The sequence below is a fragment of the Cohnella thailandensis genome (assembly GCF_014212135.1).
Classification (GTDB): domain Bacteria; phylum Bacillota; class Bacilli; order Paenibacillales; family Paenibacillaceae; genus Cohnella; species Cohnella thailandensis.
This window is the reverse complement of sequence record NZ_JACJVQ010000021.1, coordinates 1-57,671: the sequence shown is the minus strand read 5'-3', so window position 1 is coordinate 57,671 and position 57,671 is coordinate 1. Positions and strand designations below refer to the sequence as shown.

General features: G+C 58.4%; 48 protein-coding genes. 40 read left to right on the top strand and 8 right to left on the bottom strand.

All coding sequences use genetic code 11. The features are described 5' to 3' along the window. Nucleotides 1–373 precede the first annotated feature (373 nt). The 14 genes from H7B67_RS24415 (at nucleotide 374) to lspA (ending at nucleotide 12,243) form a co-directional block, all read left to right on the top strand. Nucleotides 374–1,540, top strand: coding sequence for a Gfo/Idh/MocA family protein (locus H7B67_RS24415; RefSeq protein WP_185122496.1), 1,167 nt, complete (start codon nucleotides 374–376; stop codon nucleotides 1,538–1,540). 17 nt (nucleotides 1,541–1,557) lie between these two features. Further along, nucleotides 1,558–2,679, top strand: a complete 1,122-nt coding sequence (locus H7B67_RS24410; RefSeq protein WP_185122495.1) for a Gfo/Idh/MocA family protein — start codon at nucleotides 1,558–1,560, stop codon at nucleotides 2,677–2,679. A 43-nt stretch (nucleotides 2,680–2,722) separates the two neighbouring features. Next, the gene (locus H7B67_RS24405; protein WP_342592616.1) at nucleotides 2,723–3,634 is read left to right on the top strand and encodes an AraC family transcriptional regulator; all 912 of its coding nucleotides are present in this window, start codon (nucleotides 2,723–2,725) and stop codon (nucleotides 3,632–3,634) included. Between the two features lie 224 nt (nucleotides 3,635–3,858). Beyond that, nucleotides 3,859–4,338 carry a C40 family peptidase gene (locus H7B67_RS24400; RefSeq protein ID WP_342592615.1) on the top strand — a complete coding sequence of 160 codons (480 nt, stop codon included), beginning with the start codon at nucleotides 3,859–3,861 and terminating at the stop codon, nucleotides 4,336–4,338. Nucleotides 4,339–4,492: 154 nt separating this feature from the next. After that, nucleotides 4,493–4,846, top strand: coding sequence for a CidA/LrgA family protein (locus tag H7B67_RS24395; protein WP_185122493.1), 354 nt, complete (start codon nucleotides 4,493–4,495; stop codon nucleotides 4,844–4,846). Continuing rightward, nucleotides 4,839–5,546 carry an LrgB family protein gene (locus tag H7B67_RS24390; RefSeq protein WP_185122492.1) on the top strand — a complete coding sequence of 236 codons (708 nt, stop codon included), beginning with the start codon at nucleotides 4,839–4,841 and terminating at the stop codon, nucleotides 5,544–5,546. Before H7B67_RS24395 ends, H7B67_RS24390 begins: the two co-directional genes overlap by 8 nt. A 54-nt stretch (nucleotides 5,547–5,600) precedes the next feature. Then, nucleotides 5,601–6,479: an ROK family protein gene (locus H7B67_RS24385; RefSeq protein ID WP_185122491.1), complete on the top strand. Its 879-nt coding sequence runs from the start codon at nucleotides 5,601–5,603 to the stop codon at nucleotides 6,477–6,479. 399 nt (nucleotides 6,480–6,878) lie between these two features. Continuing rightward, nucleotides 6,879–7,994 (top strand): ABC transporter ATP-binding protein, encoded by a 1,116-nt coding sequence (locus H7B67_RS24380; RefSeq protein WP_185122490.1) that lies wholly within the window; start codon nucleotides 6,879–6,881, stop codon nucleotides 7,992–7,994. After that, nucleotides 7,984–8,787 (top strand): ABC transporter permease, encoded by an 804-nt coding sequence (locus H7B67_RS24375; protein ID WP_185122489.1) that lies wholly within the window; start codon nucleotides 7,984–7,986, stop codon nucleotides 8,785–8,787. The genes H7B67_RS24380 and H7B67_RS24375 overlap by 11 nt, the downstream gene beginning before the upstream one ends. Further along, on the top strand, nucleotides 8,784–9,593 hold the full coding sequence (locus H7B67_RS24370) for an ABC transporter permease (protein ID WP_185122488.1): 810 nt from the start codon (nucleotides 8,784–8,786) through the stop codon (nucleotides 9,591–9,593). The genes H7B67_RS24375 and H7B67_RS24370 overlap by 4 nt, the downstream gene beginning before the upstream one ends. Next, nucleotides 9,590–10,663 carry an ABC transporter substrate-binding protein gene (locus H7B67_RS24365; RefSeq protein WP_185122487.1) on the top strand — a complete coding sequence of 358 codons (1,074 nt, stop codon included), beginning with the start codon at nucleotides 9,590–9,592 and terminating at the stop codon, nucleotides 10,661–10,663. Before H7B67_RS24370 ends, H7B67_RS24365 begins: the two co-directional genes overlap by 4 nt. Nucleotides 10,664–10,741: 78 nt before the next feature. Continuing rightward, entirely contained in the window at nucleotides 10,742–11,299 is a 558-nt protein-coding gene (locus tag H7B67_RS24360) for a GNAT family N-acetyltransferase (protein ID WP_185122486.1), read from the top strand. A gap of 34 nt (nucleotides 11,300–11,333) precedes the next feature. Continuing rightward, on the top strand, nucleotides 11,334–11,660 hold the full coding sequence (locus H7B67_RS24355; protein ID WP_185122485.1) for a hypothetical protein: 327 nt from the start codon (nucleotides 11,334–11,336) through the stop codon (nucleotides 11,658–11,660). Between the two features lie 124 nt (nucleotides 11,661–11,784). Then, complete coding sequence (gene lspA, locus H7B67_RS24350; protein ID WP_185122484.1) at nucleotides 11,785–12,243, top strand: signal peptidase II; 459 nt, start codon at nucleotides 11,785–11,787, stop codon at nucleotides 12,241–12,243. A gap of 54 nt (nucleotides 12,244–12,297) precedes the next feature. Here the strand turns inward: lspA and H7B67_RS24345 are convergent, their stop codons facing one another. Further along, on the bottom strand, nucleotides 12,298–13,500 hold the full coding sequence (locus H7B67_RS24345; protein ID WP_185122483.1) for an ROK family protein: 1,203 nt from the start codon (nucleotides 13,498–13,500) through the stop codon (nucleotides 12,298–12,300). 274 nt (nucleotides 13,501–13,774) lie between these two features. On the opposite strand from H7B67_RS24345, the gene H7B67_RS24340 reads away from it, so the two are divergent. Together H7B67_RS24340 and H7B67_RS24335 are read left to right on the top strand one after the other, a co-directional pair. Next, the gene (locus tag H7B67_RS24340; protein WP_245364000.1) at nucleotides 13,775–14,413 is read left to right on the top strand and encodes a chromate transporter; all 639 of its coding nucleotides are present in this window, start codon (nucleotides 13,775–13,777) and stop codon (nucleotides 14,411–14,413) included. 12 nt (nucleotides 14,414–14,425) lie between these two features. Further along, nucleotides 14,426–14,956 carry a chromate transporter gene (locus H7B67_RS24335; RefSeq protein ID WP_185122482.1) on the top strand — a complete coding sequence of 177 codons (531 nt, stop codon included), beginning with the start codon at nucleotides 14,426–14,428 and terminating at the stop codon, nucleotides 14,954–14,956. A gap of 329 nt (nucleotides 14,957–15,285) precedes the next feature. Here the strand turns inward: H7B67_RS24335 and arfA are convergent, their stop codons facing one another. Next, complete coding sequence (gene arfA / locus H7B67_RS24330; RefSeq protein ID WP_185122481.1) at nucleotides 15,286–16,794, bottom strand: arabinosylfuranosidase ArfA; 1,509 nt, start codon at nucleotides 16,792–16,794, stop codon at nucleotides 15,286–15,288. Between the two features lie 127 nt (nucleotides 16,795–16,921). Here arfA and H7B67_RS24325 point away from each other — a divergent pair, with 127 nt between their 5' ends. Next, on the top strand, nucleotides 16,922–17,830 hold the full coding sequence (locus tag H7B67_RS24325; RefSeq protein ID WP_425489478.1) for an ArsR/SmtB family transcription factor: 909 nt from the start codon (nucleotides 16,922–16,924) through the stop codon (nucleotides 17,828–17,830). 32 nt (nucleotides 17,831–17,862) lie between these two features. Here the strand turns inward: H7B67_RS24325 and H7B67_RS24320 are convergent, their stop codons facing one another. Next, nucleotides 17,863–20,436: a winged helix-turn-helix domain-containing protein gene (locus tag H7B67_RS24320; RefSeq protein ID WP_185122480.1), complete on the bottom strand. Its 2,574-nt coding sequence runs from the start codon at nucleotides 20,434–20,436 to the stop codon at nucleotides 17,863–17,865. Between the two features lie 168 nt (nucleotides 20,437–20,604). On the opposite strand from H7B67_RS24320, the gene H7B67_RS24315 reads away from it, so the two are divergent. Further along, nucleotides 20,605–23,991: an S-layer homology domain-containing protein gene (locus tag H7B67_RS24315; protein WP_185122479.1), complete on the top strand. Its 3,387-nt coding sequence runs from the start codon at nucleotides 20,605–20,607 to the stop codon at nucleotides 23,989–23,991. Between the two features lie 547 nt (nucleotides 23,992–24,538). Here the strand turns inward: H7B67_RS24315 and H7B67_RS24310 are convergent. Continuing rightward, nucleotides 24,539–25,762, bottom strand: coding sequence for a WD40/YVTN/BNR-like repeat-containing protein (locus tag H7B67_RS24310; protein ID WP_185122478.1), 1,224 nt, complete (start codon nucleotides 25,760–25,762; stop codon nucleotides 24,539–24,541). A 245-nt stretch (nucleotides 25,763–26,007) separates the two neighbouring features. On the opposite strand from H7B67_RS24310, the gene H7B67_RS24305 reads away from it, so the two are divergent. The 8 genes from H7B67_RS24305 to H7B67_RS24270 all read left to right on the top strand — a co-directional run bounded on the left by H7B67_RS24305 (nucleotide 26,008) and on the right by H7B67_RS24270 (nucleotide 32,341). Further along, nucleotides 26,008–27,201: an ROK family transcriptional regulator gene (locus H7B67_RS24305; RefSeq protein ID WP_185122477.1), complete on the top strand. Its 1,194-nt coding sequence runs from the start codon at nucleotides 26,008–26,010 to the stop codon at nucleotides 27,199–27,201. Between the two features lie 30 nt (nucleotides 27,202–27,231). Beyond that, nucleotides 27,232–28,185 carry an ROK family protein gene (locus tag H7B67_RS24300; protein ID WP_185122476.1) on the top strand — a complete coding sequence of 318 codons (954 nt, stop codon included), beginning with the start codon at nucleotides 27,232–27,234 and terminating at the stop codon, nucleotides 28,183–28,185. Between the two features lie 109 nt (nucleotides 28,186–28,294). Next, nucleotides 28,295–29,461: a hypothetical protein gene (locus H7B67_RS24295; RefSeq protein WP_185122475.1), complete on the top strand. Its 1,167-nt coding sequence runs from the start codon at nucleotides 28,295–28,297 to the stop codon at nucleotides 29,459–29,461. Next, nucleotides 29,448–29,678 (top strand): hypothetical protein, encoded by a 231-nt coding sequence (locus H7B67_RS24290; protein WP_185122474.1) that lies wholly within the window; start codon nucleotides 29,448–29,450, stop codon nucleotides 29,676–29,678. Before H7B67_RS24295 ends, H7B67_RS24290 begins: the two co-directional genes overlap by 14 nt. Nucleotides 29,679–29,774: 96 nt before the next feature. Beyond that, nucleotides 29,775–29,933: a hypothetical protein gene (locus H7B67_RS24285; RefSeq protein WP_185122473.1), complete on the top strand. Its 159-nt coding sequence runs from the start codon at nucleotides 29,775–29,777 to the stop codon at nucleotides 29,931–29,933. Between the two features lie 107 nt (nucleotides 29,934–30,040). Then, nucleotides 30,041–30,562 carry an RNA polymerase sigma factor gene (locus H7B67_RS24280; protein WP_185122472.1) on the top strand — a complete coding sequence of 174 codons (522 nt, stop codon included), beginning with the start codon at nucleotides 30,041–30,043 and terminating at the stop codon, nucleotides 30,560–30,562. Next, nucleotides 30,531–31,556 (top strand): DUF4179 domain-containing protein, encoded by a 1,026-nt coding sequence (locus tag H7B67_RS24275; RefSeq protein WP_185122471.1) that lies wholly within the window; start codon nucleotides 30,531–30,533, stop codon nucleotides 31,554–31,556. The genes H7B67_RS24280 and H7B67_RS24275 overlap by 32 nt, the downstream gene beginning before the upstream one ends. A 101-nt stretch (nucleotides 31,557–31,657) precedes the next feature. Further along, nucleotides 31,658–32,341, top strand: coding sequence for a queuosine precursor transporter (locus H7B67_RS24270; protein ID WP_185122470.1), 684 nt, complete (start codon nucleotides 31,658–31,660; stop codon nucleotides 32,339–32,341). Between the two features lie 66 nt (nucleotides 32,342–32,407). Here H7B67_RS24270 and H7B67_RS24265 read toward each other — a convergent pair whose 3' ends face one another. Beyond that, nucleotides 32,408–33,400: an acrylyl-CoA reductase family protein gene (locus H7B67_RS24265; RefSeq protein WP_185122469.1), complete on the bottom strand. Its 993-nt coding sequence runs from the start codon at nucleotides 33,398–33,400 to the stop codon at nucleotides 32,408–32,410. A gap of 200 nt (nucleotides 33,401–33,600) precedes the next feature. Here H7B67_RS24265 and H7B67_RS24260 point away from each other — a divergent pair, with 200 nt between their 5' ends. The 11 genes from H7B67_RS24260 (at nucleotide 33,601) to H7B67_RS24210 (ending at nucleotide 51,001) form a co-directional block, all read left to right on the top strand. Beyond that, nucleotides 33,601–34,812, top strand: a complete 1,212-nt coding sequence (locus tag H7B67_RS24260) for an MFS transporter (RefSeq protein WP_185122641.1) — start codon at nucleotides 33,601–33,603, stop codon at nucleotides 34,810–34,812. Nucleotides 34,813–34,980: 168 nt separating this feature from the next. Continuing rightward, the gene (locus H7B67_RS24255) at nucleotides 34,981–35,466 is read left to right on the top strand and encodes an RrF2 family transcriptional regulator (RefSeq protein ID WP_185122468.1); all 486 of its coding nucleotides are present in this window, start codon (nucleotides 34,981–34,983) and stop codon (nucleotides 35,464–35,466) included. Between the two features lie 247 nt (nucleotides 35,467–35,713). Continuing rightward, nucleotides 35,714–36,340, top strand: coding sequence for an FMN-dependent NADH-azoreductase (locus H7B67_RS24250; protein WP_185122467.1), 627 nt, complete (start codon nucleotides 35,714–35,716; stop codon nucleotides 36,338–36,340). 252 nt (nucleotides 36,341–36,592) lie between these two features. Further along, nucleotides 36,593–38,227, top strand: coding sequence for a response regulator (locus H7B67_RS24245; protein WP_185122466.1), 1,635 nt, complete (start codon nucleotides 36,593–36,595; stop codon nucleotides 38,225–38,227). After that, nucleotides 38,220–40,019 carry a cache domain-containing sensor histidine kinase gene (locus tag H7B67_RS24240; protein WP_185122465.1) on the top strand — a complete coding sequence of 600 codons (1,800 nt, stop codon included), beginning with the start codon at nucleotides 38,220–38,222 and terminating at the stop codon, nucleotides 40,017–40,019. The genes H7B67_RS24245 and H7B67_RS24240 overlap by 8 nt, the downstream gene beginning before the upstream one ends. 195 nt (nucleotides 40,020–40,214) lie before the next feature. Next, nucleotides 40,215–41,141, top strand: a complete 927-nt coding sequence (locus tag H7B67_RS24235; RefSeq protein ID WP_185122464.1) for an ABC transporter permease — start codon at nucleotides 40,215–40,217, stop codon at nucleotides 41,139–41,141. Nucleotides 41,142–41,175: 34 nt separating this feature from the next. Next, complete coding sequence (locus H7B67_RS24230) at nucleotides 41,176–42,063, top strand: carbohydrate ABC transporter permease (RefSeq protein ID WP_185122463.1); 888 nt, start codon at nucleotides 41,176–41,178, stop codon at nucleotides 42,061–42,063. 55 nt (nucleotides 42,064–42,118) lie between these two features. Beyond that, the gene (locus H7B67_RS24225; RefSeq protein ID WP_185122462.1) at nucleotides 42,119–43,696 is read left to right on the top strand and encodes an extracellular solute-binding protein; all 1,578 of its coding nucleotides are present in this window, start codon (nucleotides 42,119–42,121) and stop codon (nucleotides 43,694–43,696) included. A gap of 140 nt (nucleotides 43,697–43,836) precedes the next feature. Further along, nucleotides 43,837–48,711 carry a glycosyl hydrolase family 28-related protein gene (locus H7B67_RS24220; protein WP_185122461.1) on the top strand — a complete coding sequence of 1,625 codons (4,875 nt, stop codon included), beginning with the start codon at nucleotides 43,837–43,839 and terminating at the stop codon, nucleotides 48,709–48,711. Between the two features lie 196 nt (nucleotides 48,712–48,907). Continuing rightward, on the top strand, nucleotides 48,908–50,131 hold the full coding sequence (locus tag H7B67_RS24215) for an enolase C-terminal domain-like protein (protein ID WP_185122460.1): 1,224 nt from the start codon (nucleotides 48,908–48,910) through the stop codon (nucleotides 50,129–50,131). Between the two features lie 27 nt (nucleotides 50,132–50,158). Next, entirely contained in the window at nucleotides 50,159–51,001 is an 843-nt protein-coding gene (locus H7B67_RS24210) for an NAD-dependent epimerase/dehydratase family protein (RefSeq protein ID WP_185122459.1), read from the top strand. Here the strand turns inward: H7B67_RS24210 and H7B67_RS24205 are convergent. The 3 genes from H7B67_RS24205 to H7B67_RS24195 form a co-directional block, all read right to left on the bottom strand. Then, the gene (locus H7B67_RS24205; protein WP_245364050.1) at nucleotides 50,998–51,732 is read right to left on the bottom strand and encodes a glycosyltransferase; all 735 of its coding nucleotides are present in this window, start codon (nucleotides 51,730–51,732) and stop codon (nucleotides 50,998–51,000) included. The genes H7B67_RS24210 and H7B67_RS24205 overlap by 4 nt on opposite strands. Further along, nucleotides 51,729–52,472, bottom strand: a complete 744-nt coding sequence (locus H7B67_RS24200; protein WP_185122458.1) for a glycosyltransferase family 2 protein — start codon at nucleotides 52,470–52,472, stop codon at nucleotides 51,729–51,731. The genes H7B67_RS24205 and H7B67_RS24200 overlap by 4 nt, the downstream gene beginning before the upstream one ends. Before the next feature lie 167 nt (nucleotides 52,473–52,639). Further along, complete coding sequence (locus H7B67_RS24195; RefSeq protein ID WP_185122457.1) at nucleotides 52,640–53,806, bottom strand: ROK family transcriptional regulator; 1,167 nt, start codon at nucleotides 53,804–53,806, stop codon at nucleotides 52,640–52,642. Between the two features lie 257 nt (nucleotides 53,807–54,063). Here H7B67_RS24195 and xylA point away from each other — a divergent pair, with 257 nt between their 5' ends. The 3 genes from xylA to H7B67_RS24180 all read left to right on the top strand — a co-directional run bounded on the left by xylA (nucleotide 54,064) and on the right by H7B67_RS24180 (nucleotide 57,579). Further along, nucleotides 54,064–55,383: a xylose isomerase gene (gene xylA / locus H7B67_RS24190; protein WP_185122456.1), complete on the top strand. Its 1,320-nt coding sequence runs from the start codon at nucleotides 54,064–54,066 to the stop codon at nucleotides 55,381–55,383. A 94-nt stretch (nucleotides 55,384–55,477) separates the two neighbouring features. Continuing rightward, nucleotides 55,478–56,974, top strand: coding sequence for a xylulokinase (gene xylB / locus H7B67_RS24185; RefSeq protein ID WP_185122455.1), 1,497 nt, complete (start codon nucleotides 55,478–55,480; stop codon nucleotides 56,972–56,974). 206 nt (nucleotides 56,975–57,180) lie between these two features. Further along, complete coding sequence (locus H7B67_RS24180) at nucleotides 57,181–57,579, top strand: hypothetical protein (protein WP_185122454.1); 399 nt, start codon at nucleotides 57,181–57,183, stop codon at nucleotides 57,577–57,579. The last annotated feature ends 92 nt before the right edge of the window (nucleotides 57,580–57,671 follow it).

The following is a 57,671-nucleotide window of genomic DNA, read 5'->3' as shown; positions in this document are numbered from 1 at the left end:
ATTTTTTCCTCTGTTGTTGTTTTTCGATTGGCGAGACATGAAGGTACTCCTTTCCGGAAGCTTGATCGCAGTTGATTGGATGCCCCAAAAGTATGTCCCGTTGTTTAATCCTTATTCCGCGGTAGCTCTTCCATCGTCCATCCCTCTCGCCTTCCGTTTGACTCCCGTTTAGAACTGTTCCCATCCATTTGACTGTCGTTAACTTAAGGTTCGGATTCCCGGTCGGCGGCATTATCGTATGTTACAATAGCGCTGACAGACGTTGAAAGCCTTATATTCGTTCAAACGATGATGCGGTTTTTTCTCAGAAACGCCGGCAATTTATAATTAATAACAGTCAAAAAACGAAGTCGATCTGACAGGAGGAACCGGAATGAGCAAGGTGCGATACGGGATTATCGGAGTGGGCAACATGGGCAGCGCGCACGCGGGCACGATCTTCCATGGCGGCATCAAGGGGGCGGAGCTGACCGCCGTTTGCGACGGATTACCGGACAAGCGCGAATGGGCGCGGCAGCAATGGCCGGGAGTCGCCGTCTTCGAGAGCACGGAAGCGATGCTCGCCTCGGGGCTCGTCGACGCGGTGATCGTCGCCAGCCCTCACTATAGCCACCCGGAGGAGGCGATCAAGGCGTTCTCCGCCGGAGTACACGTGCTCGTGGAGAAGCCGGCCGGCGTCTACGCGAAGCAGGTTCGGGAGATGAACGAAGCGGCCGCGGCCAGCGGCAAAACCTTCGGGATCATGTACAACCAGCGAATGAATCCGCTCTATCGCAAGCTGCGCGAGCTTATCTCCTCGGGGGAGCTAGGCGAGATTCGCCGGACGAACTGGATCATCACGAACTGGTACCGCTCGCAGGCGTACTACGATTCGGGCTCCTGGCGGGCGACATGGTCCGGAGAGGGCGGCGGCGTGCTGATCAATCAATGCCCGCACCAGCTCGACCTGTGGCCGTGGACGATCGGCATGATGCCGACCCGCATCCGCGCGTTCTGCCAGTTCGGCAAGCATCGGAACATTGAAGTGGAGAACGATGTGACCGCTTACGCGGAATACGCGAACGGGGCGACGGGGGTGTTCATCACCTCCACTTCGGACGCGCCGGGCACGAACCGCCTCGAAGTGACGGGCGACCGCGGCAAAATCGTCATCGAGGACGGCAAAATGACGTTCTGGCGCCTGCGCCAGTCCGAGACGGAGTTCAACGCGAGCAACAAAATTCCGTTCGGCACGCCCGAGGTCTGGAAGGTGGAAATTCCCGACCAAGGCCCGAGTCCCGAGCATGCGGGGATCATGCAGAACTTCACGGACGCCATCCTTCACGGCTCCGAATTGATTGCGCCGGGAGAAGAGGGTATCAACGGCCTGCTCATCTCCAACGCGATTCACTTGTCGACTTGGACGGACGACTGGGTCGAGCTGCCGTTCGACGAGGAGCTTCACTACGAGGAGCTGAGCAAGCGTATCGCCTCCTCGACCTTCCGCAAGAGCGAGCCTGCGGCTCCGGCGATGCCGGTCGATCTCAGCCGGACTTTCTAAACAAGGAGACTCCAACCATGACAGACAACCAACCCATTCCACCTCGCAGCAACGACGCCAACCGCGCCGACGGCATGAACTACGCTCCGGTGTCGGCGGTCAAGCCCAAGCCGGTCGTCGCTCCCGGCGAGTTCGTCTTCGCCGCGGCGGCTCTCGACCACGGACATATCTACGGCCAGACGAACGGCCTGATCGAAGCGGGAGCTACGCTGAAGTGGGTGTACGATCCCGACCCCGCGAAGGTCGATGCTTTCCTGAAGACGTACCCGCAAGCGCGACCGGCCGACTCTCTTGAGCGAATTCTGAACGATCCCGAGGTGAAGCTGGTCGCGGGAGCGGCCATCCCGTCGGAGCGGGCGGCGCTCGGCATCCGGGTCATGGAGAGCGGCAAGGACTACTTCACCGACAAAAGCCCGTTCACGACGCTGGAACAGCTGGAAGAGGCCAAGGCGACCGCCTCGCGAACCGGCCGCAAGTACATGGTGTATTACAGCGAGAGACTGCATGTCGAGAGCGCGGTCTATGCCGGACAGCTCATCAAGGACGGAGCGATCGGCAGGGTCATTCAGGTCATCGGCATGGGGCCTCATCGCTTGAACAAGGGAGCTCGCCCGGAGTGGTTTTTTCGCAAAGAGAACTACGGGGGCATCCTCTGCGACATCGGCAGCCACCAGATCGAGCAGTTCCTCTATTACGCGGGCTGCAAGGACGCGACCGTCCAGCACAGCAAGGTAGCCAACTACGCGAATCCGGATAAACCGGAGCTCGAGGACTTCGGGGACGCGACGCTTATCGGCGACAACGGCGCGACGAATTACTTCCGGGTGGACTGGTTCACGCCGGACGGGCTGGCCACTTGGGGAGACGGGCGAACGCTCATCCTGGGAACGGAAGGCTACATCGAGCTGCGCAAATATATCGACGTAGGCCGGGAGAACACGGGGGATCACGTCTACTTGGTCAACCGGAGCGGGCAGTACCATTACTCCGTTGCCGGACAGGTCGGATACCCTTTCTTCGGCGAGCTGATTCTCGACTGCATTCACCGCACGGAGAACGCGATGACCCAAGAGCACGCGTTCAAAGCGGCGGAGCTGTGCCTGATCGCCCAGAAGTCGGCGGTTCGCGTAACGGGATAAGCATGCTACAATGTCTCTAACAGGCTTTGCCGGAGGGATATGCGTGCCGTTCGTCTACCAGATCGAGCAACCGATCGACTGCTCTTACCGGAGCGACTCTCCCCTTCCGGGGGCGTCGTTCCATTCGCATGCTCATTTCGAGATTTATCTGTTCCAAGAGGGAGAATGCAACTACCTCATCGGCGACAAGCTGATGGTGCTTCAGCCGGGAGACCTCATTCTGATGCACGGAATGACGCTGCACAGCCCTAACCCTTCCCCGGATCGTCCCTACATCCGCTCGATCATCCACTTCAACCCGGGATACGTGCACAAGCTGTTGAGACCGGAGCCGGCCGCGATGCTGCTCAGCCCGTTCGAGGAGCTGCGCAACGCGAAGCTGTCCCTCAGCCCGGACCAGCGGGCCGAGCTTGAGCCGATGTGGAGGACTCTGGCGGAGCTGTCGCGGGAGAGGAAGCGGGAAGGCGTGGCGGGAGCGCGGGCGGCTTCCCCTATCGACCGGATGGACGTGCTGTTCCTGCAGCTGCTCGTGCTCATTCGGCAATGGTTCGAGAAGCCGACGGAGGAGAGCAGCTTGCGCCCCCAACAGGAGGAACATGTACAGGGAGTTATTTCTTACCTTGAGGAGCATTATAGAGAAGAACTGACGCTCGACCGGATCGCGGACGCTCTTCATCTGACCAAGCCGTACTTGTCCAATCTGTTCAAGAAGGTGACCGGAACGACCGTGTTCAAGTACCTCTATAACCGCAGGATCAATCAAGCGAAGATTCTGTTTCGGTTCGAGCCGCATCGCTCGGTCTCGTCCGTCTCCAAGGAAGTCGGCTTCTCCCATCTGGCTCATTTCAGCCGGCTGTTCAAGACGACCGTTGGAATGAGCCCGCAGCAATACCGCCAGTTAATGACCGAGAACGCCGGGGAAAAGCCTTCGGAATCGTTCGAAATAAACCGTTAAACCCTCGCCGCTTCGCCGCCGTAACGATAAATGAGAAAGACAAGTTGCAAACATGAGGAAATTCTCATCGTTTTCTAAGAAAGCGCCTTCAACCGTTGGGTCGCGGGGTTTTTGTTTCACCTTGGCAAAAATTAGGGTGTTTCGGCTGTGTTATAGTGTTCCCAACGACAAGAAACGTTTCGCGCTGCAAGGCAGTACATAGAGGAACGGTAGGAGGGCACTCGGTGAAATTTGGCGGTATTAAGAAGAAGCTTATGATGGTCGGTCTGTTGGCAAGTATCGGTTGGTTCGGCATGGCGGCAGCGGATTCCTCCACCTCGAGCGCGGCGACGGCCGAATCGCTGGAACTGCTCTCCATCGGCAAGGATTACATCGGAACACCATACGTTTACGGCGCTTCGGGCATTTGGGGCACCTCGTTCGATTGCTCCTCCTATACGCAGTTCGTTTTCAGACAGTTGGGCATCTCGCTCCCTCGAACCTCGGTAGAGCAGGCTTACGTGGGAGAGAAGGTCGCGAAGTCATACCTCAGCGTCGGCGATCTCGTCTTCTACAAGACGGGCAGCGGTTGGATCAGCCATGTCGCCATCTACGCGGGAAGCGGCAAAATCCTTCACGCGAGCACCAGCCAAGGGGTCACGATCTCCGACATGAACAGCTCTTATTGGAAAAGCAAATACGTGACGGCGCGTCGGGTTCTGTAACCGAGAGGCAGTCGGCATATTAGCGAATACGAATAATAAGCAACGGATTCTCTAGGCGAATGGCCAATGGAGAATCCGTTTTTTGTTCGCAACCGGTCGAGATGATGTATGATGGTTTCATTAGCGTTCGGGGGAGAGGGAAGGCGGTAAGGGAATGGCGGGGATCGCGGTTTTGCTGCTTTATCATCTGCTTGGCGCAGCTCTGCGCGAGCTGCTGCATGTGCCGCTTCCGGGCAACGTGCTGGGAATGCTGCTGTTGACCCTATCGCTCCTGCTCGGCTGGGTGAAGCTGAGATGGCTGGAGGAATCGGCGCGGTTTCTTCTTAAGCACATGATGCTGTTTTTTGCGCCGACGATCGTCGGGGTTATCGCGTACTTCTCGGACATCGGGCGGCATTGGATGCTCATCGCGGTGAACCTGTTCGTCAGCATGGCTTCGGTGCTTCTGGTCACGGGGTGGACGGTCCGGAAGTTGTCCGGCGGCGAGGAGGAGGCCGAACGTGTCTGAACTAAGAGATCTTGCCGGAGAACCGGTCTTCGGGGTCGCGCTGACGATCGGAGCTTACGCGCTTGCCCTGCGGCTGAATCGCCGCTGGAAGTGGATGCACCCTCTCTTCGCCTGTACCGGGATGCTGATCGTGCTTCTCCTGGTCGCGGATATTCCCTATGAGGACTATTCGAAGGGCGGGGAGATCGTCTCCTTCTTTCTCGGGCCTACGACGGTCGCCTTGGCGGTTCCGCTTTACAAGTCTCTTCTGACGATGAGAAGGCGCCTGAAGGCGATCGCCGTCGGGGTGGCGGCCGGCTCGGTCGCGGGGCTGTGCGTTTCTTCGCTCGTCGTGTTGGCGTTCGGAGGGTCGAAGGAGCTGCTGATTACGCTGCTGCCGAAATCGGTGACGACCCCGATCGCGATCGAGCTCTCGAAGCAGCTTGCGGGCAACGCTCCGCTCACGGGCGTGTTCACTGTGCTCACCGGCTTGCTCGGGAGCATGTTCGGACCGGCCCTGCTGCGATTGTTCGGTTTGCGAAGCGACCTGACGATCGGGGCCGCGGTGGGAACGGCCGCGCACGGCATCGGCACGGGTCGGCTTGCCCGGGAATCGGAAGCGCAGGCGGGCATCAGCGGCTTCGCGATGAGCCTCTCGGGGCTGGTCATGAGCCTGCTCGGGATTCCCTTGGCGATCTGGCTTCCGATCTGGCTTCGATAAGCGTTTGCCAGTACAATAGTAGGTGGACTAGATAAAGAGTTGGAGGACATACACATGCGCATTGGAGCAATCGAAGCGGGCGGCACGAAGTTCGTCTGCGGCATCGGCGACGAGAACGGCAACGTTCTCGATCGGGTCAGCTTCCCGACGGAGCAGCCGGAGAAGACTCTCGGTCAAGTCATCTCCTATTTTAAGGATAAGAACGTGGAAGCGATCGGAGTGGGAACCTTCGGTCCTATCGATATCGACCCTGCGAGCCCTACGTACGGCTATGTAACGACGACCCCGAAGCCGGGCTGGTCGAACTATCCGTTCCTGGACACTTTGAAGAAGGAATTCGACGTTCCGTTCGGCTGGGATACCGACGTGAACGCGGCGGCGTTCGGCGAGGCGACTTGGGGCGCGGCGAAGGGCTTGGACAGCGTCCTGTACTACACGATCGGAACGGGAGTCGGAGTCGGCGTCTATGCCGAGGGGAAAATGGTTCACGGACTCGTGCATCCGGAAGGCGGACACGTGCTCACGAGACGTCACCCGGACGATACGTATGAAGGCTTCTGCCCTTACCACGGCGACTGCCTGGAAGGAATCGCGGCCGGTCCGGCCATCGAGCGCCGCTGGAAGGTGAAGGGCAGCGAGCTGCCGGTCGACCATCCGGCTTGGGAGATGGAGGCGTTCTACATCGGCCAGGCGCTGGCCAACGCGATCCTGATGCTCTCGCCGAAGAAGATCATCCTCGGCGGCGGCGTCATGCACCAGATGCAGCTGTTCCCGCTCATCCGCGAGCAGGTTCGCAAGGACCTGAACGGCTACGTGAACGCCAAGGCGATCGTGGAAGGCATCGCCGACTACATCGTGCCTCCGGGCCTCGGCGACAACGCGGGCCTGTGCGGCTCGATCGCTCTGGGGCTTCAGGCTTGGAAGAACAAATAAACGGGATGGTTCGAGGGATCCGCTCTCCTGGTGGGGGGCGGATTTGCGCGTTTATACGGCATGCGAACTTCCTCGTAACAAACCTATTACCGACGAAGCTTCCTAGCCGCCGCACGCTCGCCCGCAGTTGAGTAAAATTTACTCAAGTAGCTCGCTAACCGACGCATGTCCGCCTTCACATCCCCTCTCCGATCCCCCTCACCGCCCGCCAAGCGCCTCATTTCCCTCTTTTTCCTCAAAAAACCGCAATAATTTACGAATTTCTGTTGAAAGCTCGGGTTCGCGTGTATACACTAGTACCGACTTCTTCGTTTCGGACTTGCTAGGGTATAGAAGAACGAAAGTAGATTCAAGCTATTTCCATACAAGAGCACGGAAACAAGCAAAGGGAGGACGGATATGTCGGCCAACAACAATGCCATTATTCAATTCAATCATGTGACGATGCAGTACGACAGCGACGACGCTATCCTGAAGGACGTCAGCTTCGAGATCGAGCACGGCAAGTTCTACACGCTGCTCGGCCCGTCCGGCTGCGGCAAAACGACGATCCTGCGCTTGATCGCGGGCTTCCTCACGCCTTCGGCGGGAGATATTTACTTGAAAGGCAAGCGGATCAACGACGTTCCGGCGAACAAGCGCCAGGTGAACACGGTGTTCCAGGACTACGCGCTGTTCCCGCACCTGAACGTGTTCGAGAACGTCGCCTTCGGGCTTCGCATCAAGAAGCTGAAGCAGGCGGAGATCGACAAGAAAGTAACCGAGGCGTTAAGATTCGTCAACCTCTCCGGCTACGAGAAGAGGGAGATCTCCGAGATGTCCGGAGGCCAGCGCCAACGGGTGGCCATCGCCCGGGCGATCGTGAACGAGCCGGACGTGCTGCTCTTGGACGAGCCGCTCTCGGCGCTGGACCTGAAGCTGCGCACCGAGATGCAGTCGGAGCTTCGCGAGCTCCAGCGCAGGCTCGGCATTACGTTTATCTTCGTCACGCACGACCAGGAGGAAGCTCTCGCGATGTCGGACGAGATTTTCGTCTTGAACAAGGGAACGATCCAGCAGAGCGGCACTCCGACGGATATTTACGACGAGCCGATCAACCGCTTCGTGGCGGACTTCATCGGGGAGTCCAACATTATCGAGGCCACGATAGTCCGGGATTACCTCGTGAAGTTCGCCGGCCAGGCCTTCGAATGCGTGGACGGCGGATTCAACGAGAACGAGCCGGTCGAAGTCGTGATCCGTCCGGAGGATCTCGAGCTCACGACTCCCGATAAGGGCAAGCTGAAGATCAAAGTCGACTCGCAGCTGTTCCGGGGCGTTCACTACGAGATCGTGGGAATCGACGAGGCGGGCAACCGCTGGATGGTCCATTCGACGCGCAAAGCGGCCGTGGGAGAGGAGATCGGACTGATCTTCGATCCGGAAGCGATCCATATCATGCGCTTTAACGAGACGGAAGAGGAATTCGACAAGCGGATCGAAGAATTCACCGAGGTGAGCGGCGATGAGGACTAGGTCGCGCAATTTCTATCTGGCTCCGTATCTGCTCTGGATCGTCCTGTTCGTCGCGGCTCCGATTTTGCTCATCCTATATTACTCGTTCCAGGACGTCGAAGGCGGATGGACGCTTAGCAACTACTCGCACTTCTTCACTTCGGTATATATGAAGATGACGCTAAGCTCCTTCTGGTATGCGCTGTTGATTACGTTCTTCTCGCTGATCATCGCGTATCCGACCGCTTACCTGCTGACGAAGACGAAGCATAAGCAGCTCTGGCTTCTTCTCATCATCGTGCCGAGCTGGGTGAACCTGCTGCTCAAGGCGTACGCGTTCATCGGGCTGTTCGGAACCTACGGCCTGACGAACGAGCTTCTGGAAGCGGTCGGCATCGGACGCCAGCAGATTCTGTTCACCGACTTCAGCTTCGTGTTCGTGTCGGTTTATATTTTTATCCCGTTTATGCTGCTGCCGATCTACAACTCGCTGGAGGAGCTGAACCCGTCGCTTATCCATGCGGCGCGCGACCTCGGGGCATCCGCCTGGACGACCATTCGCCGGGTCATCATCCCGCTCACGATCGACGGGGTGAAGTCGGGCTGCCAAGCGGTGTTCATTCCGGCGCTGTCGCTGTTCATGATCACCCGTCTCATCGCGGGCAACCGCGTCATTACGCTCGGTACGGCGATCGAACAGCATTTTCTCGTCACTCAGGACTGGGGCATGGGCGCCACGATCGCCGTGTTCCTCGTTATCGTAATGGCGATCATCATGATTCTTACCGGCAGGAAAAGGAGGGGAGCGAGATGAAGGCAAACGGGCGCTGGAAGTGGTCCCATCTGTACTTGATAGCCGTCTTCGTCGTGTTGTACGCTCCGATCTTCTACCTGGTCGTTTACTCCTTCAATAGCGGAGGAACGATGCACGGGTACGACGGCTTCACGCTGGAATGGTACGGGGAGGTATTCTCCGACACCCGGCTTCTGATCATCGTTCTGAATACTTTCGTCATCGCGCTGTTCTCGTCGCTCATCTCGACGATACTGGGCGTGATCGGGGCGATCGCGATTCACCGGGTACGGAAGCAAAGAACCAAGAGCGCGCTGCTCTCCCTGAATAACGTTCTGATCGTGAACCCGGACGTCGTCATCGGCGCTTCGTTCCTGATTTTGTTCACGATGATCGGCCTGAAGCTCGGCTTCGGCTCCGTGCTCATCTCGCACGTCGCGTTCAGCGTGCCGATCGTCGTCCTGATGGTGCTGCCGAAGCTGCAGGAGATGAACGAATCGCTGATCGACGCGGCCCGCGACCTTGGCGCGAACGGCTGGGCCGTCCTGACGAAGGTTATCCTGCCATATATCAAGTCGGGGATCTTCGCGGGCTTCTTCATGGCGCTGACGTATTCGCTCGACGACTTCGCCGTGACGTTCTTCGTCACCGGCAACGGCTTCTCGACCTTGTCCGTCGAGATTTATTCCCGGGCTCGCCAAGGCGTCGCGCTGAACATCAACGCCTTGTCCACGCTGCTCTTCCTGTTCACGATCCTGTTGGTCGTGGGCTATTATCTGATCACCCGGCGCAGCGGAAGGATTCAGGAAGCGGGTGCCCGTCTATGAAGCAACTGACCAGACTGGGCATCGCGGTGCTGGTCGCCGCCTTCGCGCTCATGTACCTGACGTCTTACCTGAACTCCGAGCAGGGCTATTCCGGCGGGAACACGCTGACCGTGTACAACTGGGGGGATTACATCGATCCCGATCTGATCGCGGAGTTCGAGGAGGAGACGGGAGTCAAGGTCATCTACCAGACGTTCGACTCGAACGAAGCGATGCTGACCAAGATCGCGCAAGGCGGAACGACCTTCGACGTGGCGGTTCCGTCCGACTATGCGATCAGCAAGATGAGGGAAGAGAACCTGCTGCTGCCGATCGACCATTCCAAGGTTCCTAACCTGAAGAATATCGACCCGCGGTTCATGGACCTGAGCTTCGATCCGGGCAACGTGTACTCCGTTCCCTACTTCTGGGGGACGGTCGGCGTCGTGTTTAATCCCGAGCTCGTGGGCGACCTTACGTTCGAGAGCTGGGAAGACTTGTGGAGCCCGGAGCTTAGGAACGACATTCTTCTCGTCGACGGGGCCCGCGAGGTGATGGGCATGGGGCTGAACAGCCTCGGCTATTCGCTCAACGATCTGAACGAGGATCATCTGCAGGAAGCCCTGAAGAAGCTTCAGCGGTTGACCCCGAACGTGAAGGCGCTCGTCGGCGACGAGATCAAGATGCTGCTGGCGAACGAAGAGGCGGCGGTCGGACTCGTCTGGTCGGGAGACGCCTCGGAGATTCTGAGCGAGAACGAGAAGCTCGACTATATCGTTCCTCAAGAAGGCTCCAACCTCTGGTTCGACAACATGGTCATCCCGAAGACGGCCAAGAACCTGGACGCCGCCCACCAGTTCATCAACTTTATGCTGGATCCGGAGATCGCCGAGCGGAACACCGAGTACGTCGGCTACTCGACGCCGAACGCGGAAGCGTTCAAGCTGCTGCCGGCCGAGATCTCGGAGGACGAGCGCTTCTATCCGAACGCCGAGCTGACGGATAAGCTGGAGGTTTACGACAACCTCGGCAAAAAGATGCTAGCCCATTACAACGAGCTTTTCCTCGAGTTCAAGATGCACACCAAGTAGACCATATACGAATCGCAGAGCCGCTGTTCGACTGGACAAGTTGAACGGCGGTTTCCTGCAGGGGGGACTTCGACCGCTATGAGATTCCAAACCTTAAGCCTGCCGGACAACGAGCTGTGGCCAGCCGCTCTGGAGCTTTATCACGAGGCGTTCCCGGATGTCAAAGGGAGAAAACCGGACCGGATCATCGAGGGGATGTTCGGAGAAGGGCAGGGGCTGCTGCATGCGCTGATCGACGAGGAGTCCGGCGGGGTCCAAGCCATCGCGTTCGCCGCGGTTTTGTCCGGAGCGAAGGTTCTCTTGATCGACTATCTTGCCGTACGGATTGCCAGCAGGGGGCAGGGGCTCGGGAGAAAGCTCGTGGAGGAGATCAAGCGGGAGGCGGCTCGGCGCCATTTGGATGGCCTGTTGATCGAGGTCGAGGCCGAGGAGACCGAGGAGAATCGGGCCCGGATCCGCTTCTGGCAGGCTTGCGGGTTCGAATCGACGGACTACGTGCATAAGTACATCTGGGTTCCGGAGCCTTACCGGGCGATGACTCTGTCCCTGGATCCGGACCGCCCGCTGCCGGAGGACGGCAAGAGGCTGTTTAAGTGGATCACGGGATTTCATGAGCGGGCTTTTCGGAAAAGATAGCTAAGTCGTCAATGAACAAGGGGGCCGTTAGGAGTTGAATCCAGTTAAGAATTTTAAGGCCTGCGTTTATTTATGGATATCTCAGTGCATTTACGTCTTTATGGGAGCGCCCTGGTTCTTCATCGCTCTTATGGCAACGATGGGCTTCGACAATCCCGACACGGGCTCCGCGTCCTTCAAGTGGCTCATGCTGCTCTACATCGTCAACTGGCTTTATCCGATCGCTCTGCTTTTCTCCGCGGGCGCGGCCTGGGCTCTCTATCATCTTAAGAAATTCAAAGCGGCGGTTTGGGTCAATCAGATTCCGCTCCTGTGGCTGGTTCCGTTGATCGTGCTGTTGGTTTATGTGATGGCGGCTTAAGTTGGCATCCGCTCGACAGAAAGATGGGAAATCCTAACTTCCTCTTGGTATTTCGCCTTGAAATCGTATAAAATCTCCGTATAGGAAGTAGGGCTAAGATCTTCTGTCTAGGAGGGCTCTCCGAGTGATCTTCTATCTTATCGCGGTCGTCATGCTGGCGGCCGATCAACTGACCAAGGTTTGGGTGCGCAACAATCTGGCCATAGAGGAGACGTCCAGCTGGGCGGGCATCGACCTGATCCACTACAACAACACGGGAGCGTCGGGAAGCTTCTTTCAGGGGTACGGGCCATGGTTCGTTCCGGTCGCGGTCATCGTCGTCGCCTTCGTGCTGTACAACCGGTCCCGCGGCAAGCTGAAGACGGTCTGGATGGAGATCGGGACGGGCCTGTTCGTCGCCGGAGCGGTCGGCAACGCCTTGGATCGCTTGTTCTACGGGGGCGTGACGGACTTCATCCAATTCAAGGAGGGCATAGTCGCGAATATCGCGGATGTCTGCCTGAACGCGGGCATGATCGTCATCCTCATCGGAATGTTCCTCGGCAGGAAGAGGAGCGGGGCTCCCGCCAAGCATTATCCATAAAAAGAGGCAGTCTTCTCTGGTCGCGATGACCTTGGAAGACCGCCTCTTTTTCGTTTATACTCTCAAGCCCCGATAAACCATTAACGCCGCGCCGAAGGAGACGGCGTCCTCCTGCAGCGTTCCCTTGCCGAACTCGGGCTGATATTCGTCCGAATGGTACACGTGGCGCGCCGCGACCTGGGTAGCGATGGAGAAAGCTTCCTCGTGGGCCGACAGCAGGGCTCCGCCCAGGATCACCTTCTCGGGGTGAAGCACGTTGACCAGGTTCGCCAAGCCGACTCCGAGATACGAGGCGGAGTGGGTGAACAGCTCCCGGACGAAAGAATCCTCTTCGGCCAGGGCCTTCAGCAATTGATCGAAGGTGACTTGGTCCGGATCGCCGGCGATGGCATTCAGAGTCGATTGCCTCCCAAGCTTCAGCTGGGACCGGGCCTGCTTCTCCAGCGCCTGAATCGAGGCGAATGCTTCCAAAGCGCCGTAATTGCCTCTCTCCTGAAGCCTCGGGCCGTCGACTTGGATGATCATTTGGCCGATGGAGCCTTCCATGTCGGTTGCGCCGTAGACGATTTGGCCGCCGGACATGACCGCGGAACGGAGGCCGTAGCCGACGTGCACGTAGAGCATATGCCGAACGTTCTCGTCGCGAAGCGCCCAATGCTCGCCGAGCAGAGCCGCGTTCGCCCCGTTCTCGAGCGTGCAGGGTATGCCTAGCCGCTCTTCGAGAAGGCGGCGGATCGGCACGTTCGTCCAGCCCGGCGACGGGAAGTAGAGAGGCTTCTGGATCATTCCTTCGCCGGAATGAATCGGGCCGACGGCGCCGATCCCGAGCCCGACAATCCGTTCCCGGCCGATGCCAAGGTCCTGCCGCACGCGCTCCAGGAACGCCTGAACCCGGTCGATCAGCCGTTCCGGGGTCATCTTCCCGTCCATTCTCCATCGTTCGGAAGCGAGTTTGTTCATGTTCATATCGAAGAGGGCGATAGAGGAGAAAATCCGCGAGATGTCGAGACCGACCGCATAGCCGTACTCGGGATTCAGCCGGTAGAGCAGCGGCCTTCTTCCGCCGGTAGAATCGCCGTGTCCGCTAAGCTGCAGCACGTTCTCGGAGATAAGCTCCTCCAGCAGCCTCGTCAGGCTCGTGCTCGTTAAGGACAAGGCTTCCATAAGCTCTCCCTTGGAGACGATCCCCTTGTTCAGGACCTGATCGAATATTCTTTTTTTGGGAGATGGAGCGGGCGGAGCGGGAAGCGGACTCATGCGGATCCCTCCTTTAAGCCGATCAAAAAGATAGGAATTATTGGCCGTTTCTTATTATAGAGGACGCACCGCAAAATGGCTAGTGCGACGGTCTCGAACTTCTATCTTTGTTTCATTTTAGAACAAACTCCCTCTATTCCACTCGGTATCCCTCGTATAAGCGAATTGTTTTTCTCGAATAATAAACTCTTATAGCCCTATTTTGTCTATCTTAATTCCAAAATGGAATAAAGGTGGTATGATAGAAGAAACGATAACGTACGGGGGAATAGCGATGTTCGCAACCATGGGGGATACCGCAAAGAAATTAACGGAGCTATTTCTGATCTTTCTTCGAATCGGGCCGATGACCTTCGGGGGAGGCTTCGCCATGATCCCGCTTATCTCCGAGGAGGTCGTAGCCAAGCGGGGCTGGCTGGACGAGAAGGAGATGGACGACATGCTGTCCGTGGCGGGTTCGGCTCCGGGAGGAGTCGGCGTGAACGCGGCGGCCTTCATCGGATATCGCAGGGCCGGCATTCTGGGCGCGATAACGGCGGTGATCGGGGTGACTCTTCCGACTTTCGTCATCGGGTTGCTTTTCTACCTATTCTATTCCCTGCTCGAGGACAACATAAAGGTGCAAGCAGCGTTGAAGGGCATCCATGGAGCGGTGATCGGCCTTATGGTGACGACGGCTTACCGCATGTCCAAGAGCGCGATTTTCGACCGGATGACGATCGGACTCGCCTGCCTGTCGCTGCTGAGCCTGACGGTTCTTCATCTGAATCCGCTGCTCGTCATCTCCTGCGGAACGGTCATCGGGGTCGCCTATCTCTTCTTGGAAGAGAAGCTGGGCCGCCGAATCGCGACGGAGAGCCGGAGGAAGACGAAGGTCAAGAAGGAAGCGATCGGACCGGAATATTACATTTAGGAGGGGACGGACATGCTGGAATCCTTGCTGCTGGCTTTTCTGAAAATCGGGCTGTTCTCCTTCGGAGGAGGATACGCGGTCCTTCCGTCGATCCAATCGGAGGTAGCGGGCCCCGGATGGCTGACGGAGGACGTCTTCGCCCGGGCGATCTCGATCGCCGCGCTGTCCCCGGGATCCATCGCGACGAACGGCGCAACGTTGATCGGCTACCGGATCGAAGGGCTTCCCGGAGCGATTGTCGCCACGGTCGGAATCATTCTTCCTTCCTTGATTCTAACGATCCTTATCGCGATGTTCTTCTACCGGATGCGGGACAGCAAGTGGATGCGATACGTGCTGTACAGCCTGCGTCCCATCATCACGATGCTTATTCTCTACGCGGCGATCAGGCTGCTCGGAATGGACGCCGACATCGGGCTTAATTGGGCGACGATCGCGACCTTGCTGATTATAGGCGGGGCGGTCTTCGGCATGCTGCGCTACAAGCTTCATCCTGTGCTTGTCATCGTGGCTTCGGGATTGACGGGGATTATTTTGTTCTGAACTTTATCACCGGTTCGGCAGTAAACGGGTCCTTTCATCAGCCACGCCGCTAACGGAAGTGATAGCCGTTATTTGGCGCGAATGCCGCTATTTTGAATTCTAACGGAACGGAGAGACGCTATTCTTGCAATTAGCCTTGAATTGCAGTCATTCTAACCTAAATAACGGCTGTCACTTCCGTTAAAATCCATAAGAAGCTGATCAACGCCTAATAAGGTCTCTCACTTCCGTTGCGCTCCCCTTGATCCCCCTGATTAAGCTGCGGTTGGAGTTCTCTGACAATAAAAGGAGGCACGGGGAATTTCCCGTTGCCTCCTTCTTTTTACGCCTTACACCTTAAACCTCAGAACGTTCCAAGAAGCCTTCGGCAGCTGGGCGGTGAACGAAGCTTCGTCCGAGTCCACCGTGCCGGCGCCGCGGCGAGGAGCCACGCGGTTCGGCTGGTCCGCCGTGTTGGCGGCGTAGACGTCATCGCACTCCATGAGGATATGCTCGATCAGGGTGGCGGAGCCGAAGCTGCGCAGGTCGATCTCGAACGGCATCGCCTCGGAGAGGTGGCGGTTCACGGCGAAGACGGTGAGCTCGCCCGCCTCTTCGTTGTGTACAGCGACGGTCTCGACGTAAGGCACGTCGGTGAAGTCCGCGCAGTCGTACTTCGGCGACGTCGCGAGCGGAACCAGCACCGTGCCGCGGCCGAACACGCTGGCATGCATGTAAGGGTAGTAGATCGTCTGCTTCCAGGCGCGTCCGCCGTTCTCCGTCATGATCGGAGCGATGACGTTGACGAGCTGGGCCATGCACGCCATCTTCACCCGATCCGCTCGTTTCAACAGGCTGATGAGCATGCAGCCCACCACAAGGGCGTCCTGGTGATTGTAGACGTCTTCGAGCTGAGGCGGAGCGACCTGCCACGGGTCCAGCTTCTTATCCGCTTCATGGGAATGATACCAGACGTTCCACTCGTCGAAGCTGAGGTTGATCGTCTTCTTGCTGCGTTTCTTGGCCTTGATGTAGTCGCAGGTCGCGATGACGGTCTTGATGAAGTCGTCCATATCGAGCGACCGGGCCAGGAAGCTGGCGCTGTCCTTCTTGGCGTTGCCGTAATAACGATGCAGGGAGATATATTCGACATGCTCGTAAGTATGATCGAGGACGGTCGCTTCCCACTCCGGATAGGTCGGCATATCGGTGCTGGAGCTGCCGCAGGCGACGAGCTCGATCGTCGGGTCGACCCACTTCATGACCTTGGCCGCCTCCAGGGCGATTCGGCCGTATTCCGTCGCCGTCTTGCCTCCGATCTGCCACGGGCCGTCCATCTCGTTGCCCAGGCACCAGGTCTTGATGCGATGAGGCTCGCGGTAGCCGTGCTGAATGCGAAGATCGCTCAGGTACGTGCCGGAAGGGTGGTTGGCGTATTCGACCAGCTCGCGGGCCTCGTTAGGTCCGCGCGTTCCCAGGTTCACCGCCATCATCGCGGAAGTGTTCGCCTTGTTGCACCAAGTCATGAACTCGTTCAGGCCGAACGTGTTCGGTTCGATGACGCGCCAAGCCAGCTCCAGGCGCTTCTTGCGTTCCGCGACGGGGCCGACGCTGTCCTCCCAGTTGAAGCCCGAGACGAAGTTGCCGCCCGGATAACGGACGATCGGCACTTGCAGCCCTTTCACGAGCTCGAGCACGTCGGTCCGGAAGCCTTGCTCGTCCGCGGACGGATGCCCAGGCTCGTAGATCCCTCCGTAAACCGCGCGGCCCAGATGCTCAATGAACGAACCGTACAGCCGAGGATCGACCTCGCCCACCTGAAAATCCTTTTCCACCTTCAGCTTCGCTTTGCTTGACATGGAATCACCTCTATGGAATAATAAAAACATTAATCGAATTACAAAACCATTACTAACTATATTTAACATGAGCCGCATGAATTTGTAAACGTTTTTTTTGCTTAGAGAGACGGAGGGGTTACCCATTATTCATTCGAACACGGAGCGCAAGTGGCTCCCTACCTACGAAGCACTGGCGAGCGAAGTTCGCTTGGGCGTGCTGGAGCTGCTGGCGATTCGGGAGATGAACGTCAAGGAGCTGGCGCAAGCGATGAAGCTGAGCGCCCCGATCATGACGATGCACATTCGCAAGCTGGAGGAAGGCGGGCTCATCCGAACGCAGATGGTGCGCAAGGAGGGAGGGACCCACAAGATGTGTTCCCTGGCGACGGACGGGGTGGAGGTTGTTTTTCCTATTCCGACGGCTGCGGCGGAGAGGCGGATCGTACAGGAAGTGTCGGTTCCGGTCGGCCACTACACCCGTTACGAGGTGTTCCCGACCTGCGGGTTGGCTTCTCGCGACAAGCTGATCGGCCAATTCGACGACCCGCGCTATTTCCTGGAGCCGGAGCGGATGAACGCGCAGATACTTTGGTTCGGACGGGGCTACGTCGAATATCGGATTCCGAATTATCTCATCGCCGGGCAGACGCCCCAGGAGATCGAGCTGTCCGTGGAGATCGGCTCGGAGGCTCCTACCATCAACAAGCATTGGCCCTCCGACATTCACTTTTATCTGAACGGAGTTTTCCTCGGGATTTGGACGAGCCCCGGCGACAGCGGAGACGGAAGAGGGCTGCTTAATCCCTCCTGGTGGAAGAACGAACTGAATCAATACGGTTGGCTGAAAATGATCCGGATACGCAAGGACGGAACCTACGTGGACGGACAGAAGGTATCGGAGGTTACGCTGTCGGACGTGCCGCTGTCCCGAAACGATTGGACGATTCGCTTCGAGGTACCCGAGCAGGCCGAGCACGTCGGCGGCTTGACCCTGTACGGCGAAGCGTTCGGCAACTATGCGCAGGATATCGTGTTCAGGGTTTATGAGGAATAGGAAGAGGGAGGACTTAAGCGTCCTCCCTCATATCATTCGAACAAGCGCAGCTCCTCGGCGCGCCTCAAGGCTTGGATTCGGGTCGATACGCCCAGCTTGCCGTATATTCGGCTCAGGTACACCTTGACCGTGCCCTCGGTGAGATGCAGACGCTCCGCGATCTCGCGGTTAGCCGCTCCGCGGACCGCTTCCAGCAGCACGGCGATCTCCTTCCGGCTCAACTGCTCCGGCAGCTCGGCAGCGTGAAGCGGCTTCTCCTTCCGGGGGAAACGGCCGAGGAGGGATTCGATATACGAATCCCACTTGCCTTCCTGCCCGCCGCGGCTCGAATGCTCCTTGAACTGCATGAGCAAGGAACGCATCGGCTCTCCCTCGTCCACGAAGGAGCGAACATAGCCGTTCGCCGAGCCGTATTCGAGGGCTTCCTCCAGATGGGAGAAAGCCAAGCTGCGAAGGCCGCATTGCGCGTTCAGCAGAGCCTGCAGCAAGGCAATATCGACAATGCCCGCGATGCAGCTCTCGCGATGATTCAGTCGGCTAAGCGTTCCGAGCAGGCCTAGAGCCTCCTTCTCCTTGCGCTTCGCTCCAAGGAGCCTTGCATAGGTTACGTATTCCCAATTCTTCGGAAGCGAAGGCTTGTCCTGAGCGGACAACTTAAGCGGGGAGAGCGCCTTCTCGGCCTGGACCGCGTTCCCGTCCCTCAGATGGAGATAAGCACGAAGCGCGTAGAGACAGCTCAGCCATCTCGGTTCCTCCAGCTCTTCCGAGACAAGCTCGATCGTATCGTCAACCGCGGCGAGGGCTTCCTTAACCCGTCCTTCCGCCGATAGATAGCGGGCGTATGCGATGCGGTTCGGAACGAGCAGGCCGGCAATCCGATGCTTGCGGGCGATCGGCTCGATACGCCTCAGCAAGCCGGCGCAGTCCTCCAGCCGATTCCATTCGTAGTAGCCCTCGCCAAGGGACTGCAGAATGTACTGGGTGAACAGCGTTTGTCCCCAGCCATGAGACTCCAGGATCCCGACGATTCGCTTCGCGATCGCTTCCGTCTCGGAATTCTGCATGCCCTTTAAGCCGAAAGCCGTTCTGCGCACGAACGGCTCGTTCGTGTTGTAGTTGAACTTGTATAGCAGAGGGCTTTCGGGCAGCATATCCGGAATCCGGTCGGCATACGAGTACCATTGCTCGTAGTTGCCGGAGGAGAACGCCAGGTTGATTTTCGCAAAGAACAAGCCGCTCTGCATCTCCCGAAGCTCCTCCCCGGGCTCCTCCTCCAGCGTCAATCGCTCCAGCCTTCTCAGTTCTTCCTCGGCCGCATCGAATTGTCCGGTGATGATCAGCGTGAAAGCGTAGAGAAGGGACAGCCCGAAAGGCAGCGCCTCCCGGGGAATTCGGCGCATCCACCGGAGCAGAGTGCCCCATTCTCCTCTCTCCAGCACGGAGGAGATCTGAAGCCCCAGCAATTGCACGGACAATCCTCCCTCATCCCGGCATTCCAGAGAATGCTCGAGCGCCTCCTCCAGCAAGGACCGTCCCGCGAAGTGATTCGCCGCCAGCCGGTGCAGCTCCGGAAGCAGGGTCGGCTCGTCCTTCTCCAGTTGCGACCTTAGGAACGCCGAGAACAGATGATGATAACGGAACCAGCCTTGCGTGTCGTCCAGCGGGATCAGGAACAGGTTGAGCTTCTGCAGCCGTTCCAGCATGTCTCGCCCATCGCCGCCGAGCGTCAGCGCGTCGCAGGACTCCGCGTCCAGGCGTTCGAGGATGGAGGTTCTAAGCAAGAAACGTCGGAGCTCCCGCGGCAGCCCGCTGAACACCTCGTCGAGCAAGTATTGAATCAAGCTCCGGTCGGTTCCTTCGTATTGCTTAAAGAAGCGATCGGGGTCGGAGTGCTCTTTAAGAGTCAAAGCGATCAATTGCAGGCTCGCCGCCCATCCTTCGGTCCATTTCTGAAGCAGGCTCACCCGCTCGTCCGTCAGGCTGAGGCCGGCCGAATCCGTGTAAAACCGGCGGATCTCCTCATCCGTGAACGATAAGTGATCGGGCCTAATGTCGACCAATTGGTCCCGAACCCGCCATTTGGCCGTCGGAAACGGGATCTCGGATCGGCTGGCAACGATGAGGCGGACCTTCTCCGGCAAGCGTTCGATCAGATAGCCTACGCTGTCGTGGATCGAGGCTTCCGTAATGCTATGGTAATCGTCGAGCACGATCGCGATCGGGACTTCTTCCCGCTCTTCCAGCTCTTGAAGAAGAAAGTCCAGGACCGTGTGAATCGTGACATTGGGAAAAGCCCGGAGCAAAGGGTCGATCCGCTCCCCGAGCCCCGGCGTCAGGAGAGGAGCGAGGGAATAAATCGCGTATCGCCAAAATTTCATCAGGTCGTTATCCGTCTCGTCGAGCGAATACCAAGCGACTCCGGCGGAGGCTTGCTCGGCCCACTGGCTGACCAGCGTCGTTTTGCCGAAGCCGGCCGGGGCGCAGATGAAGGCTAACCGTCCCTCGGACGAGCGGTTCAGCCTGTCGAGCAGCCGCTCCCGGCGAACGCCTCCCGCGCGAGGAACGGGCGTCTTGATCTTGGTCTGGAGGATGATTTGGCTTTGCAAAAGTGAGCCCCGCTTTCGTAGATTCTCTTGATTCCAATATAGCGCAATTTAGGGGACGGTGCCGAAAAATATACCAATATAATTAACGAAAGTAAGTCGTTTCGACGCGATCCGTGCGATATCATCCTCTTGAATATAGGGACTCTATAAATCGAGGGATGATTATCAATGAAGATTAGCAGATTAGGTTGGAAAATGGGGATCGGCGCGATGGCGCTGCTGCTGGCGTTGTCCGGTTGGTCGGGCAAGCCGGTCCATGCGGCGTCCGCTTCCTCCGTCGCCTCGCCGTCGTCCGTCTCCATAGGCAGCGATATCTCGGGCCACTGGGCGGAATCGACTCTTCGGGCTTGGATCCAGGAAGGGCTGCTGACCGGCGACGAGCAAGGCCGGGTCGATCCGGACCGCACGATTACGCGCGCCGAGCTTATGACTTTGGCCAATCGGGCGCTTGGCCTGACGGAAGCCGGTCCGATCGCGTTCTCGGACGTGAAGGCGACGGCTTGGTACGCCGATCAGATCGCGATCGCGGTCCAAGCCGGCTATGTCTCCGGCTATTCGGACGGGACCGTTCGTCCGAATCGGACGGTCACCCGGCAGGAGACCGCCGCCATGCTGGCGAGCCTGGCGAAGAAGCCGCTCGGCGCCTACGCGGGGACGGCAGGCGAATCCGTCGGGTTCGCCGATTCTTCCGCCATCGGGACATGGAGCCTTGAAGCGGTTAAGGCGGTGGCGCGGCTTCAGATCATGGGCGGATTCACGGACGGAACGTTCCGGCCGATCAGCCCGATTACGCGAGCCGAAGCGATCGTCGCTTTGGATAGGCTGAAGAAGCTTGCTCCTGTCGCTGAACAGGAAGAGGATAAGGTTTATTCCGAAGCGGGGACCTACGGTCCGGAATCGGGACAGGAGGTTATCTCCGGCGATGTCGCGATTCAGGTCGGCGGAGTTACGCTTAGGAACGTTACGATCAAAGGCGATCTGACGCTAACCAAGGAAGTCGGCGAAGGCGACGTCACGCTGGATCATGTCACCATAGAGGGGGAGACCTTCGTCTATGGCGGCGGCGCCAACAGCGTTCACTTCATCGACTCGATTATCGCTTCGCTGCTCGTGAACAAAGAGGGAAGCAGCATTCGGATTCTCGCGCAAGGCACGAGCCAAATCGCTTCGGCCGAGTTCCGCAGCATGGCGACGTTCGTCGTCGAAACCGGAGCCAAGGTAGAGACGTTTATCGTCCGCGCGGTCGTCAAGGTGACCGGGCAAGGGGTTATCGTCAACGCCCGCCTGTACGTATCGGGGATTTCGTTCGATTCTAAGCCGCAGAACATCGAGGCTGCGGACGGCATTCAGTATTTCATCGGTACGGTGATTCCCGGCGGTAGTAGCGGCGGCGGTCCTGTCATCGATGCCGCTCCGACCGTTACCGGAGTCGTGTACGGCAAGACGTATACCTCCGCGGTTACGCCGGCCAGCGCCGACGCGGATATCGCCAGCGTCACCCTTGCGAAGGACGGCGCGACGGTAGCAGGCTACAAGCTCGGCGACGAGATTGCAGAGAACGGCAGCTACGTACTGACGGTGACCGACTTGGGTCGCAACAGCACAGTGGTGAGCTTCATCGTAAACATCCCGGCTCCGGACCTGGCTCCTGTTGTTACCGGAGTCGAGAATGGTAAGACCTACACGGTTGCAGTAACGCCGTCTAGCTCGGACGAAGATATCGCGAGCGTCGAGCTGACGAAGGACGAGGCAATCGTGGAAGGCTACGAGCTGGGCGACGAGATCTCGGAGAATGGCAGCTATGTGCTTACGGTAACTGACTTGGGCGGTCATGCCACGGTGGTGAGCTTCATCGTAAATATCCCGCCGCCGGATTTGGCTCCAGTTATTGCCGGAGTCGAAGACGGAGAAACCTACACGGTTGCAGTAACTCCGACTAGCGCGGACGAAGATATCGCGAGCGTCGAGCTGACGAAGGACGAGGCAATCGTCGATGGCTACGAGCTGGGCGACCTAATCTCGGAGAATGGCAGCTATGTGCTTACGGTAACTGACTTGGGCGGTCATGCCACGGTGGTGAGCTTCATCGTAAATATCCCGCAGCCGGATTTGGCTCCAGTTATTGCCGGAGTCGAAGACGGAGAAACCTACACGGTTGCAGTAACTCCGACTAGCGCGGACGAAGATATCGCGAGCGTCGAGCTGACGAAGGACGAGGCAATCGTTGAAGGTTACGAGCTGGGCGACCTAATCTCGGAGAATGGCAACTTCGAGCTTACGGTAACTGACTTGGGCGGTCATTCGACGGTGGTGAGCTTTATCGTGAACATCCCGCCACCGGACCTGGCGCCCGTTATCACCGGGGTCGAAGATGGAAAGACCTACACTGTCGCGGTAATTCCGACTAGCTCGGACGAAGATATCGCGAGCGTCGAGCTGACGAAGGACGAGGCAATCGTCGAAGGTTACGAGCTGGGCGACGAGATCTCGGAGAACGGCGACTACGTACTGACAGTATCCGACAAGGGGAACCACAGTACGGTCGTAAGCTTCGAGCTCGATCTTCCGGTACAGATCATCCCGGATCTCGCTTCTATCAGGATGGAAGATGCGGAGCTCACCCTTGACATTCATGTCACGAATACGGGCGACACTATCGACAACGTGATTAACGGGGTCCGAGTGAACGTTCCGAACTTCGATGGAGATACGATCAGCGGCTCTTATAACGATGGTAACGACTATTTCACCTTGCACCGAGTGGGCGAAAGCGACGATTTCGTCGGATATTTCCCTGAGGTTTATGATTGGGAAACAGGCCAGATCGTAAACTACCCCTATACTCTATCACAAGGATGGGACACCTTCGTTGGCTATGGGATCTACCTGGGGCAGTTTACCGATCCGAAGAACGTAAAGGTCAATGTTTGGATCGCGGATGCCGATGCACCGGAAGAAGAGAACGCCTTGTACCGGATGCGAGAAATCGATATCCCGCTGGAGGCGAACTACATCGGACCTCTCTCCGACTTGGAGGTCATCTCCACGACAAGCGATAGCGTAACCATCGGATTCACTTACCCTACTGGGGCAAGCGGCTTAGTAGTCGGATATGGTGCCGATGTTCCGGTTGACGAGGATTCTCCTTGGAGTCATTACACCTATCCGGATTTGGAAGAAGGAGTTTTGGACGATGTGACGGGCAAGTGGACGCTGGAGCTATGGCCTTCATTTGCCAGGGGCGCGACCGTCCATTTGCAGATGGAGGTTTACGGAGGCAAGTATGACGGGGTGTCGAATGTCGTTCTGGTAGACATGGCGCCAGCCATAGAAGGCGTCTACGACGGCGAGGTTTTCTCGTATGCCGTAACGCCGTATCTATACGGCGAGAACGACGTAGAGTCGGTCACGTTAACCAAGGATGACATTGTCGTCCCAGATTACGAGCTCGGCACGCAGCTAAGCGAGAACGGCGAGTACGTACTGACCGTCACGGATGCTGGCGGGAATACGACGACAATACGATTCACGATAATCGTTGCGCCGCTGTCATAAATTCATAAAGGCTGTCCCATCCGCCTGTGTGCGGAGAAGGGGCAGCCTTCTTTTATTAGGTGCCCCCAGATTATCGCTATATTTTCTAGACACTCAATAATAGCAAGGGAGCCATTCTTACTACCCTTGATTAACGTTTTGGATTTAAGCACCTATTCAAAGTGGCTGATGAAGCCACCGACATAGCCGGTGGTTTCCAGATTGTCGAGAAACCCACCATCTTGAATACACTCAGGGTTCGGCTAACGGACATTCGTGACTCTTAAACACTGATTTATAGCCTTCTGAAAATGTAACGGACATGTAGTCCGTTAGCCTACGGAGATGGCCTTAAAAAGGGGTTTTTACCCATCTAAGGGTTTCCTATGTCCGTTAAAATTTTTAAAAGGCCATATCGCCGTTTTAACGGACTGTAGGTCCGTTAGAACGGCGGCTAACCTGCTTGAAGGCGGGGTGAATCCTATTTACCAGCCTCGAGCGTCCCTTTAATGCCATCGATTTAGTTTGTGTACAAAGCGTTCTATTTCCGAGGCTATGGAGGAAGGAGTCACTCAAAGCTATGAACCTTGCTCCAGCTTGCTCCGCCGTCTCCCGAAGTGTACAGGACGGCCGACTTTTCGGAGTCGTTCGCGAGGAGCCAGACGTGCTTCGCGTCCGTCGCGCCGATAAGGCCTTCGCCGTAGCCCGGGAACTCCTGCTTGCTAGGCGTCCAGCTGCGCCCTCCGTCCGTCGTCGTCATGATTGTCTTTGGAGCGTCGCATGCGGGGCAATCTCCGCCCATGAAGGCCGTGGACGGATTGACCACATACAGCTGACCCGGGCGCGAGCCCGTTCCTTCGGAGTTCGCCTTGTCGTCCACCGAGAAGCCTGGAGCGGGACCGGCTCCGGCCGTATTCTTCGCGACCGCCGGAAGCCAGGTTTTCCCTCCGTCTTCGGTGTGGAACAAGCTGTACGAGGTTTGGGACATGCCCGAATCCCCGACGAGCTCGATCCAGGCGTCGTTCTTGCCCGTGGAGCGAATGATGGCGTTCGTCGGCTCGACCTCCGTGGCGCGGCTCATGACGGTCTCCCACGTCTTCCCTCCGTCCGCGCTATGGAGGAACGCGAACTTCCCGCTGCTTGTTTGCACGGCCCAGCCGTTGTTAAGGTCATGGAAATACGCGTCTCCGACCAGGTTCTCCGGCGTCTTCAACTGAATCCAAGTCGCTCCCCCGTCCTTCGACCGCGCGTTGCCGATAAAGGCGTCGTTGTCGTTCAGGAAGTGAAGGAAGCCGCGGTTCGGCACGACGCCTACCTCGCTCCAGCTATCCCCGCCGTCCGTCGAACGGATCAGCTGAAGTCCCTTGGAGCTTCCGATGTCCAGCGTCGCCCACACTTTCTTGTCGTTCAGCGCGAACAGCTGGACGACCGGATAAGGCTTCGAATACTGCGCCCGCCAGCTCTTGCCGCCGTCGTCGGTTCGGGCGATCCAGCCGTCGCCGCCCGCCCAGCCGATCTTCTCGTCCGCCAGCCGGAGGGCTGTCGCCTGCGCCATCGAGACCGCGGGAGCTTCGGAAGAAGCGGGAGCCGTCGAAGCCGGAGGAACGGAAGGAGCGGCCGAAGGGGAGGACGAGGGAGACGAGCCCGCGGAAGGAGAGCCGGAGGGCGAAGGTTCGCCGCCGCTCGAGTTCGAGCTTGAGCTCGAGCCCGAGCCCGTGCATCCGGATAGTATCAGCAGGGAAGCAAGCAGCAGAAGCAAGCCGCCTCGGAGAGTTGATTTTCGCAAAATCATGATCGAGCACCGCCTTTGCAAGATGTCGTTTTTCGTGTGCGCATATCGATTAGACGTTCGGGATTCGCAGCAGGTTGCTAGCGATAGAAATACGGAAGCGGTGCAGCAAAGCGTCGTATATCAAATTTACCCAAGAGGCTTAATGGATATCGATGGAGGAGCGTTTTCCATATTTAAGGTAATTAATTTGTCCACTGGATTAATCTGTGCTAGGATAGGGGGAAAAGGCTCCGAGAGGGTGCGGCATGCCCGGATTAAAAGGAAATCAGCAACTGCTCAAAGAGATCAATAGCGCCGCCATCCTGAGCGTGCTCCATCGTCATGGGATGCTGTCGAGGACGGAACTGGCCGCGATGACCAAGCTGAGCGCGACGACGGTGTCTTCGCTGGTCGAAGAGCTGCTCGCCGCTCGCATGGTGGAGGAGGTAGGAGAGAGGCCGGCCTCCGGAGCGGGCAGGCGCGCGATCGCTCTGCGGATTAACCGTAGAGGCGGGTACGTCGTGGGTTTATCCTTAAGCAACGAAAGGCTTGCTTATTCCATGATGGATTTGCGCGGAGGCCGCCTTGCCGGCTTCCGAAGCGGGATAGGGACGGGGAACGAAGAGATCGCGCGAATGATTCGCGAAGCGATCCTTCATTGCGAGGACAAGGCTCGGGAGCTGGAAGCCGGGGAAATGAAGGGCATCGGCATATCGGCTCCGGGGATCGTCGACGAAGCGGGAGAGACGCTGACGTATTCCGTTCATTTGAAGCTTAGCGAGCTTCGGCTAAGATCCATGCTGGAAGAGCGTTACCCGGGGATTCCGATCCGGATCTTGAACGATTCCAACGCGGCTGCTTTCGCGGAGTATTATGACGGCGCAGGTAAGGGCAAGAACCATCTGCTGTATCTTTATTTCGGCGGAGGAGTCGGTTCGGGCTTGATTCTGAACGGGCAGATCTTCGGGGGCTATAAGGGCGGAGCGGGGGAGATCGGGCACATTCCCCTTATTCGCGGCGGCAAGCTCTGCTCCTGCGGCAAGCGCGGCTGCATCGAGACCGAGCTCGCTTCCCCGGTCGTTCTGGAGGAAGGCAAGAAGGAAGCGCGGTCGCTCGGGCTGCCGGTTCCGGAATCGGCAGAGGAGGTCGTCGCCCGTTATGAGGCTTCGGGGGGAACGGGAGAATTCCGGGAGCTGTTCGAGCGGCTCGCCCCTCTGGCCGCGCAGACGATCGCGATCGCGGTCAATCTTATCAGCCCGGAGGTCGTTGCGCTCGCGGGTTGGCCGAACGGCTCTTCGCTGTTCATGCGGCGAATAGGGGAAGAGCTCGAGAGGGCGCCGTTCGCGGTTCCGCTGTCGAACGACCGCCTTCTCCTTGCCTCGCATGGGGAAGAGGGACCGCTGCATGGAGCGGCGGCTTTGATGCTTAAGCAGATTTTCGGAATGCCCCGTCTTAACTGACAGAGGGAACGAATGAGGAGGAACGGGACCATGTTGACGCAAGCTTACGCCGGAATCGATCTGGGCGGAACCAAGATTCTCGCGGTAATCGTAGATGAAGAAGGAAAGGTGCTGGCGTCCGAGGAACGGGCGACCGAAGCGTCCAGAGGTCCCGAGGCGATCATCGCCACGATGGCGGATATGGTGACCGCTCTTGCCCAAGGCAACTATTCGCTGCTCGGAGCCGGAGTGGCGACGGCGGGGACGCTCGATCCGGACACCGGAATGGTCGAGTACGCGTCGAACCTGGGCTGGACGAACGTGCCGCTCGGCGGCGAGTTGGAGCGCCTGCTCGGCGTGAAGGTCACCGTCGACAACGACGCGAACGCGGCGGCGGTCGGCGAATGGAAGGCCGGGGCCGGCATCGGCTCGCGCAACTGCGTATTTATTACCGTCTCGACGGGGATCGGAAGCGGCGTCATCTGCGACGGCAAGCTGATGCGCGGACGCAATGCGAGCGCGGCGGAGCTCGGCCACATCACGATCGACTGGCAGGGGCCGAAGTGCCTGTGCGGCAACGCCGGCTGCCTGGAGCTGTACGCGTCCGGCACCGCGATCGGCCGCGAGGCGTCGAAGGCCGCGGCGGCCGATCCGGCCCGCGGCAAGAAGCTGATCGAGCTCGCCGGCGGGGACGCCGCGAGGATCAATTCGCGGCATGTCGGCGATGCGGCCAAGCAGGGCGACGAGCTCGCGCAGGAGGTTCTGCGCAGTGCGGGGCGCGCGCTGGGCGCGGGAATCGTGAGCGCGATCCACATCGCGAATCCGGAGGTCGTTATTCTTGGCGGAGGGGCCTCTCATATCGGCGAGCCGTTGCTCGGGCCGATGCACGAGTATTTGGAGGCGCATGCCATCGAGCCGATGAGACGCGGCGTGAAGTTCGTCTCTCCGAAGCTCGGCGCGCAAGCCGGCGCGATCGGCGCGGCTCTTATGCTTCGTTCGTACTGATATCCTTAATCGCAGAGCCCCTTCGCGGGCTTTTTTTTACGGCTCGATTCAAGATGGACATGGATAACTTTACCTGGGTACAATAGGAAAGGCGAAGGGAGGATGTCCAATGCCGGAAGAGCTGCAGCCGGACCAAGAAAGTCCGGATCGCAACGTGTTGGTCGTGTGGTTATCGGCCATCCAAAGAAAATTCGACCCGCCGTTGGAGAAGGCTCGCGACCGGTACAGCGAACCCCAGGGTTGGGTCGGCATATGGCTATTGCGGTCTCTGTTCGGAGCCAAGTACGAGAAGATGTCCGAAGAAGGCGCATCGGGCATCCTGAACGCCCTCTCCGGCATTTGGCAGAAAGTCGTTACGGTTTTGTTGCTTATAGGAGCCATATCCGCCCATTCCGCGTTCGACTTCCATTTGCCGATATGGGGATCGTTGTTGGCGTACGCGCCGGTCGCGTTATCCTTGATTATTTCTTTGTATGCCAATCTGGCGCGCATGCTTACGTTAACGGATCCTTATTTTAACTCCAATGCGTACAAGCTCTTTAGAAAACAAGAGTATCTGATGTTTCTTCCCTACTTTAGGGAGACGAAGCTCACCTTTAAAGACGTCAAGGAGCTTGTTCACCTGATGTACCGGGAGAACGCCTTGGACGTCGTCGTTGCCGAGCATGAAAAGCTGCATGAAAAATCGGACAAGCTTATCGAGCATTATGAGAAGACGCAAGATCAGCTAGCCCGGCAATTGAAAAAAGCGGAAGAAGACATCGATAAACTGAAGGAATATAGCGGCAAGCTTTTACGGTTATCCAAAGCAAACGAAGAAGGATTCAATTCGGCGATCAGCACGCTGTATCGGCTGCGATCCGGCGATTCCTTATTCGGATACGGAGACCTTCGGGTCGTCTCCGACTTCTCGTTGTTCGAATATGAAGATCCCTATCTGATTCGAGTTTGCGAACAAGGAACGACGGAGACGCCAAGCCGGATCGACATTCACGATCCCGACTATCAGCATTACTCGTCCGTTAAGCTGGTACGAGGTTCCAATACTATCGAATATGCAACCAGCGATAGAGAAGGGAGAACGGTAGCAAGTTATTGGATCGAGCTTCCTTCCAAGAGAGTCCTTGTTTACAACTTTCACTATGACTCCACATTCAAGGGAATGAATGATATAATCAATACGAAAGAAATGTATCGTTATATTAGGGGAATTTGTATCCTATTAGAAGACCGAGGACTTATCGATAGAGGAGGGACTCTTCATGGCTCGATTTAAAGAACGCCGGCTTAATGGACTCGTAGCAAGCAGCGAACGCCTGCAAGCCATCAGCAAGGAGATCGAAGAGCTTGAGAAGAGGCATTCGCTTAGCGCATTCGCGATCATGGCGATCGAAGAGTCCCGGACCAAGGAACTCAAAGAGGATTTCGAACAATCGCTCTCGAAGCAGGAGAGCAATATTCGACGGTTAATCAATATCGGCATCGTTGGATAATAGAGACTTTCAAGGAGCCGGACAGGCTCCTTTTTTACGTTTAGATCGAATAGAATAGGCAACACTACTGCTATTAGCAATTAGGGGCTGATAGCGTTGAAGGATTCCAAGGGCAAAGTGGTTCGAGGAAGATTCCGGTTAGGAGAGAATGCTTTCCCGACCTCCAAAGAGAAAAGAGAAACCGTCGAGCGCGAAATGGACGCGATTTTCAAAAACTACGAAAAGAAAAACAAAGAGGAAAAGAGGCGCCTGTAGGACGCCTGCCCGGGAATCCGAGCGAGACTTCTCGCCGGGTTCTTTTTTTTCGGCTAAGATAGGATTTTTGGGAGCTCTCGATCGTGTTATAGATAGGTGGTGATCAGATGGACAACTTTTCCCCGGAGCAAACGGGCGCTTTCGCGGAGCTGTACGGGCGCAATGCGGACACGGTCTACAGGCTGTGCTATCTCCTCCTCCGGAATTCGGCGGACGCGGACGATGCGGTTCAGTCGATTTTTCTGAAGGTGCTGAAGGATAACCGGACGTTCAACGACCGGGAGCATGAGCGGGCATGGCTGATCGTCGCCGCGAAAAACCACTGCAAGGATATGCTGAAAAGCTGGTGGAGATCCCGAAGGGTAGACGTGAAGGAGCTGCCGGAGGCGAAGCATTGGGACGATCGCGAGCAAAGCGAGCTGCTGTCCAAGCTGCTTTTGCTGCCCGAGAAATACAAGACGGTTTTGTATCTGTACTATTACGAGGGGTATTCCGTCCGAGAGCTGGCCGGCCTTCTGAAGCGCAAGGAAAGCACGATTCAAACGCAGCTGGCCAAGGGGCGCGAACGCCTTCGCCAAGAGATCGGAGGGGATTGGATTGGAAGAACGCGATCTGAAGGGACTGTTTGAAGCGTTGACGCCGACGGAGGAGCACAAGGAGAAGCTGCTCTCCCGAATAACGGCCAAGAGCAGGAACGATCGCAGAAGCGTCGGACGTCCTCTTAAGCCTGTTTTTCTGGCCGCAGCGGCGATCGTTTGCCTGTTCGCCACGTCGGCTTACTCGGCGGCTTACCTCGGGCTGGACGCGAAATGGCTGAAGTACCTGGGCTTGTCGGGCGGCGAACAGGAGCGATATCTGGCTAACGGAGCCTATGTCGTCGACAAGACCGTATCCAACGAGAACGGAACGCTCGTCGTCAAGCAGATCATGGGCGACAGCAACCTGCTTTATATCCTGATGGATTTTGTTGCTCCCGAAGGAATGGTCCTGGACAAGGCGAGATACCGATTCCACGGATCTTTGGACACGGAAGGGCTCGACTCTTACGGCTCCGGCTTCGACCTGCTGGAGGATGACGATCCGAGGGACAACAAGATCAGCCTGGTCATGAGCTTATCGACGAATCGCATTCAAGCGGGGCAAGAGGCGGATCTGACCATAGAGAATTTGGAGGAGGCCGATCCCTATCCGGACGAGTACGAGAAGATTCTGACGGGCAAGTGGCAGACGTCGTTCAAGCTGGATTATAAGGATTATTCGAAGCGGTACGAGGCTAACCGGGCGATCGAGATGTACGGGCGTAAGGCGACGCTTGAAGCGCTCTCGGTCTCTCCGATCTCGATAACCGTATTCGTCCGCAGCGATTCGATAGAGGAGATTTGGGAGGCGGCAAGGCGATCAGGAGGACAAACGGGTCCGGACGGCCGTTCTTCCGATGACTTCCCGATCACGATCCATTATAAGAACGGAACGTCGGAGACGACGACTATCTTCGCGGGCATGGCGCAAGGGCATCCAACTCTTGGCGACATCATGATAGTCAAGCCGTTCCTGCCGATTATCGATCCTCGGCGGATCGAATCGCTCGAATTCTTCGGCGCGGTCGTTCCGGTCGGGGGCTAGACGGATCGCCGATCTGTGATATAATTCAATCCATTGTCCGCAGAAGACGGACCGCGGTTCGTAAACATCCCGCGTTATCAAAACTAGGAGGGTTATTCGGCATGTTTAATTTCCTTTGGGGCGTGCTGTTCGTCATCGTCAACTTCGCCCTGTTCCTGGCCTGCTACCGCATGCTGGGCAAAAACGGCTTGTACGCCTGGATCGGAGCCGCGACGGTTCTGGCCAACGTTCAGGTGGTCAAGAGCATCGAGATGTTCGGCATCGCGATGACCCTTGGCAACACGATTTACACGACCATCTATCTCACGTCCGACTTGCTGAACGAGAAATACGGCGAGAAGGAAGCGAGGAAGGCGGTATGGTTCGGTTTCTTCACGATGCTGATGTCGCTGATCATGATGCAGATGGTGCTCAAGTTCGAGCCCGGCGCGGAGGACTTCTCCCAGGAGTCGCTCGAGACGATCTTCGGCCTGATGCCGAGAATCGCGCTCGGAAGCTTGGCGGCTTACTTTATCAGCCAATTCCTCGACGTCAAGATATTCAGCAAGCTGAAGCAGGCCTTTCCCGGACGCGGGCAGCTGTGGATCCGCAACAACGGCAGCACCGCCCTAAGCCAGTTGGTCGATACGCTCGTCTTCACCTCGATCGCCTTCATCGGCGAGTACTCGTGGACGGTATGGTGCGAGATCGCCCTGACGACCTACGTGCTTAAGTTCGTGATCTCGGTCGCTTCCACGCCGATCATTTATATCGCGAGAAGCTTCAAGTTCAAAGAAGAGTCGTAAGCAAGAGCAGCGCCCCGAGCCGCATCGACAGCGGACCTCGGGGCGTTCGGCGTTCTTGCGGCGGTATTAAAGCAGGGAGACGACGGCTCGCCCTCTCGCCTGCCCCTGCAGAATGCGGCGCAGCTCGCCCGGAAGCTCGTCCAGGACGATGCGATGCGTGATAAGTTCGGCCAGCGGTCCGGGCTTCCACTCTTCCCCGAGCCTCTTCCATACCGCGAGCCGTTTGTCCATCGGGCACTGCACCGAATCGATGCCGAGCAGGCTGACGCCGCGAAGAATAAACGGCATGACGCTGCCCTCGAACGAGGCGCCTCCCGTCAAGCCGCTGAGCGCGATCGCTCCTCCGTAGCGGATCGTCCCGAGCAGGGAGGGCAGGTAGCTCCCTCCGACCGGATCCACCGCGGCCGCCCACTTCTCGGAGCCGAGCGGCCGCCCGTTAGGAAGCAGGAGCTCCTCGGGCGAGACGACCTCGGCCGCTCCGAGCTCCTTCAGGAAGCCGGCTTCCTCGCTCTTGCGGGTGCTGGCGACGACCGTATACCCGGATCGCGCGAGCAGCGCGACCGCCCAGCTTCCGACGCCGCCGGTCGCTCCGCCGACCAGAACGGGGCCTTGGCCCGCGCGAAGGCCGTTCTCCTCCAGGCGAAGGATGGAGAGCGCCGCAGTGAAGCCAGCGGTTCCGAGCGCCATGGCTTCGAAGGCGGTCAATCCCTTCGGCAACGGAACGACCCAATCCGCCGGCACCCGGGCCATCTGGCTGAAGCCGCCGGGATGGGACACGCCGAGGCCGTAGCCCGTGACGAGTACTTCGTCCTCCTCGCGAAACCGCGAATCCGAAGAAGCGATTACGGTGCCCGCCAGGTCGATGCCGGGGATGTGCGGGTAGCCGCGGACGACTTTGCCGTCCGGGACGCTGGCCAGTCCATCCTTGTAGTTTACTCCGGAGTAGGCGACCCTTATGGTGACCTCGCCTTCCGGGAGCTGATCGGGACGATACTCCCGAACCTCCGATGTCAGCGCGGAGTCCTGCCAATCGATCGTTAAGGCATGATAGCGATCCATCGATAACCGCTCCTCTCTCGTTACTGAAGTCAACCTCATCATACTCTCGCCCGCTCGATTTTCCAAGACAAGCTCCCAATCCTCTTACAGATTGACGGTTGACGAATGAGGATACCGATTCTAAACTTAGCGATGTCACGTAATCTCGGAAAGGCGCCAAGCGCGCCAAAGCAATCGGAGGCTGGACATCGATGTCAACCATGCAGGCTAGCCGTTCGGCGACGGCCGCCACCCTGACGGTAATGCCCGTCCTTCTCGCCATCAGCTTCTCGCACATGATGAACGACTCCATGCAGGCGGTCGTGCCCGCCCTGTACACCGTGCTGGAGCAATCCCTTCACCTCAGCTACGTGCAAGTCGGATGGATCACCTTCGTGCTCAACATGACCTCGTCGGTGCTGCAGCCTGTCGTCGGCTCGTTCACGGATCGCAGCTCGAAGCCCTATCTCATGACGGTCGGCATGACGTTGAGCCTTCTCGGCATGATCGGAATCGCGCTCGCCCCCTCGTTCTGGTTCGTGCTTCTCTCCGCGATGTTCATCGGCTTCGGTTCGGCGATTTTCCACCCGGAAGGGTCCCGGGTGGTTTATCTGGCGGCCGGCAACCGGCGCGGCTTCGCGCAGTCGGTCTATCAGGTCGGAGGCAACACGGGCAGCTCGCTCGCTCCGCTGATGGCGCTTGCGATCTTCGTTCCGCTCGGCCAGCTGGGCGCTCTGTGGGGCTGCTTGTTCGCGGCGGCGGCGATCGCGGCTATGCTCTACTATATTATGCCGTGGTACAAACGGCAGCTGTCGGAGCAAGGGCAGAAGAAGTCGGCGAAGAAAACGGTATCCTCGTCGTTAACCCTTAGCAACAAACAAGTCGCTTGGGCGATGGGACTGCTGGTCTTTATCGTCTTCGGCCGTTCTTGGTACCACACGGGCATCGGCAATTACTACCAGTTCTTCATGATCGATCACTACGGGGCGTCGCCCAGCGAGGCGCAAATTCCGGTCTTTATCTTCCTGATCACCGGCGTGCTGGGTACTTACTTCGGAGGAGTCTTCGCGGATCGGATCGGCCTTAAGAAAATGATCGTGCTCTCCATCGCGGGGGCGATTCCGTTCGCGCTGTCCCTCCCCTATCTGCCGCTGGCATGGGCTTATCTGGATATCGCGGTTCTCGGCTTCATCCTGCTGTCGGGCTTCTCGGTAGCCGTCGTCTACGCTCAACACCTGATGCCTTCCAAGGTCGGGCTCGCTTCCGGCTTGACGACGGGGCTGGCCTTCGGCATGGGAGCGATCGGGGCCGTCGTGCTGGGCAAAGCCGCGGACATCGTCGGCATGACGGACGTGATGAGGAGCATCGCTTTTCTCCCGTTCATCGGGCTGCTTGCGCTGCTGCTTCCGTCCGACAGGAAGAAGCAGGCATAGGGACGATAAAGACGCCGTATCGCCGAAGCGCCTCGAGTTTGCCTGTTTAGGCGGATTCGGGGCGTTTTTTCAATAGATTTTGGAATAGGATAATCTGTCGGAATGAGCTATAATTAAATCAATACGTTGCGCTGCGCTTGCAGGCATTCGGGAATGGAGGACGGTTCGATGAGGAACGATAAATGCGCGACGGCGTCGATCGCGACACCCAGGTGGTTCGGCTATGCTTTGCAGTCGCTTGTCTATCTGGCTCATCACGTCGAGAACGACGTCCGTTGTCCAAGCGGAGAGATCGCCAATAAAGTAAGCACGGAAGCCACTCTGATGCGGAGAATTCTGGCGAGACTCGCCAAAGCGAATATCGTGGAAGCGCGGGAAGGCCGCGACGGCGGCTACTACCTGCGCAAGTCCCCGGAGTCGATCACGCTGGCCGAGGTGTACAGGGCCCTGGAGATGTCGGAGCCGCTCTGCACGGGGATGATGGATACGGCGAACGGGGTTATCGGCACGGATATTAAAGACGCGTTCGGCACGATCATGAGAGAAACCGAACAGATGATGATGGAGTTCCTGGAGAAGAAGACGATCGCCGATCTCGTGCATAAGGTGTATGCCGAGTGCAAGGAACGCGAGCAGGTTGTCATCGAGTCCTAAGGGACTCTTTTTTATTGCGATAACACGGTCGAAATGGTGCATTTTTCTTTGGTAGCGCTTAAAAAGTGTTTAGACGGTGAAAAGTAAGTAACTGTCATTGACAAAGGAACTAGTGCCGTTTTATACTGTGAACAGTTGTAACACAGTTGATGAGAGAGGAAGCCAATCGCGAGGTATACAAATATCGATTTAACTGTGTTATTGATTAACACAATTTTACATGGAATTCATAGGAGGAATTTACAACATGGCAAACGTACTGTTCGTCAAAGCGAATAACCGTCCTTCCGAGCAAGCCGTCAGCGTAAAGCTGTACGACGCGTTCGTTAACGCTTATAAGGCCAACAACCCGAACGACACGATCACGGAACTGGATCTGTTCGCGGCGAATCTCCCCTACTACGACAACGACATGATGACCGGCCTGTACAAGCAGGCGAACGGAATCGAGGCGACTGCCGAAGAGAAGAAGCTGGCCGACCTTGCCAACGGCTACCTGGAGCAATTCCTGGCGGCGGACAAAGTCGTCTTCGCGTTCCCGCTGTGGAACTTCACGATCCCGGCTCAGCTTCTGACTTACCTGTTCTACCTGAACCAAGCGGGCAAGACGTTCAAGTACACGGCGGAAGGTCCGGTCGGCTTGGCCGGCGGCAAGAAGGTCGTGATCCTGAACGCTCGCGGCGGCGTATACTCCGATGGCCCGATGGCTCAGCTCGAGATGTCGGTCAACTACGTGAAGAACACGCTCGGCTTCTGGGGCATCACGGACGTCGAGACGGTTATCGTCGAAGGCCATAACCAGTTCCAAGACCGCGCTCAACAAATCATCGAGGAAGGCGTCGCTCAAGCGGCTAAGGTCGCGGGCGGCTTCTGATCTCGAATCATATAGATGCAAGAACCCGACGTCGGCGGCTGGCCGGCGTCGGGTTTTTGTCATAGTAATGGAAATAGCAGCCCTGGATACAGGGGAATCTTGGCTTATTGCGGGTTACGCATGCCGCGGGTAAGATTGATTTGTCTCATAAAAAGCTTGGATACGCTCATTGCGCCGAGAGCGGTCGCCGGTTAAGCTGATGGAAAACGCCTAATATGTAAACGGTTACGGAATAGAGGGGGAGGAACGGCGATGCTTGTACTGATCGTGGACGACGAGCTCGAGATTCGGGAAGGGCTTCGCGCGAATTTTCCCTGGGAGGATTACGGAATCGAAGAGGCGATAACCGCCGACGACGGAGACACGGGTCTGGCCGCCGCGCTCAAGCGCCGTCCCGACCTTATCGTGACGGATATCCGCATGAAGCGCATGTCCGGCCTGGAGCTCATCGAGAAGCTGTCGGCCGAGAGGCCGGAGGATTGGAAGTCGATCGTCGTCAGCGGGTACGACGATTACGAGATCGTTCGCCAAGCGATGAGGCTCGGCGCGATGGACTATATCCTGAAGCCGATCAACACGGCCGAGCTCGGCGAGATCGTTAGACGAATGGTCGATCAGTTGGAGAAGGAACGAATGGACCGGGAGCATCGGCAGCTCTTAAGCAGACAGGTGGAGAGCGCCCTGCCCAAGATGCGCGACGAGCTGTTGCGGGAGCTTCTCGAGATTCCGTACAATCCGTATCGCGAGACGAGGATCAGGCATCGGTTGACCACGCTTCAGCTGGATTGGGTGCTGAAGAAGAAGCTGGCCGTGCTGGCCATCGAGGTCGACGATATGAAGGCCATCGAGAACCGGGAAGGCTCCAGGCGGGAGAAGGAGCTGATTCTGTACGGCATCGGCAATGTCGTGAAGCAGACGCTGGAGGAGGACTGCTCCCTTCGGTCCGCGCTGTATCCGGATTCCAAGAATCGCTGGATCGTCGTCGCGGAATGCCGGGATTCCGGACAGCTGGAGGAACACCGGGAGCTCGGAGCGCTCTGCATCCGCCGAATCAATCAATTCGTGAAGGTGAACGTGAGCGCCGCCGTCTGCTCGGCTCCCGATTACGCGAGCGGGCTTCACGCGATGTATTCGGAGACGGAGGACATCCTGGAGCAGAAGGCGGTGTACGGCGGCAATCGGCTGCTGACAAGCCTTGGCTGGGAGAGCGCGACGGAGAAGCAGAATCCTTCGATCCGGCAGCCGGAAGAAGTACTCGACCTTATCCGCTACGGGACCGACGAGGACATCCGGGCCGCGATGGATCGTTTCGTGGAGATGGTCCAGTCGTGGGGAATGGCGCATATCCGCGACATTCAGCAGGGGATCTTCGAATGGCTGCTGGACTTGTTCAAGAAGGCCGCGGCGATCGGCTGGACGGAACGCGGCTGGGAGCGCAATCCGATGCTCGTCTGGGAGAGCCTCGAACAGTTCGACACGATGGAGTCGCTGCGCGATCGGAGCGAGAAGTATTTGCTGGACATGGCGGGCGATTTCCGCAAGCATGCCGCGTCCCCGAGCCAAATCACGCAAGAAGCCGACCGCTATATCCGCAAGCATTACGCGGAGTGCCTTACGCTGCCGAGCGTCGCCGCCGAGGTCCATGTGACCCCGGTATGGCTGAGCAAGCTGTTCAAGAAAGAAATGCGCAAGACGTTCCTCGAGCATCTGACCGATATTCGGATGGAGCACGCGAAGAAGATGCTGGCGGACGTCCGATACAAGATCTACGAGGTGTCGTCCGGCGTCGGCTACAAGGATCCGGTTCACTTCACGAAGCTGTTCAAGAAGCAGCTCGGCCTCACTCCGAAGGAATACCGGAAGCTGCAGGGGATCTCCGATGAATAAGCGGGTCTCGCTTCGGCTGGCGTCGTCGTTCCGCAATCGGATGATACTGATCTTTTTCATGATCATTATCGTCCCTTTTTTATTGTTCGCGTACTATGCGCACATCAAGTCCATCGAGGGGATCTCGAACGCGAACCTGTCGATGACGAACAATTACTTGCTCCAAGCGCGGAAGAACTTCGAGATCTACTTGAACGCGCTGAACGACCAGGTGAACGAGCTGATCGGCAACAAGACGCTTCAGGACCTGCTCGAGACTCCGCCGGCCAATTCCTCGGAGGCGGACATCGCGACGGTGAACCTGCTTACCGTCATCTACCAGAAGTCGGCCCAGATCGACGCCTTCCGGGTCCGGGTCTATCCGATCGATCCTTCGAAATATCCGGACTACATGAGCACGATCGGAGAACCGGCAGCCGTTGCCCGGGAAGAATGGTTCCTTCATTCCGTCGCCACGGTCAGTCCGACCTGGCAGCTGTTCATGCCGGAGAAGGGCAAGCAGGACCGGCCGGTGCTTACCTACATCAAGCGGTTCTCGGGCTTGTACGACCAGAAGCTGAGAGGACTCATCGCGACCGACTTGACGGAGGATCAACTGAAACGATATTTGTCGCCTACGGGACAGCTGATCGAGCAGAGAATCCTGCTTCTCGAGAATACCGGCAAGGTACTGTTCGATTCCTCCGAGAACGAATGGACGGGCGGAGGCTTTCCTTCCTCGCGCCTGGTAAAGGACATCGGGCAGGAGCGGCAGGGCTCGCGAACGATCTCGCTGGAAGGAGGCAAGTACCTGGCGAGCTACGTCCGGATGGACAGCCAGCCTTGGGCGATCGTGAGCGTTACGCCGCTGAAGGATCTGACGGGGACGATCGACGAGATCAATCGCGTCCTCGTTCTTTTCCTGATCGTCTATCTGCTCTGCTGCATCGGCGTCGTGCTGTATATTACGATGTACTTCACCCAGCCCATCGCCAAGCTTGTCCGGTACATGAGACGGATGGAATCGGGAGACTTTCAATTCAAGCTCCGGGGCTCGTCCCGCAAGGACGAGGTCGGCTGGCTCTACCGCGGCTTCGGCAGCCTGGTGCATAAGATCGAAGGGCTGATCGACCAAGCGTCGAAGGCGGAGCGGCAGAAGAAGGAGCTGGAGTTCCAGGTGCTCAGCCACCAGATCAACCCGCACTTCCTGTACAACACGCTGGAGTCGATCCGCTGGAAAGCGGAGAACCACGGGAGAAGCGACATCGGCGAGATGGTGTCGGCGCTCGGGAATTTGCTCCGGCTTAGCCTGAACCAGGGCAAGGAGATCACGACGCTCGGCCGCGAGATCGAGCAGGTGAAAGCCTACGTGCAGATAGAGCAAGCCCGCATGGGACAGCCGATCCGCATTCTGTATTCCGTGGACGGCGAGCTGAAGGACACGCCTTTCCTGCGTCTCCTGCTGCAGCCGCTCGTCGAGAACGCCATTCAGCACAGCATCCGGGACAACTTCGAGAACGGGAAAATCCTGATCACCGCCTACCGCGACGAATCGGACATCGTCATCGACCTGCTCGACAACGGCAACGGCATCCCGCAAGAGGTGCTGGAGAAGCTCGACCTCGAGGGGCAGACGCAGCTTGCGCCGGGAGGGGAAGGCCCGAAGGGAGTCGGCCTCCGGAACGTGAACGAGAGGCTGAAGCTGTACTTCGGCGAGCCTTACAAGCTGAGCGTCGAGACGAGTCCGGGCCGAGGGACGAAGATCACGCTGCGCCATCCGATTCTGCCGTCCGAGACCGAAATCAAGCCTTAACCGCCTACTTTTTTCGGGAGGAGGCTGCCCCAAGCGCGAGCTTGGCAGGCGGCCTCTTTTTCGTTTTCCCCGCGCCGATCGCCTTATGGACAACAGGCCAAGATGCAACGGCAAAGGATAAGATCCGCTCATGGTATCGCTTACACGCTCCCCTTATCATTAAAGCATCACGAACGACAGAAAGGGAAAATGCCTATGAAACGACACGGCGTCCTCCGCGAACTGATCCAGAATCGACAGCTGCTCGTTATGTTCCTTCCCGTTGCGACGCTTCTCTTTCTCTTCTGCTATCTCCCGCTGTCCGGACTAATCATCCCGTTCAAGGACTTCGACTTCAGCAAGGGGATCTTCGGCAGCGATTGGATGGACCCGCTCTTCAACAACTTCGATTACCTGCTGTCCTCGGACGTCGCCTACCGGGCGATCCGCAACACGGTGCTGCTCAATGCCCTGTTCATCGCGGTCGGCCTTCTCTTCGAGGTGGGCTTCGCCCTCGTCCTCAACGAGCTGCGCAACAAGTACTTCAAGCGAATCACCCAATCGCTGACGTTCCTGCCGTTCTTCATCTCCTGGATCGTCGTCGGCGTGTTCACCTACAACCTGTTGAACTACGACAATGGGGCGATCAACCGGTTTCTGGAGTGGCTGGGCTTCGAGGCGGTCGACTTCTACAGCAACGCCGGCCTGTGGCCCGCCATTCTGGTCATCGCGTTGCGTTGGAAAATGACGGGCTACGGAACGATCATCTACCTGGCCGCGCTGACCTCGATCGATCACTCCTACTACGAGGCGGCATCCATCGACGGGGCATCAAGGTGGCAGCAGATTCGCTACATCAGCCTTCCGATGCTGCGGCCGACGATCATCATTCTGACGCTGCTCGCGATCGGGCGTATCATGAACGCGGACTTCGGCATGTTCTACGCCATGGTCGGAGACGCTTCGCCCCTGTTCCCGACGACGGACGTTATCGACACGCTGGTCTATCGCAGCCTTCGCAAGTCGGGCGACATCGGCATGGCCTCCGCGGCCGGCTTCCTGCAATCGGTCATCGCCTTCGTTCTCGTGCTGGCTAGCAACCATGCCGCCCGCAAGATCGACCGGGATTCCGCCATTTTCTAAAGTCGTACCGCTTACGAGAGAGGAGGCCGCGCTTATGCCGCTAGCCAAGAAGTTTTCGTGGAGCCAAACCGCGCTGATGATCATCGTCGGACTGTTCAGCCTCGCCTGCCTGTTCCCGTTCCTGATGGTCATCTCCGGGTCGCTCAGCACCGAGAAGGACATTGTCAATTACGGCTACTCCCTCCTTCCGAGGAACGTCACCTTCGATTCGTATCGCATTCTCCTGCTCGGCTCCAACCGGATCGTCGATGCTTACGTCATCAGCATTATCGTCACGACCGTCGGCACGGCGCTGTCGATCGTCGTGAACGGCATGGGAGGTTACGTTATGGCCCGCCGGTCGTTCCGCTACCGGAACGTTCTCTCCGTCTACGTCATCATCACGATGCTGTTCAGCGGGGGACTCGTTCCTTGGTATATCATCTGCGTTCGCTATCTCGATCTGAAGGACTCGATCTGGGCGATGATTCTTCCTCCGCTCGCCAACGCCTTCAACATGTTCCTCATCCGCAACTTCATGCAGAGCATCCCGGAGGATTTGTACGAATCGGCCAAAATCGACGGAGCCAGCGAATACCGCATCTTTTTCCGCCTGATCGCCCCGCTCTCCGTTCCCGTCCTCGCCACCGTCGGATTGTTCGTTGCCTTGGGCTACTGGAACGATTGGTTCCTCGGGCTCATGTTCATCGATAAGCAAGAGCTTCAACCGCTTCAACTGCTGCTCAGGGCGCTCATCTCGAACGTCGAATTCCTCAAGAGCTCCAGCAACGCGGCGGCGATGCAGCGAATCGCGCCGGCCATTCCGTCGGAATCGATCAAGATGGCGCTGACCGTCATCACGATCGGGCCTATCGTGTTCCTGTATCCGTTCGTGCAGCGCTACTTCGTCAAGGGCCTCATGGTCGGGGCGGTCAAAGGATAACTATATCAGCCTAGGCTGGATAGTATACAATCGAATGAAGGGGAGAGGTTGACAGATGCCGAAAAAAGGTTCCAAAATGGCGCTCCTGCTCGCCATGGTCATGCTCATAAGCGCGATTCTGGCGGCATGCAGCAACAACGATGGCAATAAAGGCGCGAACGGCGCGAGTCCTTCCGACTCGGGCGCATCGCCTTCCGGCGGCGGAGCATCCGCATCCGAACCGGCCAAGGAGGAAGAGGAAGTGACGCTGAAGTTCTACTTCGGCGGAGACAAGAAGGCCGCGACGGACGAAGTATGGTCCGCGGTCAGCGACTACGTGAAACAGAAGGGCCTCAACGTCAAATTCGACATCAACTTCATCCCGTTCAACGACTTCAAGGACAAGATGCTCGTCATGGCCGCCTCGGGCGACAACTGGGACATGAACTTCGACGGAGATTGGCTCTCCTATAAGCAGATGGCCGCGAAGGGCTCCTACATGGCGCTGAACGATCTGCTGCCGGAGTACGCTCCGAATCTCTACAAGAAGTACCAGGAGCAAGGCACTTTGTCCGCCGCCACGGTTAGCGGGCAGATCGTCGGCCTTCCGTGGACGATGAAGATGAACCAGCGCCAATTCGTCACCTGGCGTTCCGACCTGGCCGACAAGGCGGGCCTGACGATCGCCCCGGACTCGGTCAAGACGATCGAGGACGTCGACAACCTGCTGCGCGAGTTCAAGAAGGCGTACCCGAACGAGAAGCTGAACCGCACGACTCCGCTCGCCATCTACATGATCCGCGACGAGTGGGTCGACCTGAACTTCCACCATCTCGGCTTCTACCTGAGCGATCCGAAGATGACGATCCAGCCGGTCGAGCAGCAGCCGTTCTATAAGGAAGCGGCGCTGAAGGCGAAGGAATGGTACGACGAGAAGCTGATCAACCGCGACGCGATGATCGACAAGCTCGACGGCGCCGCCGAATGGCGCAACGGCCGCACGGTCGTCACCTTCACCTCCCACGAATGGGTGAACGCCGACCCGGGCTTCTCCGATCCGTCCTTTAAGCAGCAGGCTTCACTGCTGTATCCGGACAAGAAACAAGTGAACCGGACACCTCTCGCGAACGTCGTGGCGATCAACCGCAACTCCAAGCATCCGGACCGCGTGCTGCGCTTCCTCGACATGCTCGAGACGGATCAGACGCTGTACGATCTCGTGCAGTACGGCATCGAAGGCAAGACGTATAAGCTGGACGGCGAGACGGCCGTCTATCCGGACGGCATGAACACGACCACTTCGAACTACATGGAATGGGGCGGCCAATGGGCGTTCTGGAAGCCGCAATACATGCGCCCGACGTCGACTTACCCGAAGGACTTCTGGCTCAAGGAAGCGGAATTCGCGAACGAGCCGATCAACGTGAATTCCCCGCTCGACGGCTTGTTCATCGCCGAAGACGCGATGAAGAACGAGCTCGCCAAGCGCGATCAAGCGATGGAAGAGATCAGCAAGCCGATCGAATTCGGCACCGTCAAGGACGTCGAGAAGTCGGTCGCCGATTATATCGAGAGGCAGAAGAAGAACGGCCTGGATAAGATCATCGCCGAGACGCAAAGGCAGATCGACGAGTACCTGGCCAGCCAGAAGTAAGAAGAATATCTCTTTGGGGAGGAGTCCTTTAGCCCGCATTATGGCTTAGTCAGCGTGGCAGCTCGAAGGGCTCCTTTTCTATCCAATCACGGATCTACACCAATAACGAATCTACTTCCAATCTCGAAGGGGGAACGATCGTGGGCTACAATCGCATACGTCGAACTTATCGTACGCTTCTATCGGGTATGCTGGCTTTGCTATTGGCTTTTGGCGGCATGGGCGGTCTTGGGGGACAAAGTTGGGGGGAGGGCTGGGGGCAGGGCATCGCTTCCGCCGAGGATCCGGCGAGCAGCGTGAGCATCGAGCTGGGCGAGACTCCGGTCGAGAACGGCATTGCGGCCCGGGCGGGAGACGCCGGCACCGGATTGATCGTCTCGGAGCTGGACGGCCGCGGCTACTGGCAGACGAACCGCTCTCCTGACGACGAGAGTTCGAGAATCATTTACTTCTATATGAATCTGGACGATGAATTCACCGCGGATATCGCGGGGTACGACGTCGAGGTCAGCTTCGTCTACTACGACGCTGGCAACGGCAAAGCCGTCCTTCAATACGACGCCCAAGGAGAGAACAACTCCTTCAAGGACGCGCCTCTGTTCCAGTACGGGGATTCGGGCGCCTGGAAGACGCATGCGTTCGAGCTGAGCGACGCGAACTTCGCGAACCGGACGGGAGGCTCGGACTTCCGAATCGGCATCGAAGGGGGCGGGGCCAGCTGGCAGACGAACGCGGAGCTGAAGCTGGCCTCCGTCACCGTCACGAAGACGCCGAAGGCGGGTCCGGTCGATCAAGTCGGCATCGTTCTTGGGCCGACGGCTCTGGAGCAAGGAATCACGGCACGGGCCGGCGATAACCCGGACGGCTTGGTGACGGGAACCCGGGAGGGCAAAGGGTATTGGAAAACGAACCGGGCCGCTTCCGGAGACCGGACGTTGTACTTGTACATGAACGTGGACGACGGCTACTTGTTCGACAACGGGAACAACGACGTCTACGTGACGGTCGAGTATCTGGATGCGGGCAGCGGCAGCTTCGTGCTGCAGTACGACGCGTTGTCCGCCGCCTTCAAGGACAGTCCTCTCTTTACTTATCAGAACAGCGGCCAGTGGAAGAGCAAGACCTTCAAGCTGAGCGACGCGAGGTTCGCGAACCGCACGAACGGCTCCGACTTCCGGATCGGCATCGACGGGGGCGGCAATTCCCCGAATAACCCGGATTTGACGGTCGCTTCGGTTACCGTCAAGAAAGCGCCTCGCATCGTCGCGAGCTCGGAGACGAAGGTATACCAGACGACGCTCCCGACGGATGACGTCGTCATCGCGGACTTCGCCGTGACCGACTTCGGCGCGGCGGGAGATGGCGTTCATGACGATACGGCCGCCTTCCAGGAGGCGCTGGACGCGGCAGGCTCTAATGGCGGAGGCGTTGTTTTCGCGCCCGCGGGGCAGTACCGGATAAACGGCCATCTGACGATTCCGACCGGCGTCACCTTGCGCGGGGACTGGAAGAGCCCGGACGAGGCGAACGGCCAGGTGCTCGGAACGATTCTCGCCTCCTATGGGGGAAGAGGCTCGGAAGACGGCGACAGCTTCCTTCAGCTGCAGCCGGTCAGCGGCGTGACGAACCTGTCCGTCTGGTATCCGGAGCAGTCGCTCGCGGAGCCGGCCGCTTACCCTTGGACGATCGAGCAGCTGTCCGGGGACAGCGCGACGATGGAGAACCTGACGCTCGTCAACTCGTACAACGGCATCAAGATCGGGCCGGCATGGAACGAGCTCCATTACGTGAGGAACGTGTACGGAACCGCGCTTAAGACGGGAGTATTCCTTGACTATACGACCGACATCGGGCGGATCGAAGGGCTGAGCCTTTCTCCCGAGTACTGGTCGGGCTCCGGCCTGACAGGCGCGCCGGGAGAGGAAGAGCTGTTCGCCTACGCGACCGCGAACGCGGAAGGCGTCGTGATGGGACGCTCCGACTGGGAATACATGTCCGATATCAAGATCTCGGGCTTCAAGAACGGAATGAGAGTAACGACGAGAACCGGATCTCTGGAGACGGCGAACGCGCAGCTTTATCGCATCGATATCGAGAAGTGCCAGGTGGCGCTTAAGATCGAGGGAGTCAACGACTTCGGCCTGCTCGTGACGGACAGCCGCTTCCAGGCCGACCAAGGGGCGAACCCGAGGGCGATCTACGCGACGGAAGGCTTCCACTCCATCGCTCAGTTCAACGCGGTGACAGTAGACGGAGGCGTGAACGGCGCCGGCGTCTACAGCGAAGGCAATGGGGTTCTCTCCTTCGAGAACAGCCGGTTCGAGAGCTGGGGAGACGGCTCGTACGGGATTGAGCTGCACGGCGGCTCCCTGCTGCTCGGACAGTCGACGTTCTCCAGCGGAGAACGCCAGGTGAAGCTGGACGGTCCGGTCCAGACGGTGAACGCGATCAATTCCGGATTCGACGGCGGCGCGCTTCAGTTGGCGGACGAGAGCGAAGGAGCGGAAGTATCGGTTACTAACGATGCCCGTTACGAGATGGAGACGATCCCGACGGGCGTGGCGACCGACATCGCCGTTCAGCCGAAGCCGGCGAGCAATGGCTTGTTCAATGCGGCGGCAGCGCCGTACGAGGCGGATCGAAACGGGAATGCCGACGCGTCGGCTGCCATTCAGCAGGCGCTAAACGACGCAGCGGCGGCGGGAGGCGGAACGGTGTACCTGCCGGCAGGCATCTACCGCGTCGATTCTCCGATTACGGTGCCGAGCGGCGCGGAGCTGAGAGGCTCTTGGGACGTTCCGCACCATACGATCGGCGGCGGTACGGTTCTATTTACGACGTATGGGGAGAACCCGGACGCGAATACGCCGGCTCTTATAACGCTTGAAGCATCGGCGGGAGTTCGCGGTCTCTCCGTCTACTATGACGAGCAGGACTGGTACAACGTGAAGCCGTACGCCTGGACGATCCAAGGCAAGGGGCATAACGTCTACGCGATCGACACGACGCTTATCAACTCGTATCAGGGGCTCGACTTCGGCACTTACGACACGAGCGGCCATTACATCGATTACGTGGCAGGCTCTCCTCTGAAGGAAGGCATCTACCTCGGAGGCGGCTCGGAGGGCGGATTCCTGCGGAACGTACAGTTCAACCCGCACTACTACGGCCGCAACAATTACGTTAATCACCCTTCGACCGACGCCGACTTCAATCAGGTGTGGAACTATCAGAAGGAGCATCTGGACGCGTTCCGGATCGGGGACGTGAAGGACGAAGTTATTTTCAACACGTTCGTCTACGGCTCCCAGTACGGAATCCACTTTGAATCGGCGGGAGGCGAAGGACCGGAAGCGGTCGTCATCGGCCACGGAACCGACGGCAGCAAGAAAGGCGCTTATCTCGAGGGAGCGGGCGAAGCCGGACTGGTCTTCCTGAACGCCGAGCTGGTCTCGCTCAGCACGACGGATAAGGTTTATATCACTTTGGGAGAGAGCTTCGACTCGAAGGCGACCTTCTTCAACACCTCCATGTGGGGAGACACGACGAGATCGGTCGACATCTACGGAGGCAAGCTGAGGCTTCAGCAAGCGAACTTCACGACGGTCGGGCAAACGGGGATCAACGCGCTCGGGGGCGACATCGAGCTCTACGACTCTTACTTCCAGCAGCCTCGGACCACGCATGTTTATGCCTCTCCGGATATCGAGCGGCTCGTCGTCGCGAACAACCTGTTCAAGGGCGGACTCCAGCTCGCGAACGAAGCGGGAACGAAGGTATTCGGCACGAATCTCGTACCGGTATCTCTAGCTCTGGAGAAGACGGCTCCGGATCGCGAGCATCCCGAAATCCCGAACGCTCGGTTGACGGTGACGAACGCGACGGTGCCGGGAGAGATCGGCGGCAAGCTCGAGCTTGTCCAGCCGTCGGCCTATGCGGCGAAGCTGACGCCGATTCGCTTCTCGAAGCTGGCGTTCGGCGAGAGCGAGGAGATCGATCTGCCTTATCTGTCTAGCGACTCGCTGAAGTACAGGATCACGCTCGACGACGGGCGGAGCTACCTCTCCTCCGTGAAGCTGGCCCAATCCTTCGCGGGCCGTTCGGCAGGAGACGCTCCCGCCATCGACATCTCTTCGCTCGACGAGTACAGCGGCGGGACGTGGGGAGGCGCGGATGACCTGAGCGCGTCGGCCGACCTCAGCTGGGATGACGAGAACATATACGTGAACGTGGACGTGCGCGACGATACGCACTCCCAAACGTTCCGCGGCGTCGATATCTGGCAAGGCGACAGCATCCAGATCGGCCTCGACCTGTCGCGCAAGGACGGCGCGGCCAGCAAGAACGTCAGCGAGCTCGGCTTCGCGCTCAACGACGACGGGACGATCTCGAAGTGGCGCTGGAAGGCTCCGGAGGGCCTGGCGACCGGCGACCTTGGCGACGCGGCGCAAGCGGTCATTACCCGCGACGAAGACGACAAGGCGACCCGGTACGAGATCGCGATTCCGTTCGCCAGCTTGCACGGGGCGGGCTACGAATTCGATCCGTCCGAGACGCTAGGCTTGACGCTTCTCATGAACGAGAACGACGGCAGCGGACGGGAAGGCTACATGGAATACAACCAGGGCATCGGCTCCAGCAAAGACTTCACCCTGTTCGGGGATTTGATTCTGCTCGAGGACTCCTACGAGGATTGGGCGGTCGCGGCGGCGGAAGCGGCCGTCGATAAGGCGAAGGATTCGCGCGCCGAGCTGGACATCGACGCGGCTCGCAACTTCGTCAGCGTGCTTAAGGACGGCGCCAAGAAAACCGCTCTGACCGCCCGTTTGGATGCTTTGGGTTCGACGGGTAACGGTAACGGCAACGGTCATGGTAACGGCAACGGTCATGGTAACGGCAACGGTCATGGTAACGGCAACGGTCATGGTAACGGTAACGGCAATGGCAACGGTCATGGAAACGGGAACGGGAATGGCCATGGCAACGGCCACGGTAACGGCCACTACAAACGATAACTAGCGAGACTCCATTAAATCGAGCAAGCGGGGAAGTCGCGCGCTTGCTCGATTTTTCCTCTGCATGACGTTCGTACCGCTCATCCCGGCCTGCTAACAACACGCTTCGAATGCCTGGGAAAGTTTCGGATCGTCCCATTTGGCCGGGGGGAGAGCTGGCTTAGAATGAAGGCATACCGAAGGGAGGGAGAACCGCATGGCGAGAATTACCGGAATCAAGTGCATTCGGACAAGGAGGAACGGAGTCTGGACGATCGTGAAGGTGCTGACGGATCAGGATGGGCTTCACGGCATCGGATCGGCCAGCGACATGTACAACGCGGAGGCGGTCGTGCAGGTGATCGAGCAGCTGCTCGCCCCGCAGCTCATCGGCCGGGATCCGGCCCGCATCGAGGACATCTGGCAATCGCTGAACCTAAGCGGTTATTGGCGCAATGGAGCGGTTCTTCAGACGGCCATCGGCGGCATCGACATGGCTCTGTGGGATATCAAAGGCAAGGAGGCCGGCCTGCCGGTCTATCAATTGCTCGGAGGAGCGGTTCGGTCGGCGGTTCCCTGCTACGGACATGCCGGAGGAGCGGACATCGCGGAGCTGAAGGAGGACGTCCGCCGGCTGCGAGACGAGGGATATACGGTGATCCGCGCGCAGCTCGGAGGCTACGGAGGAGGCGGATTTCTGCCCAACGAAGCGGCGAACCTGCCCAAGAATCCGTGGTCCCCGCACAAAGTGTTCGACGAGCGAGCCTACCTGCAAGCCATCCCCGAGATGTTCGAGCAGCTCCGGGTAGAGTTCGGGCCGCAGCTTCCTTTTACCCATGACGTTCATGAGCACTTGTCGCCGATTCACGCGATCGAGCTGGCGAAGCGGCTGGAGCCTTACGGCCTCTTCTTCCTGGAAGACGCGCTTCCGCCGGAGCAGCTTGGCTGGTATCGCCAGTTGCGACAACGGTGCTCGACGCCGCAGGCGGTCGGCGAGCTATTCGTCAATCCGCAGGAGTGGACGACGCTGATCTCGGAGAGGTTGATCGACTTCATCCGGGTACGCGTCTCGAAGGGGGGAGGAATCAGTTCCTGCCGGAAAATCGCAACGTTGGCCGAAGCGTTCGGGGTCCGAACCGCTTGGCAGGAGGGCGGCGAGAACGACCCGGTCAACCAAGCGGCGGCGGTGCATCTGGACATGGCGATCTGGAATTTCGGCATTCAGGAAGTGAACCATTTCCGGCCGGAGGAGCGGGAGGCCTTCCCCGGGTTGATCGAACGGTCCGGAGGTTACCTGTACGTGAACGACAAGCCCGGACTGGGTCTGGACATCGACGAAGCCAAGGCGGAAAGGCTGCTCGGCGACGGGTGGTCGAGAACGGCTTACCATCAGCCTTATGCTCTCGATCGCAAAGCCGACGGGACGCTCGTTCGCCCTTAATCGGATAACGGAAGGGAGAGAATCCTCATGAAAACCATCGTGGTAACGGGCGGCAGCGGCAAGCTGGGGAGCGCGGTCATCCAAGGACTCATCGACAAGAAGTACCGCGTTCTCTCGCTAGACAATCGACATTCTCCGACCTTGCCTTGCACGCAGATTCTCGTCGACATGAACGACCTGGGGCAGGTGACAAGCGCGCTGGAGGGAGCGGACGCCATCCTCCACCTGGCCGCGATTCCGGCGCCGCTGGGTTATCCTCAATCCTATATTTTCGCCAACAATGTCCTTGGCGGGTATCATGTGCTTCAGGCGGCTTCGCTGCTTGGCATCCGCAAGATGGTGCTCGGCTCCAGCACGTCCTGCTACGGCATCGCCTGGGCTCCCGGGCCGCTCTCGCCCCGTTACCTCCCTATCGATGAGTCGCATCCCCATCTCGCGGAAGAAGTGTACGGCCTGTCGAAGACGATCAACGAGAAGACGGCGGAGATGTTCGCAAGGCGGGACGGAATTCAGACGATCAGCCTGCGCTTCTCCATGATCATGACGCCGGACAGCTACGAGGGAGCGGGCGAGAGTATCCGGAAGCCGGAACGCTTGCAAAAAATCCTATGGAGCTATATCGACATTCGAGACGCGGTCGAAGCTTGTATCGCCGCATTGGAGACGGATGCGAAGGGGCGGGCGTTCGCGCTCAACATCACGGGAGACGACACGCTCAGCGACCGGAGCACCGAGGAGCTTCTTCGCGAGTTTTATCCGGAGGTCCCCGATCTGGCGGGTTTGCGGGGAAGCGATCCCTTGTTCAGCAACGCCAAGGCTAAAGAAGTGTTGGGGTGGAAGCCGAAGCATTCGTGGCGAACGCAGCGTTAGCCTCGGTTGCGGCTTATAAATCTCCGGACATCCCGCACCTTAAGCAGCTTTACGTTTCTCGAGAGAAGCTTGCGGTCGGCGACGATCCAGGTATGGTCCTTGGAATTGCGGTTGCGGACGGCCAGGAATTGATACGGGCTTCCTGCGTATATCCGGTAGCCGCGAGAGAGGCAATCGGAGCAGAACTTCACGCACTCCCCGCGATTGCGGTCGGGGAAGGCGACCGTGCGGAATACGCGACTCCGCACGAGGAGCGTCGCTCCTTGCACGAGTGTCACGTATTTATTGGCTTGCGCATGGTATCGGAACAAAAGGGAATTCCGGTTCGCCAGCTGCATGAAATGGGCCCTTTTACCGACGATGTCGGCGCCGGTCCGCAGCAGATCCCGCATGCTCTCCGTCAAATAATCGGGAGCGTAATAGTCGTCGTCGTCGAACTTGGCGATATAGGGATGGCGGGCAAGCCGCACGCCGTCGTTCAGGCAGATTCCCAGAGTTTGCCGCTCCGGCCTGCTATGGATTCGGACGTCGGCGCTCCCCGCAGCGAACCGCGTGTATTCGGCAGGATTCAAGCCGTCATGGTTCAAGATGACGATAAGCTCTTTGTGCCGGTATTTCTGTCTGAAGTAGTTTGCAAAAAGGTTGCCGATGCATTCCGCGCGTTTGGTGCAAACGATGACGGACACGGCATTCTCCTGCGAGCGGTTCATCAAGTGCGAGCGGTTTATCAAGGCCGGATCCCCGCTCCCGGCTTGCGATGAACGTATTTCTTGTAATTATGCACGTTATGGACGAGTTTGTGGTGATCCAGAAGCTCTTTGTCGCTGATGACCCACGTATGATCGGCGGAATTTTTCCTCCGGATGGCGACGAAGTTGAATTTGTTTCCCGAATAGACTTTGAACCCCATCTTCCTGCAGCTTAAGCAGAAGAGATCGTCTTCCCCGACGCTGCGGTCGGGGAACCGGACTTTATCGAAGACTTGCCTGCGAAAAACGAGGGTGGCGCCGGGCAAGCGGGCAACGGGCCGATTCTCCGCTCCGGAGAATCGAAGAAGGAGCGACTTGGAGCCTTTCAAATACATATAATGCGACTTCTTGCCCACCACGTCCGCGCCTGTCCTCGCCAGGGTATCTATGCTGTCCGCCAAGTAGTAGGCCCCGTAATAATCGTCGTCGTCGAATTTGGCGACAAGGCCGAACCTCGCCTTGCGGACGGCCCGGTTTAAACAGGCCCCGAGCGAGAGGCGTTCGGGATAACGGTAAATGCGAACGTTGCGGAGAAGGCGGGCGGCGCGCAGGTAAGGCGAGAGGGGAATTCGGTCGTTGTTGACGATAATGATGAGTTCTTTCTTCGTATGGCTCTGGCGGAGGTAATTGCGGAACAAATTGTTTAAGTAATCGAAGCGATTCGTGCAGGCGATAACGGAAACGCCTGGTTGGCCGTAGTCGGAGCTTCGCGCGGCTCCCATATCCCCCACCCTTTCCAATCAGGCAGCTTAGAATATCCATTTACTATATTCCCGAGTTGGACAGGTGGCACGGCAACGAACCAGATAGGAAAAAGGCCGTCCCCCTTGCCAATTGGGCTAGGGGTGACGGCCTTTATCGTTGGTCTATTGGGCGAGCTGCCGGACCATCAACTCGCCTTCAGCCGATCGAAGAACGCGGCGATGGACAGCTCGGCGGCGCCCATGACGGCGGAGCGTCCTCCGAGCTCGGCGAAGAGAAGCTGAACGCCGCGGAGATGGAAGTTCAGCGCCCGTTCCTCGAGCGTCTTCCCGACGGCATCTTCGATCCACGGCTGGGCGCGGCTCATCCGGTTGCCGATGATCACGGCGTCCGGATTGAAGATGTTGACGATATTGGCGATGCCGACGCCCAAATACTCCCCGATGCCGGCGAGCAGCATGCGAACCTTCTCGTCCCCGGCTTCGGCCGCGGCGAGAAGCTCGTCCAGGTCTCCGGGGAAGCCGAGCTCGCGCGCTTGCTCCAGAAGCGCCTGCTCGGAAGCGTACAGCTCCCAGCAGCCCCGGTTGCCGCAGCGGCACGGCTTGCCGTGCGCTTCGACGGACAGATGGCCGAGCTCTCCCGAGAAGCCGGAGGAGCCTTTGTATAACGTGCGCTGCAGGATGAGGCCGGTGCCGATGCCGATGCCCACGCTCACGTACACCATGTTGGAGACGCCGCGGCCGCTTCCGAAGGTTCTCTCCCCGAGCGCGCCGACGTTCGCTTCGTTATCGATGAGCACCGGAATGCCGAACGTCCGGCTCAACGCGTCCTTCAGCGGAACCTCCCGCCAGTTCATGTTCGGGGCGTAGAGCACCGAGCCGGAGGAATCGACGAGACCGGGAACCCCGACGCCGATGCCGACGACGCCGAAGGGACTGTCCGGCGCTTCGGAGATAAGGCTTCGGATGAAAGGACGAAGCACGTTGAACACATCGTCCGGATCGCTGGCGGAGAGCGGCTCCCTCCGCTCGGCCACGACGGCTCCCCGCAGATCGGTCAGCACTCCGCGCAAGTAGTTGACCCCGAGGTCGATGCCTACCGAATACCCCGCCGTCGAGATGAATTCCAGCATCACGGGCTTGCGCCCTCCGCTGGAGACGCCGGTGCCGATCTCCCTCACCAGCTGATTATCGATCAAATCCTGCACCAGCGAGGAGACCGTCGCCTTGTTCAGACCGGTTACCTCGGAGATCTTGGCTCTGGATAGAGGCTCTTCGCGCAGAATGGCCTCCAGCACGATGGCGGTGTTGATACGTTTGATCAGCGCCTGATCTCCCGTCGTTGTCTTGGTCATATCCGGTACGGCTCCTTGTGCATGCAGGCATGCGGAATGAATTCGCTGCTCTGGCAAGAATCTTCTCCTCATCATAACACAATAAAAAAAGTGGTCAACTTTGTTTATTCAATAGACAAACTAACTTGCGGATGATATGCTTAATGCATGGCATGCGGCACTCGGGTGGAACGATAAGAAGCATGTTCCGCTGACGCGTGCACGCGCTTACAATTGCAAGTCCACTATTCTACATTCATTTAGGAGGCCATCTATCCATGAGCTTTTTCCCGAATGTCCCTGAAATCAAGTATGAAGGCCGCGGCTCCAAGAACCCGTTCGCTTACAAGCACTACAACCCGCAAGAGGTTGTCCTCGGCAAGACGATGGAAGAGCATCTGCGCCTCGCCGTAGCTTACTGGCATACATTCAACGCGAACGGCACCGACCCGTTCGGCGCCGGCACCGCCGTGCGCAGCTGGGATTCCCTGTCTCCGCTCGACAAGTCGAAGGCTCGCGTAGAAGCGAACTTCGAGCTTCTCGTGAAGCTGGGCGTTCCGTTCTACGCGTTCCATGACGCGGACATCGCTCCGGAAGGCGCGACGCTCGCCGAGACGAACAAAAACATCGACGTCATCGTCGCCAAGCTGAAGGAATTCCAGCAATCGACCGGCAAGAAGCTGCTCTGGAACACGGCGAACCTGTTCACGAATCCTCGCTACGTTCACGGCGCCAGCACTTCCAACAACGCCGAAGTGTTCGCTTACTCGGCCGCGACCATTAAGAAGATGCTGGAAGTCGGCAAGGAGCTCGGAGCCGAGAACTACGTGTTCTGGGGCGGCCGCGAAGGTTACGAATCCCTGCTCAACACGGACATGGGCCTTGAGCTCGACAACCTGGCTCGCATGCTTCACATGGCAGTCGACTATGCGAAGGAAATCGGCTTCGGCGCCCAATTCCTGATCGAGCCTAAGCCGAAGGAGCCGACGAAGCACCAATACGATTTCGACTCGGCAACGGCTCTTCAATTCCTGCAGAAGTACGGCTTGAAGGACTACTTCAAGCTGAACATCGAAGCGAACCACGCGACGCTGGCCGGACACACGTTCGAGCATGAGCTCCGCGTAGCCCGTCTGAACAACGCTTTGGGCTCCATCGACGCCAACCAAGGCGACTACCTGCTCGGCTGGGATACCGACGAGTTCCCGTTCGACCTGTACAGCACGACGCTGGCGATGTACGAAATCCTCAAGAACGAAGGCGGCCTCGGCAAGGGCGGCGTCAACTTCGACGCGAAGGTTCGCCGGACTTCCTTCGAGGACGCGGATCTGTTCTACGCCCACATCGCGGGTATCGACGCGTACGCTCACGGCTTGAAGGCCGCGGCTAAGCTGATCGAAGAGCGCGTTCTGGACGGCATCATCGACGATCGCTACAGCAGCTACCGCGAAGGCATCGGCGCCGAGATCGTTGCCGGCAAGGCAAGCCTCAAGTCGCTTGAGCAATACGTCCTGTCGCAGCAACAGCCGATCAAGAACCAATCCGGCCGCCTGGAGCAAATCCGCGCGACGCTGAACGAAGTTATCTTCAGCGTATAAGCCTAAGCAAGATTTTTAGCCGGAACGATCAAACGAGAAGAACCGCCCCCCGGAATATCCGAGGGGCGGCTTTCGCGAGGAGGAGCGCAGCCAAATGAAATACGTAATCGGGGTCGATCTGGGGACTAGCGCCGTGAAGACGCTGCTTGTCTCCCAAGCGGGCGAGGTAACCGCCGAAGCGACGAAGGAGTACCCGCTGTACCATGAACGCTCGGGCTGGAGCGAGCAGGACCCGGAGGATTGGGTCGCCGGAACGCTAGAGGCGCTTAAAGAGCTCGTCGCGAAGTCCGGCGTCTCCGCCGAAGACATCGAAGGCTTAAGCTTCTCCGGCCAGATGCACGGGCTCGTGCTGCTGGACCCGGCGGGCAAGCCGGTGCGCCGCGCGATTCTGTGGAACGACACGCGCACGACGGAACAATGCCGCCGGATCGAGCGCACGCTCGGAGAGAAGCTTCTCTCCGTTACCCGCAATCCGGCGCTGGAAGGGTTCACCCTCCCGAAGATTCTATGGGTGCGGGAGCACGAGCCGGAGGCGTTCGCGAAGGCAAGCCGCTTCGTGCTGCCGAAGGATTACGTCCGGTATCGCCTGGACGGAGCGATCCATATGGACCTGTCCGACGCCGCGGGAACGCTGATGCTCGACGTCGCCGGCAAGAGCTGGAGCCAAGACGTTCTGTCCGCGTTCGAGCTCGCGCCGGAATTCTGCCCTCCGCTTGTCGAAGCGAGCGCCCAGACCGGCACGCTTCTGCCTGAAGTCGCGAGCGCTGTAGGCTTGACCGCCTCCACGAAGGTGTTCGCCGGCGGCGCGGACAACGCTTGCGGCGCGATCGGCTCCGGCATCCTGAAGCCGGGCCTGACGCTGTGCAGCATCGGCACCTCCGGAGTCGTGCTCACTTACGAGCCGGATGCTTCGGCCGACTACAAGGGCAAGGTTCACTTCTTCAACCACGGCAAGGCAAACTCGTTCTACGCCATGGGCGTCACGCTGGCGGCGGGCTACAGCCTCAGCTGGTTCCGCGGCACGTTCGCGAAGGGCGAGTCGTTCGAAGCTCTCACGGCGGGCATCGACGAGATCAAGCCGGGCTCGAACGGCTTGCTGTTCACCCCGTACATCGTCGGGGAGAGAACCCCTCACCCGGATGCGGTCATTCGCGGCAGCTTCATCGGCATGGACGGGGCTCATACGAGAGCGCATTTCACCCGCGCGGTAATGGAAGGCATCACCTTCTCGCTCAACGAATCGGTCGACATGTTCCGCGAAGCGGGCAAGACGGTCGATACGATCGTCTCGATCGGCGGAGGAGCGAAGAATCCGGTCTGGCTGCAGATGCAGGCGGACATCTTCCAAGCGGAGGTCGTCGCTCTCGAGAACGAGCAAGGACCCGGTCTCGGAGCCGCCATGCTCGCGGCCGCCGGCTGCGGATGGTTCCCTTCGCTCGACGCTTGCGCGGACGTCTTCGTGAAGCGTGCGAAGACCTACCGGCCTATTCCGGAGAACGCAGCGGAATACGCGAAGCTGTTCCGGATTTACCAGCAGGTATACGGCAAGACGAAGGAATTGAACGAAGCGTTGTCCGCTTTCCGAAACTAACTTTATCCTATAGAATAAAAGGAGGTAACTTGTCATATAAGATGACCAGGTTGCCTCCCTTGCAGGAAGAGCCCCGTATTTCCGGCCGGTAACCGGAGGGGCTCTTTCTTTGTCATTCCTAGGGGATGGCGTATTCGGAAGGAGCGTATAGGGTGCCGGGCGCAAGGGGAACGATAGGGGAAAATGCTGCGACGGGAGAGAAACCCATGAACCATACGTCCATTCTGTTTCAATTCCCTCAGGAGCAGGCGGCCAGAGTCGCGTACGACACGCTTGCCGAGCTGGGCTACGACCCTCAGCTCCATGAAGGGGGCAGGCTTCACATCCACGTCATTCGCGAGGACCTCACCTCCGCGTTGGAGATCGTTCAGAGCCACGGAGGCGAGCTCGTCGAGTCGGAGGATGGGAACTCCGAGGTCGAGTCGATGGCTTGCGTCGAATACGGACTGGACAGCATCCCGATCCCCGCTCACCTCGTCAACGAGGACTGGGTGTCGATTGAGGAGAACGGACAAGGAGAGCTGACCGCTTGGGATCGCGAGCAAGCCGAAGTGAGGGAGCTCGATCCCGATCCGGGCGCGTACGACACCTTCGAAGCGAGATAGCCTTACCGGAACTCGCTCCATACGGAAGAAAAACGGTAGACATCGACGGCCGACAGCCGGGCGATGTCTTTTTTGTATAAGAAAACCCCCAG

Excerpts from the sequence above, each read along its gene's own strand:
- H7B67_RS24360 (WP_185122486.1), top strand. The coding sequence starts at position 10,742 with ATGAGATTCCAAACCTTAAGCCTGCCGGACAACGAGCTGTGGCCAGCC.
- H7B67_RS24240 (WP_185122465.1), top strand. The coding sequence starts at position 38,220 with ATGAATAAGCGGGTCTCGCTTCGGCTGGCGTCGTCGTTCCGCAATCGG.
- H7B67_RS24200 (WP_185122458.1), bottom strand. The coding sequence starts at position 52,472 with ATGGGAGCCGCGCGAAGCTCCGACTACGGCCAACCAGGCGTTTCCGTT.
- H7B67_RS24385 (WP_185122491.1), top strand. The coding sequence starts at position 5,601 with ATGCGCATTGGAGCAATCGAAGCGGGCGGCACGAAGTTCGTCTGCGGC.
- arfA (WP_185122481.1), bottom strand. The coding sequence starts at position 16,794 with ATGTCAAGCAAAGCGAAGCTGAAGGTGGAAAAGGATTTTCAGGTGGGC.
- H7B67_RS24235 (WP_185122464.1), top strand. The coding sequence starts at position 40,215 with ATGAAACGACACGGCGTCCTCCGCGAACTGATCCAGAATCGACAGCTG.
- H7B67_RS24265 (WP_185122469.1), bottom strand. The coding sequence starts at position 33,400 with ATGGATCGCTATCATGCCTTAACGATCGATTGGCAGGACTCCGCGCTG.
- H7B67_RS24250 (WP_185122467.1), top strand. The coding sequence starts at position 35,714 with ATGGCAAACGTACTGTTCGTCAAAGCGAATAACCGTCCTTCCGAGCAA.
- H7B67_RS24255 (WP_185122468.1), top strand. The coding sequence starts at position 34,981 with ATGAGGAACGATAAATGCGCGACGGCGTCGATCGCGACACCCAGGTGG.
- H7B67_RS24310 (WP_185122478.1), bottom strand. The coding sequence starts at position 25,762 with ATGATTTTGCGAAAATCAACTCTCCGAGGCGGCTTGCTTCTGCTGCTT.
- H7B67_RS24260 (WP_185122641.1), top strand. The coding sequence starts at position 33,601 with ATGCAGGCTAGCCGTTCGGCGACGGCCGCCACCCTGACGGTAATGCCC.
- H7B67_RS24210 (WP_185122459.1), top strand. The coding sequence starts at position 50,159 with ATGAAAACCATCGTGGTAACGGGCGGCAGCGGCAAGCTGGGGAGCGCG.
- H7B67_RS24395 (WP_185122493.1), top strand. The coding sequence starts at position 4,493 with ATGGCGGGGATCGCGGTTTTGCTGCTTTATCATCTGCTTGGCGCAGCT.
- H7B67_RS24225 (WP_185122462.1), top strand. The coding sequence starts at position 42,119 with ATGCCGAAAAAAGGTTCCAAAATGGCGCTCCTGCTCGCCATGGTCATG.
- H7B67_RS24245 (WP_185122466.1), top strand. The coding sequence starts at position 36,593 with ATGCTTGTACTGATCGTGGACGACGAGCTCGAGATTCGGGAAGGGCTT.
- H7B67_RS24370 (WP_185122488.1), top strand. The coding sequence starts at position 8,784 with ATGAAGGCAAACGGGCGCTGGAAGTGGTCCCATCTGTACTTGATAGCC.
- H7B67_RS24315 (WP_185122479.1), top strand. The coding sequence starts at position 20,605 with ATGAAGATTAGCAGATTAGGTTGGAAAATGGGGATCGGCGCGATGGCG.
- H7B67_RS24380 (WP_185122490.1), top strand. The coding sequence starts at position 6,879 with ATGTCGGCCAACAACAATGCCATTATTCAATTCAATCATGTGACGATG.
- xylA (WP_185122456.1), top strand. The coding sequence starts at position 54,064 with ATGAGCTTTTTCCCGAATGTCCCTGAAATCAAGTATGAAGGCCGCGGC.
- H7B67_RS24290 (WP_185122474.1), top strand. The coding sequence starts at position 29,448 with ATGGCTCGATTTAAAGAACGCCGGCTTAATGGACTCGTAGCAAGCAGC.
- H7B67_RS24280 (WP_185122472.1), top strand. The coding sequence starts at position 30,041 with ATGGACAACTTTTCCCCGGAGCAAACGGGCGCTTTCGCGGAGCTGTAC.
- H7B67_RS24375 (WP_185122489.1), top strand. The coding sequence starts at position 7,984 with ATGAGGACTAGGTCGCGCAATTTCTATCTGGCTCCGTATCTGCTCTGG.
- H7B67_RS24410 (WP_185122495.1), top strand. The coding sequence starts at position 1,558 with ATGACAGACAACCAACCCATTCCACCTCGCAGCAACGACGCCAACCGC.
- H7B67_RS24215 (WP_185122460.1), top strand. The coding sequence starts at position 48,908 with ATGGCGAGAATTACCGGAATCAAGTGCATTCGGACAAGGAGGAACGGA.
- H7B67_RS24195 (WP_185122457.1), bottom strand. The coding sequence starts at position 53,806 with ATGACCAAGACAACGACGGGAGATCAGGCGCTGATCAAACGTATCAAC.
- xylB (WP_185122455.1), top strand. The coding sequence starts at position 55,478 with ATGAAATACGTAATCGGGGTCGATCTGGGGACTAGCGCCGTGAAGACG.
- H7B67_RS24305 (WP_185122477.1), top strand. The coding sequence starts at position 26,008 with ATGCCCGGATTAAAAGGAAATCAGCAACTGCTCAAAGAGATCAATAGC.
- H7B67_RS24300 (WP_185122476.1), top strand. The coding sequence starts at position 27,232 with ATGTTGACGCAAGCTTACGCCGGAATCGATCTGGGCGGAACCAAGATT.
- H7B67_RS24230 (WP_185122463.1), top strand. The coding sequence starts at position 41,176 with ATGCCGCTAGCCAAGAAGTTTTCGTGGAGCCAAACCGCGCTGATGATC.
- H7B67_RS24345 (WP_185122483.1), bottom strand. The coding sequence starts at position 13,500 with ATGAGTCCGCTTCCCGCTCCGCCCGCTCCATCTCCCAAAAAAAGAATA.
- H7B67_RS24270 (WP_185122470.1), top strand. The coding sequence starts at position 31,658 with ATGTTTAATTTCCTTTGGGGCGTGCTGTTCGTCATCGTCAACTTCGCC.
- H7B67_RS24340 (WP_245364000.1), top strand. The coding sequence starts at position 13,775 with ATGTTCGCAACCATGGGGGATACCGCAAAGAAATTAACGGAGCTATTT.
- H7B67_RS24415 (WP_185122496.1), top strand. The coding sequence starts at position 374 with ATGAGCAAGGTGCGATACGGGATTATCGGAGTGGGCAACATGGGCAGC.
- H7B67_RS24335 (WP_185122482.1), top strand. The coding sequence starts at position 14,426 with ATGCTGGAATCCTTGCTGCTGGCTTTTCTGAAAATCGGGCTGTTCTCC.
- H7B67_RS24180 (WP_185122454.1), top strand. The coding sequence starts at position 57,181 with ATGAACCATACGTCCATTCTGTTTCAATTCCCTCAGGAGCAGGCGGCC.
- H7B67_RS24295 (WP_185122475.1), top strand. The coding sequence starts at position 28,295 with ATGCCGGAAGAGCTGCAGCCGGACCAAGAAAGTCCGGATCGCAACGTG.
- H7B67_RS24365 (WP_185122487.1), top strand. The coding sequence starts at position 9,590 with ATGAAGCAACTGACCAGACTGGGCATCGCGGTGCTGGTCGCCGCCTTC.